57 protein-coding genes (2 of these 57 cut by a window edge) are annotated in these 54,652 nt (G+C 64.6%); 43 read left to right on the forward strand and 14 right to left on the reverse strand.

The features are described from left to right. On the reverse strand, positions 1–367 hold the beginning of the coding sequence (locus tag THI_RS04980; protein WP_013105141.1) for an AMP-dependent synthetase/ligase. It extends 1,589 nt beyond the left edge of the window; 367 of the gene's 1,956 nt are visible here — the first part of the coding sequence; the start codon lies at positions 365–367; its stop codon lies beyond the left edge, outside the window. 174 nt (positions 368–541) lie between these two features. Between THI_RS04980 and THI_RS04985 the strand changes: the two genes are divergently transcribed. The 23 genes from THI_RS04985 to tatC all read left to right on the forward strand — a co-directional run bounded on the left by THI_RS04985 (position 542) and on the right by tatC (position 17,664). Further along, on the forward strand, positions 542–1,219 hold the full coding sequence (locus THI_RS04985) for a Crp/Fnr family transcriptional regulator (RefSeq protein WP_231836398.1): 678 nt from the start codon (positions 542–544) through the stop codon (positions 1,217–1,219). Between the two features lie 98 nt (positions 1,220–1,317). Then, the gene (locus THI_RS04990; protein ID WP_013105143.1) at positions 1,318–2,151 is read left to right on the forward strand and encodes an ABC transporter ATP-binding protein; all 834 of its coding nucleotides are present in this window, start codon (positions 1,318–1,320) and stop codon (positions 2,149–2,151) included. Beyond that, complete coding sequence (gene mlaE, locus THI_RS04995; RefSeq protein WP_013105144.1) at positions 2,148–2,933, forward strand: lipid asymmetry maintenance ABC transporter permease subunit MlaE; 786 nt, start codon at positions 2,148–2,150, stop codon at positions 2,931–2,933. Before THI_RS04990 ends, mlaE begins: the two co-directional genes overlap by 4 nt. Positions 2,934–2,960: 27 nt before the next feature. Continuing rightward, complete coding sequence (gene mlaD, locus THI_RS05000; RefSeq protein WP_013105145.1) at positions 2,961–3,437, forward strand: outer membrane lipid asymmetry maintenance protein MlaD; 477 nt, start codon at positions 2,961–2,963, stop codon at positions 3,435–3,437. Continuing rightward, a complete protein-coding gene (locus THI_RS05005; protein ID WP_013105146.1) occupies positions 3,434–4,270 on the forward strand; it encodes an MlaA family lipoprotein in 837 nt (278 codons plus the stop codon). The genes mlaD and THI_RS05005 overlap by 4 nt, the downstream gene beginning before the upstream one ends. A 72-nt stretch (positions 4,271–4,342) precedes the next feature. Further along, on the forward strand, positions 4,343–4,975 hold the full coding sequence (locus tag THI_RS05010; RefSeq protein WP_013105147.1) for an MlaC/ttg2D family ABC transporter substrate-binding protein: 633 nt from the start codon (positions 4,343–4,345) through the stop codon (positions 4,973–4,975). 13 nt (positions 4,976–4,988) lie between these two features. Continuing rightward, complete coding sequence (locus THI_RS05015; RefSeq protein ID WP_013105148.1) at positions 4,989–5,279, forward strand: STAS domain-containing protein; 291 nt, start codon at positions 4,989–4,991, stop codon at positions 5,277–5,279. A 62-nt stretch (positions 5,280–5,341) separates the two neighbouring features. Beyond that, a complete protein-coding gene (locus THI_RS05020; protein ID WP_013105149.1) occupies positions 5,342–6,241 on the forward strand; it encodes an ABC transporter ATP-binding protein in 900 nt (299 codons plus the stop codon). Beyond that, positions 6,238–6,993, forward strand: coding sequence for an ABC transporter permease (locus THI_RS05025; RefSeq protein WP_013105150.1), 756 nt, complete (start codon positions 6,238–6,240; stop codon positions 6,991–6,993). Before THI_RS05020 ends, THI_RS05025 begins: the two co-directional genes overlap by 4 nt. Before the next feature lie 5 nt (positions 6,994–6,998). Beyond that, positions 6,999–7,250, forward strand: a complete 252-nt coding sequence (locus THI_RS05030; protein ID WP_013105151.1) for a BolA family protein — start codon at positions 6,999–7,001, stop codon at positions 7,248–7,250. A gap of 71 nt (positions 7,251–7,321) precedes the next feature. Further along, entirely contained in the window at positions 7,322–8,614 is a 1,293-nt protein-coding gene (gene murA / locus THI_RS05035) for a UDP-N-acetylglucosamine 1-carboxyvinyltransferase (protein ID WP_013105152.1), read from the forward strand. Between the two features lie 9 nt (positions 8,615–8,623). Continuing rightward, positions 8,624–9,292 (forward strand): ATP phosphoribosyltransferase, encoded by a 669-nt coding sequence (gene hisG, locus THI_RS05040; protein ID WP_013105153.1) that lies wholly within the window; start codon positions 8,624–8,626, stop codon positions 9,290–9,292. Next, positions 9,289–10,626 (forward strand): histidinol dehydrogenase, encoded by a 1,338-nt coding sequence (gene hisD / locus THI_RS05045; RefSeq protein WP_013105154.1) that lies wholly within the window; start codon positions 9,289–9,291, stop codon positions 10,624–10,626. Before hisG ends, hisD begins: the two co-directional genes overlap by 4 nt. 12 nt (positions 10,627–10,638) lie before the next feature. Then, positions 10,639–11,724, forward strand: coding sequence for a histidinol-phosphate transaminase (gene hisC, locus THI_RS05050; RefSeq protein ID WP_013105155.1), 1,086 nt, complete (start codon positions 10,639–10,641; stop codon positions 11,722–11,724). Between the two features lie 70 nt (positions 11,725–11,794). After that, positions 11,795–12,382: an imidazoleglycerol-phosphate dehydratase HisB gene (gene hisB / locus THI_RS05055; RefSeq protein ID WP_013105156.1), complete on the forward strand. Its 588-nt coding sequence runs from the start codon at positions 11,795–11,797 to the stop codon at positions 12,380–12,382. Between the two features lie 80 nt (positions 12,383–12,462). Further along, positions 12,463–13,122, forward strand: coding sequence for an imidazole glycerol phosphate synthase subunit HisH (gene hisH / locus THI_RS05060; protein WP_013105157.1), 660 nt, complete (start codon positions 12,463–12,465; stop codon positions 13,120–13,122). A gap of 54 nt (positions 13,123–13,176) precedes the next feature. Beyond that, entirely contained in the window at positions 13,177–13,911 is a 735-nt protein-coding gene (hisA, locus tag THI_RS05065) for a 1-(5-phosphoribosyl)-5-[(5-phosphoribosylamino)methylideneamino]imidazole-4-carboxamide isomerase (protein WP_013105158.1), read from the forward strand. 22 nt (positions 13,912–13,933) lie between these two features. Then, positions 13,934–14,707: an imidazole glycerol phosphate synthase subunit HisF gene (gene hisF, locus THI_RS05070; protein ID WP_013105159.1), complete on the forward strand. Its 774-nt coding sequence runs from the start codon at positions 13,934–13,936 to the stop codon at positions 14,705–14,707. Between the two features lie 47 nt (positions 14,708–14,754). Next, entirely contained in the window at positions 14,755–15,510 is a 756-nt protein-coding gene (gene hisIE, locus THI_RS05075) for a bifunctional phosphoribosyl-AMP cyclohydrolase/phosphoribosyl-ATP diphosphatase HisIE (RefSeq protein ID WP_041609156.1), read from the forward strand. A gap of 35 nt (positions 15,511–15,545) precedes the next feature. Continuing rightward, positions 15,546–15,896 (forward strand): histidine triad nucleotide-binding protein, encoded by a 351-nt coding sequence (locus THI_RS05080; RefSeq protein WP_013105161.1) that lies wholly within the window; start codon positions 15,546–15,548, stop codon positions 15,894–15,896. A gap of 25 nt (positions 15,897–15,921) precedes the next feature. Next, positions 15,922–16,164 (forward strand): Sec-independent protein translocase subunit TatA, encoded by a 243-nt coding sequence (gene tatA, locus THI_RS05085; RefSeq protein WP_013105162.1) that lies wholly within the window; start codon positions 15,922–15,924, stop codon positions 16,162–16,164. A 129-nt stretch (positions 16,165–16,293) separates the two neighbouring features. After that, complete coding sequence (gene tatB / locus THI_RS05090) at positions 16,294–16,782, forward strand: Sec-independent protein translocase protein TatB (RefSeq protein ID WP_013105163.1); 489 nt, start codon at positions 16,294–16,296, stop codon at positions 16,780–16,782. 78 nt (positions 16,783–16,860) lie between these two features. Then, positions 16,861–17,664, forward strand: coding sequence for a twin-arginine translocase subunit TatC (tatC, locus tag THI_RS05095; RefSeq protein ID WP_013105164.1), 804 nt, complete (start codon positions 16,861–16,863; stop codon positions 17,662–17,664). 24 nt (positions 17,665–17,688) lie between these two features. Here tatC and THI_RS05100 read toward each other — a convergent pair whose 3' ends face one another. Beyond that, a complete protein-coding gene (locus THI_RS05100; protein ID WP_013105165.1) occupies positions 17,689–18,870 on the reverse strand; it encodes a S1C family serine protease in 1,182 nt (393 codons plus the stop codon). Positions 18,871–18,933: 63 nt separating this feature from the next. On the opposite strand from THI_RS05100, the gene THI_RS05105 reads away from it, so the two are divergent. The 5 genes from THI_RS05105 (at position 18,934) to THI_RS05125 (ending at position 26,827) form a co-directional block, all read left to right on the forward strand. Then, the gene (locus tag THI_RS05105; RefSeq protein ID WP_013105166.1) at positions 18,934–19,677 is read left to right on the forward strand and encodes a Nif3-like dinuclear metal center hexameric protein; all 744 of its coding nucleotides are present in this window, start codon (positions 18,934–18,936) and stop codon (positions 19,675–19,677) included. Next, positions 19,646–20,698 carry a 4-hydroxythreonine-4-phosphate dehydrogenase PdxA gene (gene pdxA / locus THI_RS05110; protein WP_255356495.1) on the forward strand — a complete coding sequence of 351 codons (1,053 nt, stop codon included), beginning with the start codon at positions 19,646–19,648 and terminating at the stop codon, positions 20,696–20,698. Before THI_RS05105 ends, pdxA begins: the two co-directional genes overlap by 32 nt. A 421-nt stretch (positions 20,699–21,119) precedes the next feature. After that, positions 21,120–22,211: an iron-sulfur cluster carrier protein ApbC gene (gene apbC, locus THI_RS05115; RefSeq protein WP_013105169.1), complete on the forward strand. Its 1,092-nt coding sequence runs from the start codon at positions 21,120–21,122 to the stop codon at positions 22,209–22,211. Between the two features lie 9 nt (positions 22,212–22,220). Continuing rightward, positions 22,221–25,850 (forward strand): oxoprolinase family protein, encoded by a 3,630-nt coding sequence (locus THI_RS05120; RefSeq protein WP_013105170.1) that lies wholly within the window; start codon positions 22,221–22,223, stop codon positions 25,848–25,850. Between the two features lie 23 nt (positions 25,851–25,873). After that, a complete protein-coding gene (locus THI_RS05125) occupies positions 25,874–26,827 on the forward strand; it encodes a 1-phosphofructokinase family hexose kinase (protein WP_013105171.1) in 954 nt (317 codons plus the stop codon). On the opposite strand, the gene purD is transcribed toward THI_RS05125, so the two are convergent. Together purD and THI_RS05135 are read right to left on the reverse strand one after the other, a co-directional pair. Continuing rightward, on the reverse strand, positions 26,817–28,100 hold the full coding sequence (purD, locus tag THI_RS05130; protein ID WP_013105172.1) for a phosphoribosylamine--glycine ligase: 1,284 nt from the start codon (positions 28,098–28,100) through the stop codon (positions 26,817–26,819). The two genes, THI_RS05125 and purD, sit on opposite strands and share 11 nt — an antisense overlap. 15 nt (positions 28,101–28,115) lie before the next feature. Then, complete coding sequence (locus THI_RS05135) at positions 28,116–28,838, reverse strand: YebC/PmpR family DNA-binding transcriptional regulator (protein ID WP_013105173.1); 723 nt, start codon at positions 28,836–28,838, stop codon at positions 28,116–28,118. A 134-nt stretch (positions 28,839–28,972) separates the two neighbouring features. Here THI_RS05135 and THI_RS05140 point away from each other — a divergent pair, with 134 nt between their 5' ends. Continuing rightward, positions 28,973–30,511 (forward strand): helicase HerA-like C-terminal domain-containing protein, encoded by a 1,539-nt coding sequence (locus tag THI_RS05140; RefSeq protein ID WP_013105174.1) that lies wholly within the window; start codon positions 28,973–28,975, stop codon positions 30,509–30,511. Positions 30,512–30,522: 11 nt separating this feature from the next. Here THI_RS05140 and THI_RS05145 read toward each other — a convergent pair whose 3' ends face one another. Then, complete coding sequence (locus THI_RS05145; RefSeq protein ID WP_013105175.1) at positions 30,523–30,909, reverse strand: hypothetical protein; 387 nt, start codon at positions 30,907–30,909, stop codon at positions 30,523–30,525. A 203-nt stretch (positions 30,910–31,112) separates the two neighbouring features. Here THI_RS05145 and THI_RS05150 point away from each other — a divergent pair, with 203 nt between their 5' ends. The 3 genes from THI_RS05150 to THI_RS05160 all read left to right on the forward strand — a co-directional run bounded on the left by THI_RS05150 (position 31,113) and on the right by THI_RS05160 (position 34,441). Next, positions 31,113–32,882: a glutamine--tRNA ligase/YqeY domain fusion protein gene (locus THI_RS05150; RefSeq protein WP_013105176.1), complete on the forward strand. Its 1,770-nt coding sequence runs from the start codon at positions 31,113–31,115 to the stop codon at positions 32,880–32,882. Beyond that, complete coding sequence (locus THI_RS05155) at positions 32,882–33,661, forward strand: 2OG-Fe dioxygenase family protein (RefSeq protein ID WP_013105177.1); 780 nt, start codon at positions 32,882–32,884, stop codon at positions 33,659–33,661. Before THI_RS05150 ends, THI_RS05155 begins: the two co-directional genes overlap by 1 nt. Before the next feature lie 183 nt (positions 33,662–33,844). Further along, positions 33,845–34,441 carry a Tll0287-like domain-containing protein gene (locus tag THI_RS05160; protein ID WP_013105178.1) on the forward strand — a complete coding sequence of 199 codons (597 nt, stop codon included), beginning with the start codon at positions 33,845–33,847 and terminating at the stop codon, positions 34,439–34,441. Positions 34,442–34,486: 45 nt separating this feature from the next. Here THI_RS05160 and THI_RS05165 read toward each other — a convergent pair whose 3' ends face one another. Beyond that, positions 34,487–34,903, reverse strand: a complete 417-nt coding sequence (locus THI_RS05165) for a hypothetical protein (protein ID WP_013105179.1) — start codon at positions 34,901–34,903, stop codon at positions 34,487–34,489. 166 nt (positions 34,904–35,069) lie between these two features. After that, a complete protein-coding gene (locus THI_RS05170) occupies positions 35,070–36,311 on the reverse strand; it encodes an MFS transporter (protein WP_013105180.1) in 1,242 nt (413 codons plus the stop codon). Between the two features lie 154 nt (positions 36,312–36,465). Between THI_RS05170 and trhA the strand changes: the two genes are divergently transcribed. The 3 genes from trhA (at position 36,466) to THI_RS05185 (ending at position 41,494) form a co-directional block, all read left to right on the forward strand. Beyond that, entirely contained in the window at positions 36,466–37,152 is a 687-nt protein-coding gene (gene trhA / locus THI_RS05175) for a PAQR family membrane homeostasis protein TrhA (RefSeq protein WP_013105181.1), read from the forward strand. Positions 37,153–37,243: 91 nt separating this feature from the next. After that, on the forward strand, positions 37,244–38,929 hold the full coding sequence (locus tag THI_RS05180; RefSeq protein WP_013105182.1) for an electron transfer flavoprotein-ubiquinone oxidoreductase: 1,686 nt from the start codon (positions 37,244–37,246) through the stop codon (positions 38,927–38,929). Positions 38,930–39,151: 222 nt separating this feature from the next. Continuing rightward, positions 39,152–41,494: a putative bifunctional diguanylate cyclase/phosphodiesterase gene (locus THI_RS05185; RefSeq protein WP_013105183.1), complete on the forward strand. Its 2,343-nt coding sequence runs from the start codon at positions 39,152–39,154 to the stop codon at positions 41,492–41,494. Between the two features lie 11 nt (positions 41,495–41,505). Here the strand turns inward: THI_RS05185 and THI_RS05190 are convergent, their stop codons facing one another. Further along, entirely contained in the window at positions 41,506–42,441 is a 936-nt protein-coding gene (locus THI_RS05190; protein WP_013105184.1) for an alpha/beta hydrolase, read from the reverse strand. Between the two features lie 77 nt (positions 42,442–42,518). Between THI_RS05190 and recJ the strand changes: the two genes are divergently transcribed. Further along, a complete protein-coding gene (gene recJ / locus THI_RS05195; protein ID WP_013105185.1) occupies positions 42,519–44,243 on the forward strand; it encodes a single-stranded-DNA-specific exonuclease RecJ in 1,725 nt (574 codons plus the stop codon). Between the two features lie 51 nt (positions 44,244–44,294). Here the strand turns inward: recJ and THI_RS05200 are convergent, their stop codons facing one another. Then, entirely contained in the window at positions 44,295–44,723 is a 429-nt protein-coding gene (locus tag THI_RS05200; RefSeq protein WP_041608911.1) for a DUF1841 family protein, read from the reverse strand. Positions 44,724–44,821: 98 nt separating this feature from the next. Between THI_RS05200 and THI_RS05205 the strand changes: the two genes are divergently transcribed. Together THI_RS05205 and THI_RS05210 are read left to right on the forward strand one after the other, a co-directional pair. After that, positions 44,822–45,412: a malonic semialdehyde reductase gene (locus tag THI_RS05205; RefSeq protein ID WP_013105187.1), complete on the forward strand. Its 591-nt coding sequence runs from the start codon at positions 44,822–44,824 to the stop codon at positions 45,410–45,412. Positions 45,413–45,497: 85 nt separating this feature from the next. Beyond that, positions 45,498–46,130, forward strand: coding sequence for a nucleotide-binding protein (locus tag THI_RS05210; protein WP_013105188.1), 633 nt, complete (start codon positions 45,498–45,500; stop codon positions 46,128–46,130). A 121-nt stretch (positions 46,131–46,251) separates the two neighbouring features. Here the strand turns inward: THI_RS05210 and THI_RS05215 are convergent, their stop codons facing one another. Further along, a complete protein-coding gene (locus THI_RS05215) occupies positions 46,252–47,067 on the reverse strand; it encodes a Crp/Fnr family transcriptional regulator (protein WP_013105189.1) in 816 nt (271 codons plus the stop codon). Positions 47,068–47,430: 363 nt separating this feature from the next. On the opposite strand from THI_RS05215, the gene THI_RS05220 reads away from it, so the two are divergent. From THI_RS05220 to nadA, 3 genes are all read left to right on the forward strand, one after another. Beyond that, positions 47,431–49,134, forward strand: a complete 1,704-nt coding sequence (locus THI_RS05220; protein WP_013105190.1) for an IS1634-like element ISThsp8 family transposase — start codon at positions 47,431–47,433, stop codon at positions 49,132–49,134. Positions 49,135–49,285: 151 nt separating this feature from the next. Then, on the forward strand, positions 49,286–50,125 hold the full coding sequence (gene nadC / locus THI_RS05225; RefSeq protein WP_013105191.1) for a carboxylating nicotinate-nucleotide diphosphorylase: 840 nt from the start codon (positions 49,286–49,288) through the stop codon (positions 50,123–50,125). A gap of 32 nt (positions 50,126–50,157) precedes the next feature. Further along, complete coding sequence (gene nadA, locus THI_RS05230) at positions 50,158–51,255, forward strand: quinolinate synthase NadA (protein WP_013105192.1); 1,098 nt, start codon at positions 50,158–50,160, stop codon at positions 51,253–51,255. A gap of 48 nt (positions 51,256–51,303) precedes the next feature. On the opposite strand, the gene smpB is transcribed toward nadA, so the two are convergent. Further along, positions 51,304–51,747: an SsrA-binding protein SmpB gene (gene smpB, locus THI_RS05235; RefSeq protein WP_013105193.1), complete on the reverse strand. Its 444-nt coding sequence runs from the start codon at positions 51,745–51,747 to the stop codon at positions 51,304–51,306. 75 nt (positions 51,748–51,822) lie between these two features. Here smpB and THI_RS05240 point away from each other — a divergent pair, with 75 nt between their 5' ends. Then, the gene (locus tag THI_RS05240) at positions 51,823–52,263 is read left to right on the forward strand and encodes a type II toxin-antitoxin system RatA family toxin (protein WP_013105194.1); all 441 of its coding nucleotides are present in this window, start codon (positions 51,823–51,825) and stop codon (positions 52,261–52,263) included. Between the two features lie 18 nt (positions 52,264–52,281). Beyond that, entirely contained in the window at positions 52,282–52,569 is a 288-nt protein-coding gene (locus tag THI_RS05245) for an RnfH family protein (protein WP_013105195.1), read from the forward strand. Here THI_RS05245 and THI_RS05250 read toward each other — a convergent pair. The 3 genes in view from THI_RS05250 to THI_RS05260 are tightly spaced (each overlapping or abutting the next) and all read right to left on the reverse strand, a layout consistent with a single transcriptional unit that may run on beyond the window. Next, the gene (locus THI_RS05250) at positions 52,552–53,274 is read right to left on the reverse strand and encodes an ABC transporter ATP-binding protein (RefSeq protein WP_013105196.1); all 723 of its coding nucleotides are present in this window, start codon (positions 53,272–53,274) and stop codon (positions 52,552–52,554) included. The two genes, THI_RS05245 and THI_RS05250, sit on opposite strands and share 18 nt — an antisense overlap. Further along, positions 53,271–54,053 (reverse strand): ABC transporter ATP-binding protein, encoded by a 783-nt coding sequence (locus THI_RS05255; RefSeq protein ID WP_013105197.1) that lies wholly within the window; start codon positions 54,051–54,053, stop codon positions 53,271–53,273. Before THI_RS05255 ends, THI_RS05250 begins: the two co-directional genes overlap by 4 nt. Next, positions 54,050–54,652, reverse strand: the final stretch of a protein-coding gene (locus THI_RS05260; RefSeq protein ID WP_013105198.1) for a branched-chain amino acid ABC transporter permease. Its footprint extends 642 nt past the window's final position; only the last 603 of its 1,245 coding nucleotides appear in the window; its start codon lies beyond the right edge, outside the window; its stop codon occupies positions 54,050–54,052. Before THI_RS05260 ends, THI_RS05255 begins: the two co-directional genes overlap by 4 nt.

A 54,652-nucleotide genomic window follows, 5' to 3' on the forward strand; every position in this document is an offset into this window, starting at 1 on the left:
CGACCTGCTCCTCGTTCTCCGCCACCGCGAGTTTCACCTCGGCGATTTGCAGTGGGTAGACCAACTCGGCTGCGACGGCGTCTTGGTAAAGCGGTGCGGGGATTGCGCCCAAACATTGAGCGGCCAGCATGGTGGCATAAAGGCGCGGCCGGTTCTCGCCGATGATTGCAATATGGTCGCCTCGGCTGACCCCCAATTTGGCAAGACCACCTGCAAGCTGCTGTACCCAGTCGAGTGCCCGATCCCAGGTGGTTTCCTGCCAGATGCCCAACTCCTTTTCGCGCCACGCGATTCCCTTGGGACGGATTCTGGCCTGCTCGCAAAGAAGCTGGGGGAATGTCCTCCCAGCGGAATGCGCATACTCCATGTCTCCTCCTTTGGCTACCGGGTAGACGGTTACAACCGAATGACAAAAACCCAGGTGAAATTACATTTTGAAACGGAGTGTATGCAGTTGTTTGGTGCATATTTGTCTTCCAGCTGACAATTCATCCAGAAAATGACTAGGGATTACACGGAGAGTGAAGGGTCGTGCGCTTGGATGCATGTCCTGACCGAGCACGAGCGAGAGCGGGTGCGTGGCTCCTTGCATCGGCAAAATGTTGATGCGGGTGCGATGGTTTGTCACCGTGGCGATGAGGCGCGGTACTGGGTAGGTGTGCTGGACGGGCTGGTCAAGATTTCCTCGGTCTCGGTCAGCGGGAAATCTCTGACTTACACGGGCGTGGCGCCGGGCGGATGGTTTGGTGAGGGCACTCTGCTAAAAGGCGAGCATTGGCGCTATGACGTCATTGCGTTGCGCAATAGCCATATCGGTCTGTTGCCGGCCGAGTGCTTTTTCTGGCTTTTGGACCGTAGTCTCGAGTTCAATCGGGTCATCGTCAACCAACTCAACGAGCGGCTCGGGCAGTTCATAGGCCAACTCCAAATTGACCGACTTTCAGGCGCAGATGAACGGGTTGCCCGTACGGTTGCCGCTATGTTTCATCCCATCCTTTATCCCGGCGTGGATAGGTGGCTGCGTATCTCTCAGGAAGAGCTTGGATATCTCTGCGGTCTATCGCGTCAACGGGTGAACAAGGCGTTGAGTCATCTCTGCAGTCTGGGATTACTGCAGCTACGCTATGGCGGAATTGAAGTGCCCGATCTCAATGCGCTGCGGGCATACGAATCCGACGGGGCCGAGGGCGAAGCATCGGTTCTGCGAGGTCTAGGGTAAGTCCTTAGAATGCGCCAGTTGCCCTGCGGTGCGGGGCATTTTCCGAAGAGAAGACTGAATCGTCTCGTCTGTCTTTCCTGCCCAACATCCCTCCAAACATGCAAGACACTTTTGCTCGGCCCATTGTCCAGATCGACGCGCTCGATTTTGGGTATGGCGAGCGGCCGATTCTGCGTCACATCGACATGACCATTCAGCGGGGGCAGGTGGTCGCGGTGATGGGCGCATCGGGCGGGGGGAAGACCACGCTGCTGCGGCTGATCGGCGGGCAGGTCAGGCCCCAGCGGGGTTCGGTGCGGTTCGAGGGGCAAGACCTGGCCGGTGCGTCGCAGGATCAGATTTTCGCCATGCGGCGGCGCATGGGCATGTTGTTTCAGTTCGGCGCCCTGTTTACCGATATGAGCGTGTTCGACAACGTGGCGTTTCCCTTGCGTGAGCACACGGATTTGCCGGATTCGATGATTCGCGATCTGGTGCTGATGAAGCTCAACGCCGTCGGGCTGCGTGGAGCGCGCGATCTTTATCCCGCAGAGCTTTCGGGCGGGATGGCGCGACGGGTGGCGATGGCGCGGGCCATTGCGCTCGATCCGGCGCTGGTGATGTATGACGAGCCGTTTGCCGGGCTCGACCCCATTTCGCTGGGCATCTCGGCGCGGTTGATCCGCAGCCTCAACGACGCGCTGGGCCTGAGCAGCATTGTGGTGTCGCACGATGTCGAGGTGACTTTCGACATCGCCGATTATGTTTACATCCTGGGCAATGGCAGCTTGATCGCGCACGGCACGCCGCAGCAGATGCGCGAGAGCACCGATCCCCTGGTACATCAGTTCGTGCGCGGCGAGCCCGACGGCCCGGTGCATTTTCATTACCCAGCCGCGGCGATTGGCGATGATTTTTTGCGGCCTGACAGCGTGCGCAAGGAGCGGGCATGACGGTGGCTGACAGACTGGTTTCCATCGGCGCCGGCACGCGGCAACTGCTGTCCAGCCTGGGTTATGCGGCGCGCTTGTTCGCGCGGCTGATTTTGCTGGTCGGCCGGGTGTTCATGCGTCCCAGCCTGCTGATTCAGCAGATGTATTTTCTCGGCAATCTGTCGCTGGTCATCATTGCGGTGTCGGGTCTGTTCGTCGGCTTCGTGCTCGGGCTGCAGGGTTACTACACCTTGTCGCGTTACGGTTCGTCGAGCGCGCTGGGGGTGCTGGTGGCGCTGTCGCTGGTGCGCGAGCTCGGGCCCGTCGTCACCGCCTTGCTGTTTGCCGGTCGCGCGGGCACCTCGCTGACTGCCGAAATCGGCCTGATGAAGGCCGGCGAGCAGATTGCGGCGATGGAGATGATGGCCGTCGATCCGGTGGTGCGCGTGCTCGCTCCGCGGTTCTGGGCTGGTGTGATTGTCATGCCCCTGCTGGCGGCTGTGTTCAGCGCGGTGGGCATCATGGGTGGCTATGTGGTGGGGGTGGTGATGATCGGCGTCGATGCCGGGCAGTTCTGGTCGCAGATGCAAAGCGGCGTCGATGTGTTCAAGGATGTGGGTAATGGGGTGATCAAAAGCGTGGTGTTCGGCCTGGCCGTCACCTTCGTCGCGCTGTTGCAAGGCTGGCGCAGTCAGCCGACGCCCGAAGGCGTTTCGCGGGCCACCACGCGCACCGTGGTCATTGCTTCGCTGGCGGTACTGGCACTGGATTTTGTGCTGACCGCCATGATGTTCAGCACCTGAGGGCATGAGGCCCTGGAGTTGTCGCAAATGAATCAACGAAAAATCGATCTGTGGGTGGGCATACTCGTTGTGCTGGGAGCTGCCGCCTTGCTGTTTCTGGCGCTCAAGGCGGGCAATCTGCTGCAGATCAACTGGGGGCCGACCTATACGGTGACGGCCCGGTTTGACAATATCGGCGGCCTCAAGGCGGACGCGCCGGTGAAGAGCGCGGGCGTGGTCGTGGGGCGGGTGACGTCCATCACCTTTGACAATCAGACCTTCCAGGCCGATGTGCACATGGCCATCGATCAGCGTTTCAAATTCCCGGTGGATACCTCGGCCAAGATTCTGACAGCCGGTTTGCTGGGCGATCAATACATTGATTTCAGCCCCGGCGGCAGTGAAAAGAATCTGGCCAACGGCTCAGTGATTCGCAATACCCAGTCGGCCGTGGTGCTCGAAAACCTGATCGGTCAATTCCTCTACAACAAAGCCGCTTCGAGCGGGGCGGGAGACGGCAAATGAAACCGATGGCGCGATTCATTCCGCTGCTGGCGCTGGCTGCCCTGGGCGGCTGTGCCACGCACAACCCGCAAGACCCGCTAGAGCCTTACAACCGGGCGATGTTCACCATCAATGACAAGGTCGACAAGGCCGTGCTCAAGCCAGTTGCCACCGGCTATAAAGCCGTCACGCCCACGCCGATTCGCCACGGTGTGACCAATTTCTTCGGCAATTTTGGCGATGTGTGGTCGATGACCAATGACTTTCTGCAGGGCAATGTGCACGATGGCCTGAGTACCTTCATGCGTGTTGGGGTCAATACCGTCTTCGGTCTGTTCGGCACCCTCGACATCGCCACAGAGATGGGCATTTACAAACACCCCAACGACTTCGGGCTCACGCTAGCGCGCTGGGGCGTGGGTTCCGGGCCGTATGTGGTGCTGCCGTTCTACGGACCGAGCACCGTGCGCGACGCCGCTGGCACCGGGGTGTTTCTCGCTTATGGCCCAACGGCGCAGATCAGCCCGCCCAGCGCCAGCTATGGCGCACTGGCGCTCAATCTGGTGAATACCCGCGCCAATCTGCTGAGCGCCTCCAATTTGTTCGACCAGATTGCGCTCGATCCCTACGTCTTTACACGCAGCGCCTACGAACAGCGCCGCAAATCCCAGGTTGAAGAGGTGCGCGACCGGCCCATCATCGATCTGGGCGAGCCCAATCCGCTGGCCAAGTACAGCTACGACGACGCGAACGGGGGCCTGATGAGTTTTGCCTCCCCGACGCCAACTGCCGCGGCCAGTGCGGCGAACTCGGGTGCCAAGACAGACGCCAAGCCAGACGCCCCCTCGCACTGAACTGACTGCCGCTGTCATCCTCAGGGGCGGCCGCGCGTTAATCGACACAACACAAGAACTGGAGAACCTCCCATGCTTCGACGCCACTTCATGGCTTTATCCCTGTCCTCCGCGGTGATGCTGGCCGGGGTTCCGGTGCTCGCTCAGGCCGCAGACACACTCTCGCCGCCGCAATTGATCGAGACCATGTCAAACGAGATCATTCGCGATGTGCAGCAGGATCCAAAACTACGCTCGGGCAATCCCGAGGTGGTCATGCAGTTCGTGGAGCAGAAAATCCTGCCCAATGTAGACTTCCAGAAAATCACCCAGAGCGCCGTGGGGCGCTACTGGCGCGAAGCCACTCCGGCACAGCGCACCGCGCTGGAGCAGCAGTTCAAACAACTGCTGGTCTATACCTACGCCGGCGCCGTCAAGCAGATCAAGGATCAGAAGGTCAAGCTGCTGCCTTACCGTGAACCCGCGAATGCGCAGGATGTGACGGTGCGTACCCGCGTGATCAACAATGGCGAACCGCTGCAACTCGACTACCGCCTGGAGAACACCCCGGCTGGCTGGAAGATCACCGATGTCAACGTCATGGGTATCTGGCTGGTCGACAACTACCGCAGCGTGTTCGCCCAGGAGATCGGGCAAAAAGGCATCGATGGCCTGATCGCCACGCTGAAGGAAAAAAACCAGAACCTCGCCCAGGCCAAGGGCTGATCTGGATTGCACCATGCCGGTTTACGCCCTGCCCGCTGACCTGACCCTCGATACCGCCTCGGCCGTGCGGCGCCAAGCGCTGGCGGCTTTAGGTGAGGCTTCGGGTGCGCAGTCAACGCCGTGGGTGGTCGATGCGGGCGCCCTGCACACCTTCGACTCCGCCGCGCTGGCCCTCTTGCTCGAATTGCGCCGTGTCGCCCCTCAGCAAGCCCTAGAGGTAAAGGCCATTCCTGCCCGATTACGTGATCTGGCGCAGGCTTACGGGCTTGAGTTTCTGTTCGGCCCAGCAGCCGAGCATCCCTGATTTTTCTCGCCCGAGCGGAGCGGCGCGTCGCGCCCTGTCTGCGCGGGCGCTGTTCATCGCCCATGTCATCAAATCCTCCTGCTGTTTCCTTTGATCGCGTCGTCAAGCAGTACGGCCAGAACCTGGCCGTCGATGGCGTCGCGCTCGACATCGCCGACGGCGAGTTCTTCGGTCTGCTCGGCCCCAACGGCGCGGGCAAAACCACGCTCATCAGCATGCTGGCCGGCCTCACGCGCCCGACTTCGGGTCATGTGCGAGTGGCCGGCTTTGATGTGCAGCGCGACGCCGCTGCGGCCCGCCGTCTGCTGGGCGTCGTGCCGCAGGAACTGGTGTTCGACCCGTTTTTCACCGTGCGCCAAGTGCTGCGCATTCAATCGGGCTATTTCGGCTTCAGGCAGAACGATCCGTGGATCGACGAATTGCTGCACAACCTCGGGCTCACCGCGCAGGCCGACAAGAACATGAGGGCTTTGTCCGGCGGCATGAAACGCCGGGTGATGGTGGCGCAGGCGCTGGTGCACCGGCCGCAGGTCATCGTGCTCGACGAGCCCACTGCGGGAGTCGATGTCGAACTGAGGCAATCACTGTGGGAGTTCATCGCCCGGCTCAACGCCGAAGGCCATACCGTGCTGCTCACCACGCACTATCTCGAAGAAGCCGAGGCGCTGTGCAAACGCATCGCGGTGATCAAGGGCGGCAAGGTGGTCGCGCTCGATCGCACCGAGGCGCTGCTGCAGCGGTTTGCGTCGTCGGTGCTGTACTTCCGCCTGCTTCAGGGGCGCTTGCCCGAGGGTCTGGGCGCCGAGCAGGGCGGGCGGGTGGCGCTAGCCGTGCGGGGCGCGCAGGATGTGGAGCACAAGCTCGCCGCGCTGCGCCAGGCGGGCTGTGAGATCGATGAACTGGAACTGCGCCGCGCCGACCTCGAAGACGTGTTTCTCGAATTGATCGGAGCCGCGCGATGACCGGGCTGTACACCCTGCTGCAGAAGGAACTGCAGCGCTTTATCAAAGTGGGCTTCCAGACTGTGGCGGCCCCCGTGGTCACGGCGCTGCTCTATCTGTTGATTTTCTCCCACGCCTTCACGGCGCACCTGCAGGTGTTTGGGCATGTGCCGTACACCGCCTTCCTCATCCCTGGTCTGATGATGATGAGCGTGTTGCAGAACGCGTTCGCCAACACCTCGTCTTCGCTCATCCAGTCCAAGATCACCGGCAATCTGGTGTTCGTGCTGCTGTCGCCGCTCAAACCCTGGGAACTGTTCGTGGCCTACGTGGGCGCTTCGGTGCTGCGGGGGCTGATGGTCGGCGCCGGGGTGCTGCTGGTGACGATGTGGTTCGTGCCGCTGACCTTTGTGTATCCGCTGTGGATTCTGATTTTTGCCATTCTGGGGGCGAGCATGCTGGGTGCGCTCGGCCTGATTGCCGGTATCTGGGCGGAGAAGTTCGATCAGATGGCCGCCTTCCAGAACTTCATCATCACCCCCGCGACGTTTCTGTCGGGCGTGTTCTACTCGGTTCACAGCCTGCCGGGTTTCTGGAAACTGGCCTCGCACCTCAACCCGTTTTTCTATCTGATCGACGGCTTCCGCTATGGTTTTTTCGGCTCGGGCGATGTTTCGCCCTGGGTCAGTCTGCTGGCGGCGCTGCTGGGTAACCTGCTTTGCGGCGGCATCGCCCTAGTCATGCTGATGCGCGGCACCAAACTACGGAACTGAACCCCATGTCTTTGCCCACCCCCCAAGACCTCCACCGCTACATCGCCGCCGGGCTGGAATGCAGCCATCTGCACGTCGAAGGCGACGGCCAGCATTTTTACGCCACCATCGTCAGCGCGGCTTTCGAGGGGCGCAACCGGGTGCAGCGGCATCAACTGGTCTACGGGGCACTCGGCGAGCGCATGCGCGCGGAAATTCACGCGCTGTCCATGAAAACGCTCACCCCGCAGGAATTCGCGGCAATGCCGAACGCCTAAAATCCCTTCTTTTTTCGCGCGCGACGACGCGTGCTGCTGGGTAGCGCAAGACTGCCGAGCTGAAGGTCATCATGGACAAACTCAGAATCACCGGGCAGCGCACGCTGCAAGGCGTGGTGCAGGCCAGCGGGGCGAAGAACGCCGCGCTGCCGCTGATTGCCGCCGCGCTGCTCACCGCCGAGACGGTGCAGTTGAACAACGCACCGCAGCTCATGGATGTGCGTACCCTGGCCAAGCTGCTGCGCAGCCTGGGCGCTCAGGTCGAACAGGACGGCGGGCAGATCCGCCTCAGTGCCGCAGCGGTGAATCACTACGAGGCGTCGTATGAGCTGGTCAAGACCATGCGCGCCTCGGTGCTGGTGCTCGGGCCCTTGCTGGCGCGATTCGGGCAGGCGCGGGTGAGCCTGCCCGGAGGTTGCGCCATCGGCGCACGCCCGGTTGATCAGCACATCAAGGGCTTGCAGGCGCTGGGGGCGGACATCGCGGTGGAACATGGCTATATCGTGGCCCGCGTGGCGACGCCTTCCGGCCGGTTGCGCGGCGCGCGCATCACCACCGACATGGTCACCGTGACGGGCACCGAAAACCTGATGATGGCCGCCACGCTGGCCGAGGGCGAAACCCTGATCGACAACGCGGCGCGCGAGCCCGAGATTGTCGATCTCGCCAATTTGCTGCGTGCCATGGGCGCGCAAATCCGCGGCGACGGCACCTCGCAGATTCGCATTCAGGGCGTGGACGCCTTGCACGGCGCGTCGCACCGCATCATTCCCGACCGCATCGAAGTCGGCACTTTTCTGTGCGCCGCCTTGGCCGCGCGCGGCGATGTGACGGTGCAGGGGGCCGAGCCTGCACACCAGGACGCCTTGCTCGACAAGCTTCGCGAAGCCGGAGCCCAGATCGACACCGGCGCCGACTGGGTTCGCCTGCGGGCCGATGCGCTGCCCGGCGGTCGTCCGCGCGCCGTCTCGGTGCGCACGACCGAATACCCCGGCTTTGCCACCGATATGCAGGCGCAGTTCATGGCGGTCAACTGCCTGGCAGACGGCGCTGCGCGCATGACAGAAACCATTTTCGAGAATCGCTTTATGCATGTGCAGGAGCTCATGCGGCTGGGTGCGCAGATCGATATCGACGGTCACACCTGCGTGGTGCATGGCGTGCCGCAGCTCTCTGGTGCCACCGTCATGGCGACCGACCTTCGCGCCTCGGCCGGCCTGGTGGTGGCGGCGCTGGCGGCTGAAGGCGAAACCGTGATCGACCGCATCTATCACCTCGACCGCGGCTATGACGCCATGGAGGTCAAGCTGCGCGGCCTGGGCGCGCAGATCGAACGTATCAGCGACCGCATCAGCGGCAAGTAAGGAACCGACATGCTGACCCTCGCACTGTCCAAGGGACGAATTTTCGAAGACACCCTGCCCATGCTGGCGCGGGCGGGCATCACGGTGTCGGGCGATCCCGAGTCCACGCGCAAACTCATCCTGCCGACCAATCGGCCCGATGTGCGCGTGGTGCTGGTGCGCGCCAGCGATGTGCCCACCTATGTGCGCTATGGCGGTGCCGACATCGGCGTGGCCGGGCTGGACGTGCTGCGCGAATACTTCGCCGGCAGCGGGGCGGACGGCTTGTATCTGCCGGTCGATCTGGGCATTGCCCGTTGCCGCCTGAGCGTGGCGGTGCGGCATGATTTCGACTACGCAGGCCAGGTCAAACAGGGCGCGCGTCTGCGGGTGGCCACCAAATACCTGCACATGGCGCGCGAGCACTTCGCCACCAAGGGCGTGCACGTCGATCTGGTCAAGCTCTACGGTTCGATGGAACTGGCGCCGCTCACCGGGCTGGCCGACGCCATCGTCGATCTGGTTTCTACCGGGGGCACGCTCAAGGCCAATGGCCTGATCGAGGTGGAACACATCATGGACATTTCCGCGCGTCTCATCGTCAACCAGGCCGCGCTCAAAACCCGCACGGCTTTGCTCAAACCCCTGATCGACCAACTGCGCCAAGCCGCGCAAGCCACCGAGGAGGCCGCTGCATGAACGCCCCGCTCAATGCCCCGATCCATGCTTTGCAACTGCGCAGGCTAGACGCCACCGGCCCCGACTTCGAGACGCAATACCGCGCCCTGTTCGCGCGCATGGCCGATGAAAACGCCGAGATCGATGCCCGCGCGGCCGACATCCTGCGCGATGTGCAACAGCGTGGCGATGCCGCCGTGCTCGATTTCACCCGCAAGTTCGACCGCCTCGACGCGCCCGACATGGCCGCGCTCGAGATCAGCCAGGCCGAGCTACAGGCCGCGCTTGCCGCCATCACTGCGGAGCAGCGCAGCGCGTTGGAGGCGGCCGCCATCCGGGTGCGCCGCTACCACGAGCGCCAGTTGCAGCAAGTCGGCCAGAGCTGGGAGTACCGCGATGAAGACGGCACTCTGCTGGGCCAGAAGGTCACCCCACTCGACCGCGTGGGCATCTATGTGCCGGGCGGCAAGGCGGCCTATCCCTCTTCGGTACTGATGAACGCCATTCCGGCGCATGTGGCGGGTGTGCAAGAGATCATCATGGTCGTGCCCACGCCGGGCGGCGAGCGCAATCCGCTGGTGCTGGCCGCAGCGGCCGTGGCCGGCGTGAGCCGGGCCTTCGCCATCGGCGGGGCGCAGGCGGTGGGCGCTCTGGCTTACGGCACGGCCACCGTGCCCGCGGTGGACAAAATCGTCGGCCCTGGCAACGCCTATGTGGCCGCGGCCAAGCGGCGGGTGTTCGGCGTTTGCGGCATCGACATGATCGCCGGGCCGTCCGAGATTCTGGTGCTCGCCGACGGCAGCACGCCGCCCGACTGGGTGGCGATGGATCTGTTCAGCCAGGCCGAGCATGACGAACTGGCGCAGAGCATCCTGCTCTGTCCTGATTCGGCCTATATCGACGCCGTGTCCGAGGCCATCCACCGGCTGCTGCCCGACATGCCGCGCAAGGACATCATCACCGCCTCGCTGAACGGCCGCGGTGCGCTCATCCGCGTGCGCGACATGGCGCAGGCTTGCGAACTGGCCAACCGTATCGCGCCGGAACACCTGGAGATTTCCGCGCAGAACCCGCATCAATATGTGCCCGCGCTCAAGCACGCTGGCGCGCTGTTTCTCGGCGCCTACACCTCCGAGTCGCTCGGCGACTACTGCGCCGGGCCCAACCATGTCTTGCCCACTTCGGGCACGGCCCGGTTCTCCTCGCCGCTGGGGGTGTACGACTTCATCAAGCGCTCCAGCATCATCGAGGTCAGCGCCGAGGGCGCGCAGCAACTCGGCCGTATCGCCAGCGTGCTGGCCCACGGCGAACGCCTGACCGCGCACGCCCGCGCCGCCGAAATGCGGCTGCGCTGAAACGGAGCTGCCATGAGCCGATTCTGGAGCAAAGTCGTTCACGGTCTGACCCCTTATGTGCCGGGCGAACAGCCGCGCATCGATGGGCTGATCAAGCTCAACACCAACGAATGCCCCTATCCGCCCAGCGACAAGGTGCTGCAGGCTATCGCGGCGCAGACCACGGGCGATTTGCGTCTGTACCCAGACCCGCAGGCTGCAGGGCTCAAGGCCGCGATTGCACACCATCACGGGCTGAAGGCCGAGCAGGTCTTCGTCGGCAACGGCTCGGACGAAGTGCTGGCCCATGCCTTCATGGCCTTGCTGCGTCATCCGGCGCCGTTGTTGCATCCCGACATTTCGTACAGTTTCTATCCCGTTTACGCCCGCCTGTATGGCATCGAGACGCGCGAGATCGCGCTGCGTGCCGACTTCTCGATTGCGGTCGATGACTATCTGCAGGCCGGGCCGAATGGCGGCATCATCTTTCCCAATCCCAATGCCCCAACCGGCATGGCGCTGCCCCTGGCGGAAGTGGAACGTCTGCTGGCGGGTAATCCCGATTCCGTGGTGGTGGTCGATGAGGCGTATGTCGATTTCGGTGCGCAGACCGCTGCACCCTTGATCGACCGCTATCCGCAATTGCTGGTGATCCGTACCCTGTCCAAGGCCTGGGCGCTGGCCGGCTTGCGCGTGGGCTATGCGCTGGGCCACCCCGATCTGATCGAAGCACTCAGTCGGGTGAAAGACAGCTTCAATTCCTATCCCCTAGACCGTCTCGCGCTCGCTGGTGCCACAGCCGCCCTGTCGGATGCCGCCTGGCTGGCGCAGACCAGCGCACGCATTCAAGCCAGCCGTGAGGCCTTGAGCGAAGGCCTGCGCGCGCGTGGGTTCGAGGTGCTGCCTTCGCAGGCGAATTTCGTGTTCGCGCGCCACCCCGCACACGAGGGCGCAAGCCTGGCGGCGCAGTTGCGCAAGCAGCGCATTCTGGTGCGGCAATTCGCCCGCCCGCAGCGCATTGCCGACTTTCTGCGCATCACCATCGGCACCCCGCAGCAGTGCGAAGCCTTGCTGAACGCTTACGACGCCGTTGCGCAGCAGGCGGCGGCGTCGCGCTGACGTTAGGATTGCGCCTATTTACCGCCGTATTGGCTACCGTATTGACCGCCGTTTTTGACGCCACTTTCCCATGCGCACTGCCCAGGTTTCCCGCAACACCGCCGAGACGCAAATCACCGTGTCCCTCAACCTCGACGGCACCGGCGTCTCCAAACTGTCCACCGGTGTGGGCTTCTTTGATCACATGCTCGACCAGATCGCCCGGCACGGGCTGATCGACCTCGACATCCAGGCCAAGGGCGATTTGCATATCGACGCGCATCACACGGTCGAAGACGTGGGCATCACGCTGGGCCAGGCGCTGGCGCGGGCCATCGGCGACAAGAAGGGCATCCGCCGTTATGGCCATGCCTATGTGCCGCTCGACGAAGCCCTGAGCCGCGTGGTCATCGATTTTTCAGGCCGCCCCGGTCTGGAATGGCATGTGCCGTTCACCCGTGCGATGATTGGCGAATTCGACGTCGATCTGGCCCACGAGTTTTTTCAGGGGCTGGTCAACCACGCCGCCATCACCGTGCATGTAGACAATCTGCGCGGCGACAACGCCCATCACCAGTGCGAAACCGTGTTCAAGGCTTTCGGTCGCGCCCTACGGGCGGCCGCCGAGCGCGATCCTCGCATGGGCGAGGTGATTCCCTCGACCAAAGGTTCGCTGTAAATTGGCATTACAGGTCCGCTCTTGTCTTTCTGTCTTTCGCGCTGCTTTGCTGAAGTCAAACCGCCTCCTTCCCTGAATCGATGAAACGCGTTGCCGTTGTGGACTATGGCATGGGCAATCTGCGCTCGGTGTCGCAAGCCGTGGCGCATGTCGCCGCAGGCTCCGAGTTCGACGTGGTCGTGACCTCCGACCCCGCCGTGGTGCGCGCAGCCGACCGCGTAGTGCTGCCCGGCCAGGGCGCCATGCCCGACTGCATGCGTGAGCTGCGCGAGTCCGGCCTGCAAGAGGCCGTGCTGCAAGCGGCAGCCAGCAAGCCGCTGTTCGGCGTGTGCGTGGGCATGCAGATGCTGCTCGATCACAGCACCGAAGGTCATGTCGATGGTCTCGGCCTGATTCCCGGCCAGGTGCAGCGCTTCGAGCTCGACGGCCAGTTGCAGCCCGATGGCAGCCGCTACAAAGTGCCGCATATGGGCTGGAACGCGGTGTGGCAGGGTCGCGATGCGCGTGGGGCGCTGCATCCGCTATGGGCGCAGGTGCCTGACGGTGCGGCGTTCTACTTCGTGCACAGTTTTTACGCCGCGCCGCAAGACGGCAGCCACAGTGCGGGCGAGACCGAGTATGGCGTGCGGTTTGCCAGCGCGGTGGCGCGCGACAATCTTTTCGCCACCCAGTTTCACCCCGAAAAAAGCGCCGACGCGGGGCTGATGCTGTATCGCAATTTTCTGCACTGGTCGCCCTGACGGTGCGGTTTCCTCAACTTTCTTCGAGCCACTCTTTTCATTTTCCCTGACATCATGCTGCTCATTCCGGCAATCGACCTCAAGGACGGCCAGTGCGTTCGCCTCGAACAAGGTGAAATGCAAGGCGCCACGGTGTTCTCCAAAGATCCCGCCGCCATGGCCCGGCACTGGATCGACCAGGGCGCTGAACGCCTGCATCTGGTCGATCTCAACGGCGCCTTCGCGGGCAAGCCGCGCAATGCTGAGGCCATTGCCGCGATTCTCGACGAGGTGGGCGATGAAATTCCGGTGCAGCTCGGCGGCGGCATCCGCGATCTCGACACCATCGAGGCCTATCTCGATCAGGGCCTGAGCTTTGTCATCATCGGCACGGCCGCGGTGAAAAGCCCCGGCTTCCTGCGCGATGCCTGCAGCGCTTTTGGCGGGCACATCATCGTCGGCCTCGATGCCCGCGACGGCAAAGTCGCCACCGATGGCTGGAGCAAACTCACCGGCCACGAAGTCGCCGATCTGGCACGCAAGTTCCAAGACTATGGCATCGAAGGCGTGATCTACACCGACATCGGCCGCGACGGCATGCTCACCGGCATCAATATCGAGGCCACGGTGCGACTGGCCGAAGTGCTCGACGTGCCGGTCATCGCCTCCGGCGGCCTCTCAGGCATGGACGACATCGAAAAGCTCTGCGCGGTGGAAAGCAGCGGCGTCGAAGGCGTGATCTGCGGCCGCTCCATCTACACCGGCACGCTCGATTTCGCCGCCGCCCAACGCTACGTCACCAGCCGCTGACGCGGCTCTAAGCGACCCCACCATGCTGTTCAAACGCATCATCCCCTGTCTCGACGTGAACGGCGGCCGCGTGGTCAAAGGCGTCAATTTCGTCGGACTGCGCGATGCCGGTGATCCGGTGGAAATCGCCGCCCGCTACAACGCCCAGGGCGCGGACGAACTCACCTTTCTCGACATCACCGCCACCAGCGACGCCCGCGATCTGCTGCTGCACCAGATCGAGGCGGTCGCGTCGCAGGTCTTCATTCCGCTCACCGTGGGCGGCGGCGTGCGCACCGTGGACGACGTGCGCCGCCTGCTCAACGCCGGGGCCGACAAGGTCAGCTTCAACTCCGCCGCAGTGGCCAACCCGCAAGTCATCGCCGATGCTTCGGCCAAATATGGCGCGCAATGCATCGTCGTGGCCATCGACGCCAAGCGCCGCGCCGACGGCGAGGGCTGGGAGGTCTATACCCACGGCGGTCGCAAGGCGACCGGGCTCGACGCCGCGCAGTGGGCGGTGCGCATGGCGCAGGCGGGGGCGGGTGAAATCCTGCTCACCAGCATGGACCGCGACGGCACCAAGATCGGCTTCGATCTGGCGCTCACCCGCGCCGTGTCAGACGCGGTGAGCGTGCCCGTCATCGCCTCGGGCGGCGTGGGCAGTCTCGACCATCTGGCTGCGGGCTTTCTCGAAGGCCACGCCGACGCCGTGCTCGCCGCCAGCATCTTCCACTATGGTGAATACACCGTGGGGCAGGCCAAGCAATACCTGGCCGCGCGCGGCATCGCCATGCGGCCCGATCTGGCGCTGTGAGCGTCCTGCGCAAACTGCTGGGCCAGGGCGGGGGTGGAACGCCTAAAATCCATTCCATGAACTGGCTCGATCAAGTCAAATGGGATGCCCGCGGGCTCGTGCCCGCCATCGCGCAAGACGCGCACACCGGCCGCGTGCTCATGTTCGCCTGGATGAACCGCGAGGCGCTGGAGCTGACGCACCAGCGCGGCGAAGCGGTGTATTGGTCGCGCTCGCGCCACAAGCTGTGGCACAAGGGCGAAGAGTCCGGCCATGTGCAGACCGTGCGCGATATCCGCCTCGATTGCGACGGCGACGTGGTGCTGCTGCAAGTGGAGCAGGCGGGCGGCATCGCCTGCCACACCGGGCGCGAGTCCTGTTTTTTCAACAGCCTCGATCACGGCCATTGGAAGATGTCTGATCCGGTACTGAAAGACCCGGCACAGATCTATGACGGCGCGTCCGCGCATGGGCAGGTTGACGCGGCCGGGGCCGCCGATTCCAGCGCGGCGCTCGCGCGCATCTACGCCACCATTGTCAGCCGCAAAGGGGCCGACCCGAGCGCTTCTTATGTGGCGCGGCTGTTTCACAAGGGCGAAGACGCCATTCTGAAAAAAATCGGCGAAGAAGCTACCGAACTCGTCATGGCGGCCAAGGATGGCGAGGCGGAGAAAATTCTGTACGAGACCGCCGACCTGTGGTTCCACAGCCTGATCGCCCTGGCCCAGCACGGCCTCACACCGCAGCAAGTGCTTGCCGAACTGGAGCGCCGCGAAGGCAGGTCGGGTTTGGCCGAGTTCGCCGCGCGCGCGGTCAACCCCTGAACACAAGATTTTCTTCACGCTGTTGCCATCGCGCCATGACTGATTCCCAATGCATTTTCTGCAAAATCGCCGCGGGTGAACTGCCCGCCAAAGTGCTGTACCAGGACGAGGATGTGGTCGCATTTCACGACATTCACCCGGCGGCGCCCGTCCATTTCCTGATCATTCCCCGACTGCATCTATCGTCTTTGTTCGATGTGGGTACGGAGCATCAGGCTTTACTCGGTAAAATGTTGCAGCTTGTACCCCGACTGGCGCGTGAGCAGGGTTGTGATGACGGGTTTCGTACCGTCATCAACACCGGCCAGAATGGAGGGCAGGAAGTGTTTCACCTGCACTTGCACGTTATGGGCGGTCCCCGTCCGTGGAAAAAACAGGCCCCTTAATTTTTTTGCGGCGAAGGAGTAAATCATGGGCTCATTTAGCATTTGGCACTGGCTGATCGTGCTGGTGATTGTGATGATGGTGTTCGGCACCAAGAAGCTGAAGAACATGGGTTCCGACCTTGGTTCTGCGGTGAAAGGCTTCAAGGACGGCATGCGCGATGCCAGCGCAGATGACAAACCCGCCGAGGCCGACAAGCAGCTTGCCGCCGAAGCCAGCGCCAAGAAAGAAGCCATTGACGTGCAGGCCAAAGAGAAGTCGTCTTCCTGAAATTGGCCCTCACCGCGAGCCGGCAGCGATGCCGGTTTTTTGTCTTGCCCCGATTTTTTTGTATCTCGTATTTCGTATCTTTTTTCCTGCTCGGCTTGCCTGCTGAGCCATTGCTCCCACTGACCGCCCATGTTTGACATCGGAATGTCCGAAATCGGCCTGATCGGCGTGGTGGCCCTAGTTGTACTCGGGCCGGAGAAGCTGCCGCGCGTGGCTCGCACTGCGGGCAACCTGCTGGGCCGCGCGCAGCGCTACTTGGCTGAAGTGAAGGCCGAGGTCAATCGCCAAATCGATCTTGAAGAGCTGCGCAACGTGAAATCGTCCCTTGAGACCGCAGCGCAGGATATGAAAAAGTCGGTGAGCGACAACGTGGCCGAGGTTCAGGGCAGCTTTGACGATGCCTGGAAGGAAGCCACGGCGGGTCTGAGCGGCGAGGCCGAGCCTTCCATGGCCGATGGTTTTTCATCCCCCAGTCTGCCCAGCCCGGACTATCCGACCAAGAAACGCAAAAAACTCTCGGGCAATACGGTTCCGCAGTGGTACCGGCGGCAGGCGCGCGTGCGCACCCAGGCCTTGTCGGGTGCGGCGCGCATGGCGCGTTATCGCGTCAAACGCTGATCGCCGTGGTGATCAGTGTGCCGATGCGGCGCCCCTTCTGCTTGTTCCATCCTCTCTTTGTAATCGAGTGCATCGCCCGTGTCTGACCCCAAGAAAACAGTGACACCGGACAGCCCCGAGGCCGAGCAGCCGTTCATCTCGCATCTGATCGAGCTGCGCAATCGACTCATCCGCGCCATTGCGGCCATCGGCGTGGTGTTCCTTGTGCTGTCGATCTACCCCGGCCCTTCGGGTCTGTTCGATCTGTTGTCCCAACCGCTCATCGCGCATCTGCCCAAGGGCTCGACGATGATCGCCATTGGCGTGATCTCGCCTTTTGTGGTGCCCATCAAGGTCACGCTGCTGGTGGCGTTCATGATCGCCTTGCCTGCAGTGCTCTATCAGGTCTGGGCCTTTGTTGCGCCTGGTCTCTACACCCATGAAAAGCGCTTGGTCATGCCGCTGATCATCAGCAGCACGCTGTTGTTTTACATGGGGGTGGCGTTTTGCTACTTCTTCGTATTCGGGCGATTGTTCACCTTCATTCAGGGGTTTGCCCCGAAAGTGATCACCGCCGCCCCGGACATCGAGGCGTACTTGAGTTTCATGCTGACCATGTTCATGGCGTTCGGCACCGCGTTCGAGGTGCCGGTAGTGCTCATGGTGCTGGTGCGCTTCGGGCTGGTGACGGTTGAGCAGCTCAAATCCTGGCGCAGCTATTTCATCGTGGTGGCGTTCATCGTGGCGGCCATCGTCACGCCGCCGGATGTGGTGTCGCAGACTTCATTGGCGCTGTCGATGATTCTGCTGTTCGAGGTCGGCATTCTCGCGGCGAAGTATCTGGTCAAGTATTCAGCTCCGCCTTCCGACGAAGAGAAAGACGCGCAGTCGCCAGCAGCCTGAGCGCTACGCTAAACGCTTTTTAGCTCAGGGCAGCACGCCTTCTCCGTCTTCAGCGGGCGGCATCTGGCCGATGTTCTGCGGTCGGGTGCCGATGCGGACCTGCAGTGTGGTGGCCTTGCCGCCGCGCAGCACCTTAATCGCGGCTTCGCTTCCGGGCGTGAGCGCCGCCACGGCGTTAAGCAGTTGGCCGGTATTGACCACCGGCTTGCCCGCCACATCGAGCACCACATCGCCGGGGCGCACGCCCGCCTCGTCAGCCGGGCCTTTGCGCAGCACGCCGATGATCACCACGCCTTCCGGATGCGGCAGATTCAGGGTGCGCGCGAGCTGATCGGTCACATCCTGAGGTTCGACGCCGATCCAGCCGCGAACCACCTGTCCGGTGCTGATGAGTTGCTGCATGACATTGCGCGCCGTCGAGACCGGAACGGCGAAGCCGATGCCCAGCGAGCCGCCGCTGCGCGAGAAGATGGCGGTGTTGATGCCGATGAGATTGCCGTTGGCGTCCACCAGCGCGCCGCCGGAGTTGCCGGGGTTGATGGCGGCATCGGTCTGGATGAAATTCTCGAAGGTGTTGATGCCCAGCTGGGTGCGGCCCAGGGCGCTGATGATGCCCTGCGTGACCGTCTGGCCCACGCCGAACGGATAGCCGATGGCCAGCACCACATCGCCCACATGCGCGTTGGCATCGCTGCCGAATGTGATGACCGGTAGCTTGTTCAGCCCGATGCGCAGTACCGCGAGATCGGTATCGGGATCGCGCCCAACCAGGGTGGCCCGGGCTTCGCGTCCATCGGACAGCTTGACTTCGATCTGGTCCGCGCCTTCGATGACGTGGTTGTTGGTGAGGATGTAGCCGTCTGGGCTGACGATCACGCCCGAGCCGAGGCCGACGGTCGGCTGGCGGCTGCCCTGAAACTGGCGCAGCCAAGGGTCACGGCCCGGCAGACGGCGCGGAGCCTTCGAGGTGGTGATGGAGACGACGGCCGGCATGGCCTTGAGCGCCGCGGCGCTATAGCTTCCCGCGGCGGGCGCAGCGGCAGGCGCGGCCGGGGCGTCCTGAATGGTGACGACAGCCGGCGCGTTTGCCAGCGTGGAAACCGGGGCGCCGAAACGCACCCATTCCGGCTTGAGGGTGGAGACGACGAACAGCGCGGCTAGCGCAATCGTCACAGTCTGGGAAAATAGCAGCCAGAGGCGTCGCATACAGAGACCGAGTGAGGAGATGTCTCCCCACATGGCGGCGCGTCATCACGCTTCAAGGCCACCATGCGCAGAGACCATTTGCAGGGCGAAATCGACACTTATCTCGATTGCGCGCGTTTTACCGATTATTGCCCAAACGGCCTGCAGGTCGAGGGTCGGGAAGAGATTGCGCGCATTGTCACCGGCGTCACGGCAAGCCTGGCGCTGATCGAGCGCGCCATCGCGCTGCGGGCCGATGCGCTGCTGGTGCATCATGGCTATTTCTGGCGCGGAGAAGATCCACGCATCATCCGCCAGAAGCGCAAGCGCCTGGGGCTGCTGCTAGCCGCCGATCTCAACCTGTTCGCCTATCACCTGCCGCTCGACGCGCATGGCGAAGTCGGCAACAACGTCATGCTGGCGCGGCGGCTGGGCTGGTCGGTACAGGGCCGCTTCGGCAAACAGCAACTGGGCTGTCTGGGCAGCGCGCCGCAAGCGACCATCGGCCAGCTCGCGCAGGCCGTTGCGCGCGATCTGGGGCGCACGCCCCTGGTAGTGGGCGAGGCCGATGCGCCTGTCGGGACATTGGCCTGGTGCACCGGCGGCGCGCAGGACTGGATCGAAGACGCCTGGGCCGCGGGGGCGCGCACCTTTGTCAGCGGCGAAATTTCCGAACCCACGGCGCATTTCGCGCGTGAAATGGGCATCACTTATCTGGCCTGCGGCCACCATGCCACCGAGCGCGACGGCATTCGTGCGCTCGGCGACCATCTGGCCGCTCACTACGGACTCGACCATGTCTTCATCGACCTTGACAACCCCGCCTGAATCCGCGCCCAGCCGCCCGATCGCCCTGACTATGGGCGACCCCTGCGGCATCGGCCCCGAAACCCTCGTGCGGGCTTTTGCGCAAGGCGAGTCGAATGGGTGCGTGGTTTACGGCGACGCGGCTTGGCTGGCCCGTACGGCGCGCACCCTGCGGTTTTCACCCGATAGCAGCCGTCCGGCCATCGTGGAACTCGACGAACTGGCCGATTGGAAGAAGGTTCCGCGCGGGGCCATTCCCGTGCTGCCCATCGTCGCGCTGCCTGCCGATCTCGCCATCGGGCAGGTGGACGCCCGCGCGGGTGCAGCGGCCTACGCGTGCATCGAAGCCGCGGCCCGAGACGCCCTCGTGGGTCGGGTGGCCGCCGTGGTGACGGCGCCCATCCACAAAGCGGCGCTGCATGCCGCGGGCGTGAATTTTCCCGGGCATACCGAAATCCTGCAGCACATGGCTGGCGGCGTACCCGTGCGCATGATGCTGGCCAACGAGCAACTCAAGACCGTGCTGGTGACTGTGCACATGGCCTTGCGGCAAGCCATCGATGCGGTGACGTCCGAAGCCGTTTTGCAGACCTTGCGCATCGCCCATCAGGCTGCCCGTGGCTGGGGGCTGGCGCAGCCGCGCATCGCCGTTGCCGGACTGAATCCGCACGCGGGCGAGTCAGGCCTGTTCGGCGACGAGGAAGAGCGGATCATCGCCCCGGCGATTGCTCAGGCGCGCAGCGAGGGCATTGCCGCCAGCGGGCCTTACCCGCCTGATACCGTGTTCATGCGCGCGCGTCACGCACTGCCCGAGCACCCGGGCGCCTTCGACATCGTGGTGGCGATGTATCACGATCAGGGCTTGATTCCGGTGAAGTATCTCGGCGTGGAGCAGGGCGTAAACGTCACGCTGGGGCTGCCCTTTGTGCGGACCAGCCCCGATCACGGTACGGCGTTCGACATCGCCGGACGCGACCAAGCCGACCCCTCCAGCCTGATTGCGGCCATTCGCATGGCCCGCGATCTTGCCGTACTGCACTGAGAGCGCCCCCAGACCTGCCGCGTTCGCGTCTGGCTCCCGAGAGGGGGATGAGGCCCGCGGCTTCAAGCTGCCCTGCGGCAGCTTGAAAGGAGCCTGTCGGGCCGAGCGAAAAATTGACCCGGGTGTTCCACCTACCCTGCTGCTTTTTTAGGCGCGGGGGCAGGAGTGATCACCATGGACATGATTGGCAAGGTCCGGCGGTTGCATTTCCGCCAGCACAACGCTCTGTGCCGCGCCCGACGCAGCTTGCCTCAAGGATCCAAACCCGCCAACCAAAAGCCAACCCTAAGCAAAAACCGTAGACTTATTGCCATCCGGCTGCCCAGCAGTCGCCCTCAGACCCCGGGTCAAAATTGAATCGGCACGGTGGCTCAAAATTCCATCGGCACGAACAACTCGGCACCCCTCCATCAGTTTGACCATGTCCCAAGCTCTCGATTCTGCGGTTCAGGCCGCGCTGCAAACCCTTCAAGACCCGCAAACCGGCGCTTCGCTGGTCGCGGAAAAAGCCATCAAAAACTTGCGTGTGGACGGCGGCGACGTGTCGCTCGAAATTGAACTCGGCTACCCAGCGCGCAGCCTGCATGCCGATCTGCAAAAGCAAGTCATCACCGCGCTGCGCGCCGTGCCGGGGGTGCAGAACGTTTCGGTTTCGGTGCGCAGCCGGGTGGTGTCGCACGCGGTGCAGCGCGGGCTCAAGCCGCTGCCGGAAGTGAAGAACATCATCGCGGTGGCATCGGGCAAAGGCGGGGTGGGCAAGAGCACCACCGCGGCCAACCTCGCGCTCGCGCTGGCGGCGGAAGGTGCCCGTGTCGGCCTGCTTGACGCTGACATCTACGGCCCGTCCCAGCCCATGATGATGGGCGTCTCCGGCCAGCCGCAAAGCCGCGACGGCCAGAACATGGAGCCGCTGGAAAACTACGGCGTGCAGATCATGTCCATCGGCTTTCTGATCGAAGCCGACAACCCCATGATCTGGCGCGGCCCCATGGCCACGCAGGCCCTCGAACAACTGCTGCGCCAGACCGCGTGGCAAGACCTCGACTACCTCATCGTGGACATGCCTCCGGGCACCGGCGACATTCAACTGACCCTGAGCCAGCGTGTGCCGCTGACCGGCGCCATCATCGTCACCACGCCGCAAGACATCGCTCTGCTCGATGCGCGCAAAGGCCTGAAGATGTTCGAGAAAGTGGGCGTGCCCATTCTCGGCATCGTCGAGAACATGGCGATGCATGTGTGCTCCAACTGCGGCCATGTCGAGCACATCTTCGGCGCGGGCGGCGGCGAGAGAATGAGCCTTGATTTCAAGGTGGATTATCTCGGCGGCCTGCCGCTGGACATCCACATCCGCGAGCAGGCCGACAGCGGCCGTCCCACCGTGGTGGCCGACCCGGAGGGCGCCATCGCCCAGAGCTACAAATCCATCGCCCGCGCCGTGGCGGTGAAAGTCGCTCAGCAAGGCCGCGACTACACCGCCAAGTTCCCGACCATCAGCGTACAGAACAGCTGAACCTCTGCCATGCTTGCCCCGACCGATCGCTGGCAATTCTGGATCGACCGCGGAGGCACGTTCACCGACATCGTTGCGCGTCGGCCCGATGGGAGTTTGGTGGCGCACAAGCTGCTGTCGGAAAACCCGGAGCAGTACCGCGATGCGGCGGTGGCGGGCATACGCCAACTGCTGGGGTTGCAGCAGGGGGCTTTGATCACGCCGGGGCAGGTGGAGAGCGTGCGCATGGGCACGACGGTGGCGACCAATGCGCTGCTGGAGCGCAAGGGCGAGCCGCTGGTACTGGTGAGCACGCGCGGATTTCGCGACGCGCTGCGCATTGCGTACCAAAACCGTCCCAGACTATTTGACCGCCGCATCGTGTTGCCCGAGCTGCTTTACAGCCAAGTGATCGAGGCGCAGGAGCGCGTAGGCGCAGATGGCGCGGTATTGCAGCCGCTCGATGCCGAGGCCTTGCGGCGCGATCTGCAAGATGCCTTCGATGCCGGGCTGCGTGCGGCGGCGATTGTGTTCATGCACGGCTGGCGCGAGTCCGCGCATGAGCTTGCTGCGGCGCGCATTGCTCGCGAAGTCGGCTTTACGCAAGTGAGCACCTCGCATGAAACCAGCCCGCTGATGAAGTTTGTCTCGCGGGGCGACACCACGGTGGTCGACGCCTATCTCTCGCCCATTCTGCGGCGCTATGTCGATCAGGTGGCCGCCGAGATGCCGGGGGTGAAGCTGCTGTTCATGCAGTCCAGCGGCGGGCTCACCGAGGCCCACTCCTTTCATGGGAAGGATGCGATTCTGTCTGGCCCGGCAGGCGGCATCGTGGGCATGGCGCGCACCGCGCAGCAGGCGGGCCATGCCAAGGTCATCGGCTTCGACATGGGGGGCACCTCGACCGATGTGTCGCATTACGCGGGCGAGTTCGAGCGGGTGTTCGATACCCAGGTGGCCGGGGTGCGGGTGCGCGCGCCGATGTTGCACATTCATACCGTGGCGGCCGGGGGCAGTTCCATTCTGCATTTCGATGGCGCACGGCTGCGCGTGGGGCCCGATTCGGCCGGGGCCAGCCCGGGCCCGGCCAGCTACCGGCGCGGTGGGCCGCTGACCATCACCGATGCGAATGTGATGCTCGGCCGCATTCGCCCCGAGCACTTTCCGTCCGTGTTCGGGCCGCAGGCCGACGCCCCGCTGGACGCCTACGGGGTGCGCGAGCGCTTTACCGAACTGGCCGCGCGCATCGCCCGCGACACCGGCCAGCCACAAACCCCGGAGGATGTAGCCGAGGGCTATCTCGCCGTTGCGGTGCAGGCCATGGCCGGGGCGATCAAACGCATTTCGCTGGCGCGCGGCTATGACGTAGAGCGCTACACCCTGCAATGTTTTGGCGGCGCCGGGGCGCAGCACGCCTGCAGCGTGGCCGATGCGCTGGGCATGGAGCGGGTGTTCATCCATCGCTACGCCGGGGTGCTGTCCGCCTACGGCATGGGCTTGGCCGAGCAGACCGCCATGCAGCAGCGCAGTGTGGAAGCGCCGCTGCACGACGACCTGCTGCCGCGCCTGCACGATGTGCGCGACGCGCTGGCGGCGCAGGCTAGGCAGGAACTACAGGCGCAGGGCGTGGACGCGGGCAGCATCCGTCTGCGGGTCAGCGTGCTGTTGCGCTATGCGGGCAGCGACACCGCGCTGCCGGTGGCGCTGGCCGATGCGGCGGCGATGCGGGCCGAATTCGAGCGCATCTATCTGCAGCGCTATGCCCACCACATGCCCGAACGCGGCCTAGTGGTCGAGGCGTTGTCGGTGGAGGCCGCGGGCGGCGGCGCACCGCTGCACCACGAGGCGGTGCAGACGGAAGTGACGGGCGCCATGCCGCCGCACGCCCGGCTACCCGTGTTCATTGGCGGCCGCTGGCAAGACACCGTGCTGGTGCGGCGCCCCGAGTGCCAGCCGGGCCAGCATGTCGAGGGCCCCGCGCTGCTCGCTGATGCCCACACCACCCTGCTCGTCGAGCCCGGCTGGAGTGCCCGCATCACCGCGGCCGGCCATGTGGAATTGCACCGGCAGGCCACCCAGACCCGCGCGCGCGATGACGACACCGCGGTCAACCCGGTGCGGCTGGAGCTGTTCAACAACCAGTTCATGCACATCGCCGAGCAGATGGGGGTGCAACTGCAAAACACCGCCGTGTCGGTCAACATCAAGGAGCGGCTGGACTTCTCTTGCGCGCTGTTCGACGCGCAGGGCCAGCTCATCGCCAACGCGCCGCATGTGCCGGTGCATCTCGGGTCGATGGGCGAGAGCATCCAGACCGTCATCCGCGAAAACCGCGCCACCATGCGGCCTGGCGATGTGTTCATGCTCAACGATCCCTATCACGGCGGCACGCATCTGCCCGATGTCACCGTGGTCACGCCGGTGTTCGACGCCGCAGGGCGCGAGGTGCTGTTCTACGTGGGTTCACGCGGCCACCATGCCGACATCGGCGGCATCACGCCGGGCTCCATGCCGCCGTTCTCGTGCAGCATTCTTGAAGAAGGCGTGGTGATCGACAACTTCAAGCTGGTGGACGCAGGCCGTCTGCGCGAGGCCGAGGTGCTGGCGCTGCTGTCTGGCGGACGCTGGCCAGCGCGCAATCCGCAGCAGAACCTGGCCGACCTCAAGGCGCAGATCGCGGCCAACCAGACCGGCGCATACGAATTGCGCAAACTCGTGGCCGACTATGGTCTGAACGTGGTGCGCGCCTATATGCAGCATGTGCAGGACAACGCCGAGGCCGCGGTGCGCCGGGTGATCGGCGCGCTGTACGACGGCGCGTTCAGCCTGGAGCTCGATAGCGGCGCACGCATTTGTGTGGCGATCCGTGTCGATCGACAGCGGCGCGAAGCCGAGATCGACTTCACCGGCACCTCGCCGCAGCAGCCCGACAATTTCAACGCGCCCAAGGCCGTTACCGTGGCGGCGGTGCTGTACGTGTTTCGCTGCCTGGTGGACGACGACATTCCGCTCAACGCCGGTTGCCTCAAGCCCCTGCATCTCATCGTGCCCGAGGGCTCGATGCTGGCGCCGCGGCCGCCCGCCGCCGTGGTCGCGGGCAATGTGGAGGTCAGCATGTGCGTGACCAACGCGCTGTTCGGCGCACTGGGCGTGCAGGCCGCGAGCCAGTGCACCATGAACAACTTCACCTTCGGCAACGCGCAGCATCAGTATTACGAGACCATCGCGGGCGGCTCCGGCGCGGGAGGCGTGTTCGATGCTCAGGGCCAGCAGACCGGCGGCTTCGACGGTGCCTCCGTGGTGCAGACGCATATGACCAACTCCCGCCTGACCGACCCCGAAGTGCTGGAATGGCGCTATCCCGTCCGGATGGAGAGCTTCGCCATCCGCGCCGGTTCGGGCGGCGCCGGGCGCTGGCGCGGCGGCGACGGCGGGGTGCGACGCATCCGTTTTCTCGAGCCGATGACCGCGGGCATTCTCTCCAATGGCCGCCGCGTGCCCGCCTTCGGCATGGCGGGCGGCGCCCCTGGCGCCGTGGGCGTCAACCAGATCGAGCGTGCGGACGGCCGCATCGAGCCGCTGCCCGCTTGCGCCAGCGCAGAAATGCAGCCGGGAGATGTGTTCGTCATTCAAACGCCCGGCGGCGGCGGTTATGGTTGAGGGCATCGCAAAGAGGAAACCGCATGACCCCCGTTCAAGCCGACATGCCGCCCATCGTCACCCTCACGCTCAACCCCTGCGTGGACGTAAGCTACGACATCCCGCAACTGATCGAAGACCAGAAAGTCCACGCCACCGCCACGCGGCTTGATCCCGGCGGCAACGGTATCAACGTGGCGCGCGCGCTCAAGCGGCTGCGCATTCCGGCATGGGCTTGCGCCACCGTGGCGGGCGAAATCGGCATGCTGTTCGAGCGACTGACCTCCGGGCAAATCGACCATCCTCATCTGGTGCGCATCGACGGCGAAACCCGTATCAACACCACCTTGCAGCAGCGCCAGCCGCGTGCCCAGTTCGAGGTCAGCGCCACCGGGCCGGTGATCGACGCCGCGACACTGGACCGCATCAGCGCCGAAGTGCTCGAACTCGCCCGCAATGGCTACGCTGTGCTCACCGGCTCGCGTTCTCCTGGCGTTCCGCCCGGCTACTACGCCGAGTTGTGCGCCGCCCTGCGCGCCCAAGGCGCAAAGCCCGTGGTAGACGCGCAGGGCGAGGCGCTGGCGCAGGCAGTGGCCGCCCGGCCCTTTCTCATCAAGCCCAACCGTTTCGAACTCGAACAGCTCGTCGGCCGACCGCTGCCCACGCGGGATGAGGTCATCCGCGAGGCCCGAGTGCTGCACGCGCAAGGCGTGGAGTGGGTCTGTGTCTCTCTGGGCGGCGAAGGCGCGGTGCTGGTGGGTGCCGAGACCTATATCGGCCTCGCGCCCGAGGTGGCGGTGGTGTCCACCGTCGGCGCGGGCGATTCGATGGTCGGCGGTTTGGTCGCCGCGCTCTCACGCCATGCAACACCCGCCGATGCCCTGCGTCTCGCCCTGGCCTGCGGCAGCGGCACTTCTCAGCAGCCGGGCACCGAGCTGTTCGATCCGGCCGCTTTGCCCGGCTTGCAGGCCCAGGTCAAAGTTCAGCTTATCGCTTGATGGCCCGCCAGCCGATGTCGCGGCGGCATTGCATGCCGTCGAAGTGAATCGTGTGGATGGCCTCGTAAGCCCGTTGCTGCGCGATGCGCGGCGAATCGCCCAGCGCGGTGACGACCAGCACCCGGCCGCCCGAGGTGCGCAGCACGCCCTGCGCGTCGAGCGTGGTACCGGCATGGAAGGTGATGCAGTCGGCGGTCTCGGGCGGAATGCCGGTGATGGCGTCGCCCTTGCGCGGGTTTTCAGGGTAGCCATGTGCGGCGAGCACCACGCCCAGGGAGGTGCGGCGGTCCCACTCCAGTTCCACCTGATCGAGCTGCCCGGCGATGGCCTTCTCGAACACCACCGAAAGATCGCTCTTGAGACGGGCCATGATGGGCTGGGTTTCCGGGTCGCCCATGCGGCAGTTGAATTCCAGCGTCTTGGCGCGGCCCTGGGCGTCGATCATCAGCCCGGCGTAGAGAAAGCCGGTGAACGGAATGCCGTCGGCCGCCATGCCTTTGACGGTGGGCAGGATGATTTCGCGCATCACCCGCGCGTGCACTTCGGGCGTGACCACGGGCGCTGGTGAGTAGGCGCCCATGCCGCCGGTGTTGGGGCCGTTGTCGCCATCGAGCAGGCGTTTGTGATCCTGGCTGGAGGCCAGTGCGAGCACATGCAGGCCGTCGACCATGACGATGAAACTGGCTTCCTCGCCCTGCAAAAACTCTTCGATGACCACGCGTGCGCGGCCCGCGTTGTGCTGCACGCCGTAGCGGTTGGCCTGCAGCATGTCGTCGATGGCGGCATGGGCTTCGTCGGCAGTCTGCGCCACCACCACGCCCTTGCCTGCGGCCAGGCCATCAGCCTTGACGACGATGGGCGCGCCGTGCTTGTCCACATAGGCATGCGCTGCCGCAGCGTCTTCGAAGGTGGCGTAGGCGGCGGTGGGAATGTGGTGCCGCGCCATGAAGTCCTTAGAGAAGGCTTTGGAGCTTTCGAGCTGGGCGGCGGCGCGCGTCGGACCGAAAATTTTCAGGCCGCGGGCGCGAAAGCCATCGACGATGCCTGCGGCCAGCGGCGCTTCGGGCCCGACCACGGTGTAGGCGATTTTTTCGCGCACGCAGAACGCGGCCAGCTCTTCGGCGTTGGCCACCTGCAGGTTCTCCAGCCGGGAGTCGAGCGCGGTGCCGCCGTTGCCGGGAGAGACATAGACCTTCTGTACCCGCGGCGCCTGCGCCAGCTTCCAGGCGATGGCGTGTTCACGTCCGCCGGAGCCGATGACGAGGAGTTTCATGGTGAATGCGGTGGTTTAGGCGAAGGCGGCGTTGTGATAGACCTCTTGCACATCGTCAAGGTCTTCCAGGGCGTCGATGAGTTTTTGCATCTTTTCGGCGTCGTCGCCCGCCAGCTCGACTGTGTTGTCGGCGCGCATGGTGATGACGGCGAGTTCCGGCTGCAGCGCGGCGGCTTCGAGCGCGGCGCGCACCGCCTCGAACTGGGCCGGCGGAGTGAGCACTTCGATCGCGCCGTCGTCATCCGTGATCACGTCGTCCGCTCCAGCCTCCAGCGCCACTTCCATCACCTTGTCTTCCGAGGTGCCGGGCGCGAACACGAGCTGGCCGCAATGCCTGAACTGGAAGGCCACCGAGCCCTCGGTGCCCAGATTACCGCCGTTCTTGGACAGCGCATGGCGCACTTCGGCCACGGTGCGCACGCGGTTGTCGGTCAGGCAGTCGATGATGATCGCCGCACCGCCCACGCCATAGCCTTCGTAGCGAATTTCTTCGTAATGCACGCCTTCGAGCGCGCCGGTGGCCTTGTCGATGTTTTTCTTCACCGTATCGGCGGGCATATTCGCCGCCTTGGCCTTGTCGACCGCCAGGCGCAGTCGGGGATTGGCGTTGGGGTCGCCGCCGCCCAGACGGGCTGCGGCCGAGATTTCACGAATGATCTTGGTCCAGACCTTGCCGCGTTTTTCGTCCTGACGGCCTTTGCGGTGCTGGATATTGGCCCATTTGGAATGTCCGGCCATGGTGGTGCGATGCTCCTGAGGATGCCCTGCGGCAGGGTGACAGCGTGCAGCGAGGGCGTTGATAGACTGCGAATTCTACTTTCGCGCCGTGCGCCCGATTCCTGCCCGCCCCCCTTCACACCCAGGCTACCGCCATGTCCGATCCCATCCTCATCGCCCAGCACGGCAAGGTGCAATGCCACTTGTTGCCGCGCCTGTCCAATCGCCACGGCCTCATCACCGGCGCGACCGGCACCGGCAAGACCGTGAGTCTGCAGGTGCTGACAGAGGCGTTTTCGCGCATCGGCACGCCGGTGTTCATGGCCGATGTGAAGGGCGACCTGACCGGAATTTCACAAGCGGGCAGTCTGAGCCCCAAGCTGGCCGAACGCCTCAAGACCCTCGGCCTGCCCGAGCCGACTTTCGGCGCCTGCCCGGTGATGCTGTGGGACGTGTTCGGCGAGCAGGGCCATCCCGTCCGCGCCACCATTTCCGACATGGGGCCGCTGCTGCTGGCGCGGTTGCTGCAACTCAACGAGACGCAGACCGGCGTGCTCAATCTGGTGTTCAAAATCGCCGACGACAACGGCCTGCTGCTGCTCGACATGAAAGACCTGCGCGCCATGCTGCAGGAGGTGGGCGACAACGCGGCGAGCTTCACCACCGAGTACGGCAATATCAGCGCGGCCAGCGTGGGGGCCATTCAGCGCGGCTTGCTGCAGCTTGAAACCCAGGGCGCCGACAAGTTCTTTGGCGAGCCCATGCTCAACATCGACGACCTAATGCAGACCGACGGCAATGGGCGCGGCATGGTCAACATCCTCGCCGCTGACAAGCTCTATCAGGCGCCGCGTCTATATGCCACCTTTCTGCTGTGGCTGTTGTCCGAGCTGTTCGAGCGCCTGCCCGAAATCGGCGACCCCGATCAGCCCAAGCTGGTGTTCTTTTTCGACGAGGCGCATCTGCTGTTCAACGATGCACCAAAGCCGCTGTTGGAAAAAATCGAGCAGGTCGTGCGGCTCATCCGCTCCAAGGGTGTGGGCGTGTTCTTCGTCTCGCAAAACCCGCTGGACATTCCCGACACCGTGCTCGGCCAGTTGGGCAACCGCATTCAGCACGCGCTGCGCGCGTTTACTCCGCGTGACCAGAAGGCGGTGAAAACCGCGGCCGACACCATGCGTCCCAACCCGGGTCTGGACGTGGCCCAGGCCATCACCGAACTCGCGGTGGGCGAGGCGCTGGTGTCGCTGCTCGACGAAAAGGGTCGCCCCACACCGACCGAGCGGGTGTGGATGCTGGCGCCGGGTAGCCGCATCGGGCCGATCAGCCCCGAGGAACGCAAGGCGCTGATTCAGGGCTCGCTGGTGGCGGGGGTGTATGAAAAAACCGTAGACCGCGAATCGGCCTACGAACTGCTCAAAGGTCGGGTGCAAGCCGCGCCAGAAGCCGCCGCGCCCGCGCCAACTGCCGGAGCGCCAACCGGAGCGCCAACCGGAGCGCCAACCGGTTCAGGCGGCGGTCTGCTCGATTCGCTGGGACAGGGTCTGGGCGGTCTGGCGAGAGGTTCGGGACGCAAGGATTCCATGCTCGAAACCCTGGCCAAGTCGGCTGCGCGCAGCATCGGCAGCACCGTGGGCCGAGAAATCATCCGCGGCGTGCTGGGCAGCCTGCTGGGGAGCAGCAAGCGCCGCTGATTACTCTACGCTCAGCGGCGATCCCAATCGCCGCGGTCGTGGTCGCGATGCCCCCAGCCGTGTCCGCGGTCATGCCGCCAATGATCGCGGTCCCAGCGGCGCACCGGAGCGCCGTAGTAGTAGGGCGGCGCGACTGCCACCGGGGTGTAAACCTGACCATAGCCGTAGTACACCGGGCGCGGCGGGGGAGGAGGTGGGGCGAAATAGACCGGCGGCATGGGCGGCGGCGGTGCATACACCACCGGCGGCGCCTGATACACCGGGTAAGCATTCGAAAAATTGGTCACCACCCCGGGAACGCCGACGTTGACCGACCAAAACACCCGGTCAGCATGCGCCGCCGGTGCGGCAATGAGTGCAGCGCTGCCCGCAAGGGCCAGAACGATGTGACGGAACATGATGGAAACCTCCTGAACATCTTGTGGTTGGTGCTTGAGTAACGAGAGCCATTCCGGCTTGCCGACAGCGCGTGTGAAGTTTTTTCCCGCGCTTCAATCGGGGCAGATTTTTGGCTTTCAGCCCGGCGCAGGACAGGGCAGCCTGTTTGCACTGCAACACAGCCGCGTCCTGCCTTTTCCAGACCTGTTCAAATAGCGGGGCTATGGAACCTGTTGACAAACCTTCGAACTTCCTGCGTCAGATTATCGAGCGCGATCTGGCGCAAGGCACTTATGCAAACCGGCGCTTTGCCGGTCATCCGGCTGACGCTGCCGGACATGCTGCGGGGCAGACCGATCCGGCACGCATCCGCACCCGGTTTCCGCCCGAGCCCAACGGCTATCTGCACATCGGCCACGCCAAAAGCATCTGCCTGAACTTCGGGCTGGCGCAAGACTTCGGCGGCGTCTGCCATTTGCGCTTCGACGACACCAATCCCGAAAAAGAAGACCAGGAATACGTCGATGCCATTCTCGATGCGGTGCATTGGCTGGGCTTCGACTGGAACGCGGACGGCGTTTCGCATCTGTTCTATGCCAGTGACGACTTTGATTTCATGTACCGCTGCGCCTGCGCGCTGATCGAACACGGTCTGGCTTACGTGGATGAGCAGAACGCTGACGACATGCGCCGCAACCGCGGTACGCTCACCGAGCCGGGTGTGGACAGCCCCTGGCGCAACCGTACGCCCGAGGAAAACCTGCGGCGTTTCGAGGAAATGCGCGCGGGCCAGCACCCGGAAGGCAGCATGGTGTTGCGCGCAAAGATCGACATGGCCGCGCCTAATATCAATTTGCGCGATCCGGCGATTTACCGCATCCGCTTCGCGCACCATCACCGCACGGGCGACACCTGGTGCATTTACCCGATGTACACCTTCGCGCATCCGATCGAAGACGCGATGGAATGCATCAGCCACAGCCTGTGCACCCTGGAGTTCGAGGATCAACGGCCGTTCTACGACTGGCTGCTCGATCATCTCGTGCGGCTGGGCTTGGTCGCCAGTCCGCGGCCGCACCAGTACGAATTCGCGCGCTTGAATCTCACCTATGTGGTGACGAGCAAGCGCAAGCTGGCGCAACTCGTGGCCGAGCGCCATGTGGACGGCTGGGACGACCCGCGCATGCCCACGCTGGTGGGCTTGCGTCGGCGCGGCTACACGCCTGAGAGCCTGCGCCTGTTCACCGACCGCATCGGCGTGAGCAAGGCCGATTCCTGGATCGACTACAGCGTGCTCGAACAGGCTTTGCGCGACGATCTCGATGCGCGCGCGCCGCGTGCGATGGCCGTGCTCGATCCCCTCAAGCTCGAACTCACCAACTGGGCCGAGGTGTTCGGCAGCGCGGCGCACGCCGAGCCCTGCAGCGCGCCCGTCCATCCCGGCCACCCCGAGATGGGGCGGCGGCAGTTCGACCTCACCGCGCAGGTCTGGATCGAGCGTGAAGACTTCATGGAGGTTCCGCCCAAGGGCTATCACCGCCTCACGCCCGGCGGCCTGGCGCGGCTGAAATACGGCTACGTGATTCGTTGCACCGGCTGTGAAAAAGATGCCGAAGGGCGAGTCACCAAGGTGCTGGCCGAACTGTTGCCCGACACCAAAAGCGGCACGCCGGGGGCAGACGCGGTGAAGGTCAAAGGCGTGATTACCTGGGTGAGCGCCAGTCTGGGCGTGGCCGCGCAGGTGCGGCTGTTCGACCGCCTGTTCACCGAGGCGCATCCCGACGCGGGTGGCCGCGATTTTCTCGCTGTGCTCAATCCGCAAAGCAAGCAGACAGTGCAGGCCTATATCGAGCCCGCGCTGGCCATAGCTCCTGCCGGGGCATCGTTCCAGTTCGAGCGGCACGGCTATTTTGTCGCCGACCGGGTCGATCATTCCCCGGCGCAGCCCGTGTTCAACCGCACGACGACGCTCAGAGACAGTTGGGGTAAGTGATGCAGGCGCCCGATGACACCCTGAGTTTTGGCGCGCCCATGCCCGCGGGCAGCAGCGCGCTGGCGCGCTTGCAGCAGCAAGGTTTTTGTGTGCTGGGCGCCGCCGATCTGGCCGCCATGGCGGGCTATGAGCTGGCGAGCTGTGCGCCGGCCCTCGGTTTGTGGAACGACCTGCCGCCCGACGATTACCTCAAAGACGGCGGGCACTATCGCTTCCGGCGTCATGGCAGCTTCATTCAGACCCGGCAGCCGGCCGCAGGGCAGGCGGAGCTTCAGGCCGCGCCGCACCGTGCGCATTGGCAGCCGACCTCTTACAACGCGCTGCACGGCGGCATGTTGCGCTGGTTCGCGCCCTTGACCGACGAGCTGCAGCGGGCACCGTTCTGGCAGCCCTTGCTGCTCGGGCTGGGGCGGCTGTTCGCACAGGTGCGCCCGGCGCCGCAATGGTTCATCGAAGCGCACCAGTTCCGCATCGATACCCGCGAAGGTGTGGGCCGCCCCACGCCGGAAGGGGCGCACCGCGACGGCGTGGATTTTGTGGCCGTGGTGCTGATCTCGCGGCACGACATTCGCGGTGGCGAAACCCGGGTGTTCGAGCTCGCTGGACAGCGCGGCGTGCGCTTCACCCTGGCTGAGCCGTGCAGCGTGCTGCTGATGGACGACACCCGCGTGATTCACGAAAGCACCCCCGTCCTGCCCGCAGGCGAAACCCGAGGCGGCTGGCGCGATACCCTGGTGCTGACTTATCGCGCGGGGGGCTTCCTCGATCCGCAGACCTGAGTTTGGGACTGCAAAAAAGTGCGACATGTCGCCGCTGTCAGACGGTCGTCTGTCGCGAGTTTGATTTCAATCAATATGAAGCTCAAGCTCGCGAACTAGGGCAGACTTGAAACACAATTAGTTACATAATCGCGCCAAGGTGTCCGGCAAGTCGTCAGGACGCGATTTTCTGGAGAGATGCTCATGCGTCATTTGACTCGTCATTTGCCACCCTTGATGGCTGCGCTGGCCGTTGCAGCCGTGCCGGTTTCCGCTTTTGCGCAACAGGCCGCAAGCCCCGAACAGATGCAGGCCACTCGCGCCGTCACCGGCGAGCTGCTCAAAACCCTGAGCGGCAAGCTGCAGGCCAGCATGAAGGAAAACGGCCCGGCGGGCTCGATCACGGTTTGCAAAACCATCGCCCCCGAAATCGCCATGGGTCTGGCCGACAAGACCGGTTGGAAGATCACCCGCGTGGGCACCCGAGTGCGCAATATCGACATGGGCACACCCAACGTCTGGCAGCACAAGGCGCTGGGCCACCTGAACGCCGATCTGAAATCGGGCGCCAAGCCCGAAACCCTGGAGTGGAGCGAAGTGGTGACTGAGAACGGCAAGCCCACCTTGCATTACGCCAAGGCCATCGTGCTGCAGACGCAATGCCTAGCTTGCCACGGTACCACCGCGCAACTCGCACCCGGCGTGGCCGACAAACTCAAGACCGACTACCCGCACGATGCGGCCACTGGCTACGCGCCGGGGCAGCTGCGCGGCGCCGTAGTCATCAGCCGCCCGCTGTAATCAACCGCAGAAGCAGGGCAGAACGGCACAACGCCTGCCCGCGCCTCACCAGCGCAGGTAGGCGTTTTTGTTTCCGGTCTGCATCTCGATTTTGCGTTCCTGCTGTTTGTGCAGCCCGACGATGGTGTACCGACCCGCAGGCGCTTTGAGATAGCACAAAGGGCCGCCAGCGGTGAACTGGGCCACGGTCTTGCCGTGCTGCATGACGTGGATCGGCACATCGGCCAGATAGGCCCCTTGCGGCCCTTCCACCATCCAGAAGCCGAGATTGAATTCGGGCGCTCGCGCCTGCAGCGCTTTCAGGCTGCCTTGGCCCACGCCGCCGCAGAGGTAAGAGATATCTCCGGCGTGGTGAACCTCCGCAGCCTGGCTCAGAGTGGGGCTGAGCAAGCCAGCCGCCGACAGGCCCGCTAAAGCGCCGATCAGTGCGCCCCGGCGCAGGGCTTGATACGAGAGGGACATGATGATGATCCTTTCAAGACTTGCGTGAACACGCCCTGAAATAGACCTTGCCCGGCGGGCCGGGTTCGCCCGTGGGCGGCAGTCCTTCAGCCTCGTTTCATTTTTCTGCGGCCATGAAAAAACCCCGCTGGGGCGGGGTTTGGCCCGGGGTTTGACCGAAACGCCGTCAGGCGGCTGCGGGTTTGGGCGGCACTGCCTTGGGTTGATGCAGATTGGGTAGAAACACGGCCAAGAGTCCGATAAGCGGCAGGAAGGAGCAGATTTTGTACACCGCGTCGATGCCCCACATATCGGCCAACTGGCCCAGCACGGCTGCACCGATACCGCCCAGGCCAAACGCCAGGCCGAAGAACAGCCCGGCCACGGTGCCTACCTTGCCGGGAATGAGCTCCTGCGCATAGACCACCATCGACGGAAATGCCGAGGCCAGCATGAAGCCGATGATGGCGCTGAGCACGGCCGACATTTCCAGACTGGCGTAGGGCAGCATCAGGGTGAAGGGCGCTACGCCGAGGATGGACACCCAGATCACCGCCTTGCGGCCGACCCGGTCGCCGATCGGGCCGCCCATCAGCGTTCCCGCCGCGACCGAGGCGAGGAAGACAAACAGGTGGTACTGCCCAATTTCCGTGCTGACGTGGAATTTGTGCATCAGATAAAAAATGAGATAACTGTTGATGCTGGCCAAATAGAAGAACTTGGAGAAGATCAGCGCCAGCAGCACCGCCAGCGTGCGGCGCACCAGATGCGGCGGAACCGGTGAATGCTTGATGGCGGTGGCCTTCTTCGGCAGGCGGTGCTGGTGGCTGTACCAGCGACCCACGCCGATGAGCACGACGATGGCCAGCAGGGCGGCCAGCGAAAACCAGGCCACGCTCTTTTGCCCATGCGGCAGCACGATCCACGCGGCCAGCAGCGGCCCGGTGGCGGTGCCCGCATTGCCCCCCACCTGGAAGATGGACTGCGCCAGACCGTGGCGTCCGCCCGAGGCCATGCGGGCTACGCGCGACGACTCAGGGTGGAAGATCGAGGAGCCGGTGCCCACCATGGCCGCGGCCAGCAGCAGGATGGGGAAGGTCGGCGCCACCGACAGCGTGAGCAGCCCGGCCAGGGTGCAGCCCATGCCCACTGCCAGCGAGTAGGGCTTGGGATATTTGTCGGTGTAGTAACCCACCAGCGGCTGCAGCAGCGAGGCGGTGAATTGATAGGTAAGGGTGATCAGACCGATCTGGGCGAAATTCAGGTGGAAATCGGTCTTGAACAGCGGATAGATCGCCAGAATCAACGACTGGATCATGTCGTTGAGGAAATGCGAAAAGCTGATCGCTCCGAGGATGCGAAAGCGGGTCTGCTCCGCCGGGGTGTTGTCAGCCGGGGCGAGTGCAGCGGTGGTGGGGGTGGAACTCACGGTCTGGATCTTTGTGGGAGTGCGGGAAAACGCAAAAATAGCCTTAATTTGCGTGAGCGCAAGGATAGTGCGGCAAGGAGATATTTGCACAGGCAGGGAATTTTCCAGTATCTGTCGGGTGCGCGAATTCAGGGAGCGGCTTAATATTTGCTGCATGGCACAAATCGCAACTGAACGCGCAACCGGGGGCGCAACCGACATCGCCGCTCTGCGACCGCAGAGTCTGGGCGAAGAGATCGCAAACAGCATCAGCCACGGGCTCGGGCTGTTGCTGTCCATTGCTGCGCTGCCCGTGCTCATCGTTCATGCGGTTGGACACCAGCCGGTGGCCAGCGTGGTGGGGGCGACGGTTTTCGGCGCCAGCGCCATCCTGCTCTATCTCGCCTCCACCCTATATCACGCTCTGCCGCAGCCGCGGCTCAAGGCGGTGTTTCAGCGCCTCGACCATGCGGCCATTTACCTGCTGATCGCCGGCACCTACACCCCGTTCACCCTGGGCGTGTTGCGCGGGGGATGGGGGTGGACCTTGTTCGGCGTGGTCTGGGGGCTGGCGGCGATGGGGCTGCTGCTCAAGGCGTTTGCCGGGGTGCGCTTTCCGCACCTGTCCACTGCACTCTATCTGGGCATGGGTTGGGTGGTGCTGATCGCCATCGTGCCGCTAGCCGAGCGCATCGCGCCGATGGGGCTGTTCTGGCTGGTGGCGGGCGGCGTGTCTTACACCCTGGGCGTGGTGTTTTTTGTGTTCGACGAGCGTTGGCGCTATGCGCACTTCGTCTGGCATCTGTTCGTGCTCGCGGGCACGGTCTGTCATTTTTTCGCGGTGCTCTATTACGCTGTCTGAAATACGGTTGCCCTAAAATCGAACGATCGTTCTTTTTTGTGGCCGCCGTGCCTAAAATGCTGCTCAAAACAGCCTGACCGTGGAGACCGCGATGACCCCGCATCAACTCTTGGAAAAATTCGGCCCGCGCGAGGCCATGGATTACGACGTCGTCGTCGTCGGGGCGGGCCCTGGCGGACTGGCTACGGCCATCCATCTCAAGCAGTTGGCGCAGCAGGCCGGGCGCGAGATCTCGGTCTGCGTGCTGGAAAAAGGTTCCGAGCCGGGGGCGCACATTTTGTCCGGTGCCATCATGGACCCCGGCGCGCTGACCGAACTGTTCCCTGACTGGAAGGCGATGGGCGCGCCGCTGAATCAGCCAGTCACGGCGGATCAGTTTTTGTTCCTGAGCGACGCCAACGCCAAGCCCGCGCCCGCGGCTTTTCTGCCCGACTGTTTCAAGAACCACGGCAACTACGTCATCAGCCTGGGCAATCTGGTGCGCTGGATGGCGCAGCAGGCTGAAGCGTTGGGCGTGGAGATTTTCCCCGGCTTCGCTGCGGCCGAGGTGCTCTATGACGAGCAGGGCCGTGTTTGCGGCGTGGCCACAGGCAACCAGGGGCTGGGCAGGGACGGCGAGCCGACCGATCATTTCGCGCTGGGCATGGAACTGCGCGCCAAGTACACGGTGTTCGCCGAAGGCTCGCGCGGTCAGCTGGGCCGCGAGTTGATCGCGCATTTCAAGCTCGACGCCGGGCGCGATCCGCAAAGCTACGGCATTGGCATCAAGGAGCTCTGGGAAGTGGCTGCCGACAAACACCAGCCTGGGCTGGTGCTGCACACCGCGGGCTGGCCGCTCGATCCCAAGACTTACGGCGGCGGGTTTCTCTACCACCTCGAAGACCGCAAGGTGGCCATCGGCTTCGTGGTCGGGCTGGATTACACCAATCCGTGGATGAGTCCGTTCGAGGAATTTCAGCAGCTCAAGACCCATCCGGCAATTCGCGGTTTGTTCGACGGCGCCAAGCGTCTGGGCTACGGCGCGCGTGCCATCACGGCCGGCGGGCTGCTGAGCTTGCCCAAGCTGGTGTTTCCCGGCGGCTGTCTGGTGGGGTGCGAAGCGGGGTTTCTCAACGCATCGCGCATCAAGGGCAGTCATGCGGCGATCAAGACCGGCATGCTTGCGGCGCAGGCCATCGCCGATGCGCTGGCTGCAGGGCGCGCGCAAGACGAACTCAGCGCCTATCCCGCGGCGTTCGAGCAGTCGTGGCTGCACGCCGAACTCAAGACCGCGCGCAACTTCAAGCAGTGGTTCAAGAAGGGCCGACTGGTGGGCACGCTGATGACCGGCATCGAGCGCTGGTTTCTGCCGCGCATCGGCATCAAGTCGCCGCCGTGGACGGTGCATCACCATGTGCCCGACCACGCCATGCTCAAACCGGCCGCCGACTGCCCGCGCATCGACTATCCGAAGCCCGACGGCGTGCTCACTTTCGACAGGCTGAGTTCGGTCTATTTGAGCAACACCAATCACGAGGAGAATCAGCCGCCCCATCTGACTCTCAAGGACGTGTCGGTGCCGGTGCAAGTCAACCTCAAGACCTATGCTGGGCCGGAGACCCGCTACTGTCCGGCCGGGGTGTACGAATTCGTCAAGGGCCCGGACGGCTGCGACAAATTGCAGATCAACGCGCAGAACTGCGTGCACTGCAAGACCTGCGACATCAAAGACCCGACGCAGAACATCGTCTGGGTTGCGCCCGAAGGCGGGGGCGGGCCGAACTACGTGGGCATGTAGGGCCTGTCAACGCTGCAGATCGCTACAGGTGCACCCGGGCTCGATCTGCCGACGCAGGGCGCAGCGGCCAGAGGGATCACGCGCGTTCGCGGGGGTGGCCGCCAAAGTGTGAAGTAATCGACGGGCTCTTCAGACAAGGCGCATTTACACTGCGCCCAACCCAATAAAACCGGCGCAGATCGCACAGCACGTGCGGGATACCGGTACGAGATTTTTTGCTGCATGCCTGGTTCCACCCCGTTGTTTTCCCCCGCCCAGACGCTTGCGCCGCAAGGCGCCGCGGCCATGCCGCGCCGACTGCGTCGCGGCTATTGGGGTCTGGTCGGGCTCACCTTGGTTTTCGCGGCCTGGCTGGCCTGGATCAACTGGCAGCGGCAGGACGTCACGCTGCGCAGCACCCTGCGGGTGGAAACGGCGTTTCTCGCGGACGCCACCTCGGCCTATCTCGACCGCTATGAATCGGTCATGTCCGCGCTTGGCAACGATCTGCTGACGCGTCCTGAATTGCTGGCTGCACCCGATCAGCTCCAGCCGCTGTTGCAGCGCTATCGCGCCCTGCTCGGGCCGGATCAGGCCTTGTCGATCAATCTGTCCACGGCCGATGGCCAGATGTTTGCCACGACCCTGCCCGGACAGAGGCGTTTGCCCAATTTCCGCAACATGCCCGACATCTGGCCGGGCATCGTGCAGGCGGGGCGCACAGGAGGCCTGGAGGTGGGCAAGGCGGTGTACGGCCCCATGCTGCACCGCTGGGTGATTCCTCTGCGCCTGATTGTGAAAAACGCCGCGGGGCAGCCGCAGTTGCTGATTGCGGTGCCCGTGGAGCTCAATGACTTTCTCGAACGCTGGCGGCGTTCCGTGGCGGCTGCGGAATATGCCATGCCGGGCATGTCGATCGCGCTGATGCGCGCAGATGGCTACCTGCTCGCGCGCTGGCCCGCGCCCAAGACGGACGATTTGCCGCGCTTTTACAGCGCCAAGCGGCAGGGAGAACTGGCCCGTGCCGCGCGGCATGCGCCGGATGGCGCCACCTCCGGCGTGTTCAGCGGCCGGGTGGACTCGGACGACATTCCCCGCCTGGGCGCCTGGGTGCGCCTGCCGCACTACGACGTGCTGGTGAACATGACCGTGCCGCGCGCTTTGATCTGGCGTGATTTCTGGCGCGCCTACTGGCCTGCGCTGACCATTCTGGCGCTGTGGTTGGCGGTGCTCACGCTGGCCTATCGGCTGGTGCGCAAACAAGCCGAGCGCGACAGCGCGCAACTGCGCGATCGGTCCGAAATCATGTACCGCCTGGCCAATCAGGACAGCCTCACCGGGCTGCTCAACCGCCGTGGCATGGGCGAATACCTGCAGCGCGCCCATGATCGCGCTAGAGACCATGGCATCGGCTACGCGTTGGTGCTGTTCGACCTCGATCACTTCAAGCTGATCAACGACGGCTTCGGCCACGCCGCGGGCGACGCCGTGCTGCAGCAGGTCGCGCACCTGCTGCAAACCAGGGTGCGCAAGGAAGACCAGGTGGCGCGCTGGGGCGGCGAGGAATTTCTGGTGCTGCTGCCCGATTCGTCGCTCGAGACCGCGCACGCCACGGCGGAGAAGCTGCGCGAGCTGATCTCGCATACCCGCATGTCCGTGGGCGGCGCGGAATTGCGGCTGACGGCGAGTTTCGGCGTATCCGCTTGGGAGCCCGGCGGCCCGCTCACCTCCGCCGAACTGCTGGGGCAGTGCGATTCCGCGCTCTACAACGCCAAGGCCGGCGGGCGCAACCGGGTCAAGCAGTTCGAGGGCAAGTCGGCGCAGGACTATCTGCAGGGCTTCACCCTCAAGCGCGCCATTGAGGACGACCGCATCCGCGTGGCCTATCAGCCGCTGGTATCCCTGGCCGACGGGCAGATCATGGGGTTTGAAGCCCTCGCGCGGCTGGTTGCGGAAAACGGCGATGTGATTGCGGCCGGGCAGTTCATCGACGTGGCCAACCGTCTGCGCCTGGAGCACCGCATCGATTCGCGTGTGTCCAAGCAGGTGATGGCGCGCTGCAGCCAGCGCATGGAGCAGACCGGCACGCCGATGAAGTACATGATCAACTGCTCCGCCGACTTCCTGAGTCGACCGGAAGATGTGCAACAACTGCTCGACCGGGCGCAGCATTTCTGCAGCACTTGCGCGGTGGATATGACCGGCAAGGCCAAGCCCATGGTCATCGAGATCACCGAACGTCAACTCATCGGAGATGCCGAGGCCGTGCGCCAACTGGTGCAGCCGCTGATCGACTTCGGTTTCCAGCTCGCGGTGGACGATTTCGGCAGCGGCTACTCGTCGTATCTCTATGTGCTCAAGCTGCCGGTGAGCTACCTCAAGATCGAGGCCGAGCTGGTGCGCGAAGCCGCGCACAGCGCGCGGGCGCAGGCCATGGTGCGATCGATCAACAGCATGGCGCACGAGCTGGGCATCCTGACCATCGCCGAAGGCATCGAAGACGAGGCCACCGCCGAAGTCATGCGCCGCATCGGCGTGGACTGGGGACAGGGCTACTACTGGGGACGGCCGGAGATCGAGGCGTAGCAGCCGCAACCCTAGTCCGTGGCGATGCGGTTTGCCAGATCTGACGGTGCGCTGTTGACCTGATTCAGGAAGCCGATGACCTGGGGCATTTGCTCGAGAAAAGCGTCCATCGAATCATGCCCGCCGGGGCCGATGTGCAGTTGCACGCTGTCGCGCGCAGCGGCGGCGGCCAGCAGTCGGTGCGCATCTTCCTCCGGCACCGTGGTGTCGTGCTCGCCGTGCATCAGCAGCACGGGGCAGCGCAGTTGTGGCAGGGTGGTGAGGGGGGCGATGGCGTCGAAGCGATAGCCGATGGTGCGCTGCACATACTTCAGGATGTAGGGGCCGATGACGGCATCTGGCAAGTTTTGTTCGGCCATCCAGCGCTGCATCATGTCGGCGGGGTGGGCGAAGGCGGCCAGGCTGACGACGGCGGCGATTTGCGGCCGCCAGGTGGCCGCCAAAAGCACCGCGCCCGCGCCGACGGAATGGCCGAGCAGGGCGATGCGGCTTGGGTCGATGTCGGGTTGGGCGGCCAGCCAGTCCACCGCGTGCACCGTGTCTTCGGCGAAGCGCGGCAGCGAGGTGAAGGGCTCGTCATCGCTGGCGCCGTGGCAGCGGGTGTCGATGAACAGCAGCGCAAGTCCGGCGGCATGCAGCGCGGGGGCCAGTGGCAGCATGAGGTCGGCATTGCTGCCCCAGCCATGCACGATGACGAGGGCGGGCGAGGGCCGCGGCGCGGCTTGCGGTGCGGGCAGATGCCAGGCATGCAGGGTTTTGCCGTTGGCGGTGGGGATGCGCACCGTGGCAGACGCCAGCCCGAAGTCGGCCGGGCTGCGGGTGTGCGCCAGCCGCGAGGCACGCAGGCTGCGGCGCAGCCCCCAGTTGAGCAGCGGCCGCAGCGGCGGCGTGGTCATCCACGGCAGCACCGTGGGCAGCAGGGCAGAGACGAGTTTGGAGCGCGACATGGACTGCGCAGTGTAGGGGCGGGGGTAGGCCGCTGCGGCATCGGTTCCAATAGTGTTTTGACTCTCGACACGAACCCATGCAATTCGTTCTGCGCCAACCCGATCCCCGCGCTCAGCACCGGCTGCAAGAGGCCGGCACGCATCCCTTGCTGGCGCAGTTGTTCGCCGCGCGCGGGGTGAAAGAGGCGGACGAACTGGAGCTGGCTTTGCCGCATTTGCTGCCGCCTGCGCTGCTCAAGGGGGCGGAAGCCGCTGCGGTGGTGCTGGCCGATGCCATTGCGCGCGGCGAGCGCCTGCTCATCGTCGCTGATTACGACTGCGACGGCGCCACTGCCTGCGCCGTGGGGCTGCGCGGCCTGCGGGCGATGGGGGCGGCGGTTTCCTACCTCGTGCCCAACCGCTTCACCACGGGCTATGGCCTGTCGCCCGCGGTGGTGGAGCTGGCCTTGCAGCACGCCGATGGCAAGCCCGACTGGATCGTCACCGTGGACAACGGCATCGCCAGTGTCGAGGGCGTGGCGCGGGCGCGCGAGCAGGGCATTCGCGTGCTCGTCACCGACCACCACCTGCCGGGCGACACGCTGCCCGAGGCCGAGGTCATCGTCAACCCGAATCAGCCGGGCTGTGACTTTCCGAGCAAGTCCATCGCCGGGGTCGGGGTGATGTTTTATGTGCTGCTGGCGCTGCGGTCTGAACTGCGCCAGCGCGGGGTGTTCGACGCCGCCAGCCAGCCGCGCCTCGACGCCTTGCTCGATCTCGTGGCCCTGGGCACCGTGGCCGACGTGGTGCGGCTCGATGCCAACAACCGGCTGCTGGTGGCGCAGGGGCTCAAGCGCATCCGCGACGGGCGCATGCAGCCGGGTGTTGCCGCGCTGTTGCAAGTGGCGGGGCGCGAGGCGGCGCGGGTGAACAGCGCCGATCTGGGCTTCGCGCTGGGGCCCCGTATCAACGCCGCGGGGCGCTTGGCCGATATGACCGTGGGCATCGAGTGCCTCGCCACAGACGACCCCGCCCGCGCGCTGCAACTCGCGCAACTGCTCGACACCTTCAACCGCGAGCGGCGCAGCATCGAAGACGGCATCAAGGCCGAGGCGCTGGCCATGCTGGAGGGGCTGGATCTCGGTGCGGAAGGCAGCGCCCCCGCCATCAGCCTGTTCGCGCCCAACTGGCACGAAGGCGTGATCGGCATCGTTGCCGGGCGCATCAAAGACCGCGAGCATCGCCCTACCTTTGTGTTCGCCCCGGCTGAAGACGGCACGCTGCGCGGCTCGGGCCGCTCGATTGCCGGTTTTCATCTGCGCGACGCGCTCGATCTGGTGTCCAAGCGCGAGCCGGGTCTGTTGCTGCGCTTCGGCGGCCACGCCATGGCGGCGGGTTGTTCCTTGGTGGACGATGGCTTCGAGCGATTTCGTGCCGCGTTTGCCCAAGTGGCCGCCGAATGGCTGGCGCCGGCGCAGTTGCAGCGCCGCATTGAGGTGGATGGGCCGCTACCCGCGCAATGGCTGCTGCCCGAAATGGCGTCGCTGCTTGCTGCGCAGGTGTGGGGGCAGGGCTTCGCCGCGCCCCTTTTCAGCGCCCGGGTGCAGGTGCGGCAGCAGCGGCTGCTCGGCGAGCGTCACTTGAAAGCCAAGGTGCGGCTGCTCGACAGCGAGGGCGCGCCCGGCAACGCGCAGTTCGACCTCGTGGCTTGGGGCCGCACCGACTTTCTTCCGGATGAGGCGCGCATCGCCTACCGGCTGGAGAGCAATACCTGGCAGGGCATCACCCAGGTGCAACTGGTGCTCGAAGCCGTCGAAGGCTGAAGACGCGCGCCCGCAAACCTCGCTGCGCTCGGTTCTCGCCCCAAGGGGCTCTCAGCGCCGCGTTGCGCGGCGCTGCACGCAGTCCACGTAGGCGGCGCCATCCGGGGGCAGACCGCTGCGCTGCGCCGTCCACAACATCTCGCCCAGGCACTCCATGATGGTGTGGTGCGCTTCGTGCTCGCCCCGCTTGCTGCGCAGCAGCTCGAAGGCCTGGCGGATGCCCGGCGGCTGGTCGATGGACACCTGCTCGGCGATCGTCAGATGCATCGACAGATGCAGAAACGGGTTGGTGCGGCCCTGCTCCACGGCGTAGTCGCGGCTGGCGCTTTGCGGGTCGGAGAGTTCGGCGTGGTATTCGGGGTGCAGTTCCATCCAGTCTGCCGCGATGAGTTCCAGCGGCGTGAGCACGCCGCCAGCACGATGCCGCTGCCAGGCGGAAAGAAAAAACTGCCGAACCTCGTCTTTGCTGGGATTGAACATGGTGGGCGTATTGTCCTGCAGCCGATCCGCCCGTGATTCGCATGCACTTACAAATCGGTTTTGAGCGACCATTTCAGCTTGTTCTCAGGAGACTCACCATGCCCATGATCGACGCCAGCGCCCTGCGCCAACTGTTTGACCAAGCCCGCACGCACAACGCCTGGCTGGATCAGCCCGTGCCCGAGCACCTGCTGCACCAGCTCTACGACCTGATGAAATGGGGGCCAACCTCGGCCAACTGTTCCCCGGCGCGTATCGTGTTCGTGCAGTCGCAGGAGGCCAAGGCCCGCCTTGCGCCCTGCATGAGCGAGGGCAACCGCGCCAAGACGCTCAAAGCGCCGGTGACCGCCATCATCGGCATGGACATGGCGTTTTACGAACAGCTGCCGCAGCTGTTTCCGCACAATCTCGACGCGCGCAACTGGTTTGCGGGCAAGCCGGATTTCATCGCCTCCTCGGCGATGCGCAACTCCAGCCTGCAAGGCGGCTACTTTATTCTCGCGGCCCGCGCCCTGGGCCTGGACTGCGGCCCGATGAGCGGTTTCGATGCCGACGCGGTGAACGCCGCATTTTTCGCGGGCACCGAAGTCAAGGTGAACTTTCTGTGCAATCTCGGCTATGGCGACGCCAGCGCGTTGTTCCCCCGCAGCCCGCGTCTGAGCTTCGAGCAGGCTTGTCGCATCGCATAGGGCGCGCGTGCGCGGCGTGGAGTTTGTGCGTCGGTTCTGGTAATTTCGTACCCATCACCAGAACACAAAGCAGAAAGGACGCCTCATGCCGGTCATCGTTGTCGCCAATCCCAAGGGCGGGGTGGGCAAATCCACCCTGTCCACGCAGGTTGCCGGATTTTTCGCCAGTCAAGGCCATGGGGTCATGCTGGGCGACTCCGACCGGCAGGAATCGGCCCGCCTCTGGCTGTCGCTGCGCGATTCAGCGCTGCCGCGCATCGACACCTGGGAAATGAGCTTTGATTACATCGCCAAACCGCCCAAGGGCACGACCCACGCGGTGATCGACACCTCCGCCGGGCTGCATGGCTGGCGGCTGAACGATGTGATGAAACAGGCCGACAAGGTGCTGGTGCCGCTGTCGGCGTCGATTTTCGACATCTACGCCACGCAGGAATTCCTGGAAAAACTGCGCGAGGCGCGCGAAAAACACGGCTTCGATGTGGGCCTGGTGGGTGTGCGCATCGACCCGCGCACCCATGCCGCCGAGCAATTACAGGCCTTCGTGACGCAAAGTGGCCTGCCGATGCTGAGCAATCTGCGCCAGACCACGCTGTACCCGCAGATGGCCGCGCACGGCCTCACCCTGTGGGACCTGCCGCCCAGCCAGGCGGCCAAAGACCTGGAGCAATGGCAGCCCATCACTCGCTGGCTGCAGCAGCCGTCAGGGCGCGGGTAAAAAAATAGGCACATCCTGCAAACATTGCGTCGGATGTGCCCAAGCTGCAAGGAAGCTGGCGGCTGCGGTTTTTAGGGAGTTTCGCTCTGCCGTTTTGTCGAAGGGATGGTTTCGGCCCGCTTCAGGCGACGCGTTCGGGTTGCGCGACGAGACCGAGCGCCGGTCGGTTGACGCGGAACAAGCGCGGGCCGACATGTTCGAGCAGCTTGTCGCGCTCGAACTGGGCGATCACGCGGCTGGCCGTTTCGAGCGCCACGCCGAGCATGGCGCCGAGGTCGCTGCGCTTGGGCAGGGTGATGGTGTCGTTGAGTTCCGGGTCGGCCAGTTTGAGCAGCAGACGAGCCATGCGCGCGGGAATGGCTCCCGAGCCGAGCAGCAGCGCCCATTCGTCGGTGTCGCGCAGCGCGCGGTGCCAGCGCTCCAGAAACTCCTGGCGCAGATTGGGCACCTGCTCTTCCATTTTGCGAATCACTTCCACCGGGATGCGGCACACCCGTACCGCGCCGATGGCCGAAGCGTGATGCATGTAAGGCTCTTGAATGAAGCATTCCAGCCCGATCAGATCGCCGCGCCGCGCCACGCGGGTGATGCGGCGGGTGCCGTCGGGCAGCACGCGTTCCAGCTTCACATAGCCGGTCTTGATGGTGTAGAGCCAGTCGCCCCGCTGCCCTTCGCTGAACAGCTGCTGTCCGGGGGCGAATTGCATGTCGTCGATGACCTGATGGAAGGTGTCGAAGTCTTCCATGCGCAGCGCGCCGAACAGCGCAATACGTCGCACGCCGCAGCTGCGGCAGTCGGAAGCGCCGCGCCAGGCGTTGACCACCTCGGTATGCGCCAGGCGGTTAGCTTCCGGCTGCTTGCTGCGCGGCAAGGTTTTGCGCAGGGTCGCGAGCGGAATCGCCGTGGTTGTCTGCGGATTGGCAAAAGTGGTTTCCATAACTCGCTTTCATTGATTTAGCGCAATATTAGCGAGTACTGATATGGCCTTGTCAATATAGGGAATTCACCGTGATAACTAGGACTAACCCTGATTTTTGGCGCGCTTCATTGCGGAATGTCGATTTTTGCAGCGCACAAAACTGCGGCAATCTGTCGCGGGTGCGGTGGCTCTTTGTGCCCAATCCGCGACAACCTGACACCCGGAGTTCGACAGTTTGAGTCAAAAATTGGCTGAAAACGCCGACCCGGCCTTGACGGAACAAAGGGTTAGCCTCGTTTTTGGAAAAGTACGTGTGGTGGCACGTTTTTCCACATTGTGAGGCTGTTGCCATTGGCAGATGGGTTGGTGTATTGTGGCGGCATGTTCATCAAGATCACCACCTCCGGCGGTCGCCGCTACGTCCAGCTCGTGGAGTCCTACCGGGATGAGAGCGGGCGGGTGAAGAAACGCACGGTGGCCACCCTGGGGCGCGCCGACCAAGCTGGCAGCCAGCTTGAGAGCGTGATCCGCGGCCTGCAGCGACTTCGCAGCGACACGCCGCCGGAGGCCGGCGCGGTGGCGACAGTGGCCGACGTGCGGTTCGAGTCCAGCCGCGCCCTGGGCGACGTATGGGCGCTGACCGAGCTGTGGGACGAATTGGGATTTGGCGAGCTGCGCCGGGTTTTTGGTCGCACGCGCAGCCGCATCGACGTCGAGGCGCTGGTGCGCCTGATGGTGCTCAACCGCCTGTGCGACCCGACGTCCAAGCTCGGCGTGCTGCGCTGGTTGCAGACGGTGGCGCTGCCGCGCTTTGCGCCCAAGGAGGTGACGCATCAGCACCTGCTGCGGGCGATGGATGCGCTGGTCGAACACCAGGACTGCGTCCAGGCGGCGTTGGCCGGGCTGCTGCGCCCGCTGATCGACCAGGATCTGTCGGTGGTGTTCTACGACATGACCACCATCGGCGTGGAGGGCCAGACCGAGTTGGCCGGCGACCTGCGCCAGTTCGGCCTGTCCAAGGACGGGGGGATGCGTCGCCAGTTCATGCTCGGCGTGGTGCAGACGGCCGAGGGACTGCCGCTGACGCATCGGGTCTGGGAAGGGAACACGGCCGAGGCACCGACGCTCAGCACCGTGGTCCAGGAGGTTCTGGCGCTGTACCCGGTCAAGCGCGTGGTGCTGGTGGCCGATCGCGGTCTGCTCAGCCTGGACAATCTGGAGTGGCTGCGCGGGCAACGCGTGGGCGGCACCGAGCAGCCACTGGAGTTCATCCTGGCCGTGCCGGGGCGGCGTTATGCCGAATTCTCGGAGATTCTGGAGCCGATCCACGCGCAGCGCTGCGCGGCAGCCACCCGCGAGGTCCTCGGCGAGACCCGCTGGCAGGACCTGCGCCTGGTCTGGGCCCACGATCCGCGCCGCGCCCTGGAACAAACCGCAGCGCGCCGCCAGCATATCGGAGAACTCACGCAGGAAGCCCAGCAGCGTGCTGGCAAGCTTGATGCGCAAGAAGGCGGCACCGCCTTCAGAGGCCGGCGCCTGAGCGACTCCGGTGCTAAGGCCTGGCTGTATCGCGCGGTCTCCGAGGCGCATCTGGGCTCGATCATCAAGGTCGACCTGCAATCGGATCTGTTCACCTACGTCATCGACGACAAGGCGCTGGCGCGTGCAGAACTGGGCGACGGCAAGCTGTTGTTGGTGACCAATGTGCCAGAGTTGTCGGCGCTTGAGGTTCTGCGACGCTACAAGAGCCTGGCCGACATCGAGCGCGGCTTCAAGATTCTCAAATCCGAGATCGAGATCGCCCCGGTGTTCCACCGCTTGCCCGACCGCATCCGTGCCCATGCGCTGATCTGCTTCATCGCTCTGGTGCTGTACCGCGTCATGCGCATGCGCCTCAAGGACGCCGGCTCCAAGCTGTCGCCCGAACGTGCACTCGAGCAACTGCGACGCATCCAATACCACCAGGTCCACCTCGGCGGCGAGCGCCGCGACGGCACGTCCTCGCTCAGCGACGCCGACCACGCCATCCTCCAAGGACTCAAGCTTCCGAAACCCGCCATCGACGACCAACTCGCACTCCTGTAGGGGCACGTTTCAACGCTCACCCTAACGATATCGCGTACTTACGACCGTAACTGTCGAACTCCGGTGACACACCCGCGCCGCCCGGGACGGTTTGCCGATCCGCCTACACTGCAACGCTTTTCAGCCTGTAAAGACGAAAGGCGCGATCACCATGATGGATGTGCACACTCTGGCCGCACGCGATGTGCGGCGGGCTTTGGAGGAGGATCTGGGCAGCGGCGACCTCACCGCTGCGCTCATCGACCCGCAGGCCGTGGCGCGTGCCACGGTGCGCAGCCGTGAGGCCGCGCGGTTGTGCGGCACGCCGTGGGCCAATGCCTGCGTGCGCGCGCTCGACCCGGCGGCGCATTTGGAGTGGTTGGCGCCTGAAGGCGCTACGTTGCAAGCAGATGCTGTGATTTTGGAGATCAGAGGCAACGCACGTGCGCTGCTCAGCGCCGAGCGGACGATGCTCAATTTCCTGCAGTTGCTCAGCGCGGTGGCCACGCGTACTGCGCAGTATGTGGACGTGGTGCGCGGCACACGGGCGCAAATTGTCGATACCCGAAAAACCCTCCCGGGCTTGCGCCTGGCGCAGAAATACGCGGTGCGTGTGGGCGGTGGAATGAATCACCGCATCGGCCTGTTCGACGCTGTGCTGATCAAGGAAAACCATATCGCCGCCGCAGGTGGGGTGGCGCAGGCGCTGCACAGGGCGCAGGCGGTGGCGGCGCAGGCGCAGTTCATCCAGATCGAGGTGGAAACCCTGGCCCAGCTCGACGAGGCTCTGCGCGCAGGCGCGCGCATGGTGCTGCTGGACAATATGTCGCTCGATCAACTGCGCGAGGCGGTCCGCCTCACCGGCCAGCGCGCCGTGCTGGAAGTGTCTGGCGGGGTGGATCTGCAAACCGTGCGCGCCATTGCAGAAACCGGGGTGGACCGCATCTCCGTGGGAAAGCTCACCAAGGACGTGCAGGCCGTCGATCTGTCGATGCGTTTTACGGCGCTTTGATTTGTTGCGCATTCATTCAAGAGGAAGTCTGCATGTCCGCCACTTTTTCGATCGCCTTTGATAGCCCGGTCATCGGCACCGCGCAGGCCTGGGCGCGCGTGCCCGAGGAGCCCAGCCCCGCCGAGCGTGACGCGCTGATGGCGCGCTGCGCCCAACTGCTGCGCACGCAGGACGCTGTCTTGGTGGCGCATTACTACACCCATCCCGATCTGCAGGATCTGGCGCATGCCACGGGCGGGCTAGTGGCCGATTCGCTGGAAATGGCGCGTTTCGGCGCCCGTCATCCGGCCAGCACCCTGGTCGTCGCCGGGGTGCGTTTCATGGGCGAGACCGCCAAGATGTTGTCGATGGACAAGCGCGTGCTCATGCCCGACCTCGACGCCAACTGCTCGCTCGATCTGGGTTGCCCCGCGCGGCAGTTCAGCGCCTTCTGCGATGCCCATCCCGACCGTACCGTGGTGGTTTACGCCAACACCAGCGCGGCGGTGAAGGCGCGCGCCGACTGGGTCGTGACTTCGAGCTGCGCGCTCGACATCGTGGCGCATCTGCATGCGCGCGGCGAAAAAATCCTGTGGGCGCCCGACCGTCATCTGGGCGGCTATATCGAGCAGCAAACCGGCGCCGACATGCTGCTGTGGCAGGGCTCATGCATCGTGCACGACGAATTCAAGGCGCTCGAACTCGAACTGCTCAAGGCCGAGCATCCCAAAGCGCGCGTGCTGGTGCATCCCGAAAGCCCGGCGGCGGTGGTCGCTCTGGCCGACGTGGTGGGCTCGACGGCGCAGATCCTCAAGGCGGCGCGCGAACTCGACGCGCCTGAATTCATCGTTGCCACCGATGCCGGCCTGTTCCACGCGCTTGAGCAGCAAAATCCCGGCAAGACCTTCATCGCCGCGCCCACTGCGGGCAACGCCGCCACCTGCAAGAGCTGCGCGCATTGCCCGTGGATGGCGATGAACAGCCTGGCTGGTCTGGCGCGTGTGTTGGAGACCGGGGCGAATGCCATCGAGCTCGACGCCGCTCTGGCCGCCCGCGCCCGCGTGCCGGTGCAGCGCATGCTCGACTTCACAGCAGCGCAAAAGACTGCAGCGATGGCGGGCAGTCTGGTTCCCGGCACCGGCGCGGCGTAGCTGGCGTCGACGCACCAAGCTGGCGCGCTATCGCGTTTTGCTGAAACGCTATCGCGTTTTCATGATGCGCGCCTTTTCCCGTTGCCAGTCGCGCTTGGCTTCGGTGTCGCGTTTGTCGTGGTCTTTTTTGCCCTTGCCCAGCGCCAGATCGAGCTTGACCCGGCCGCCCTTGTAATGCAGGTTGATGGGCACCAGGGTGTAGCCGCGCTGCTCGACCTTGCCGATGAGCTTGCGGATTTCATCCTTGTGCATCAGCAGTTTGCGCGTACGCGACGCATCCGGCCGCACATGGGTGGAGGCGCTGTTGAGTGCGGTGACGTTCATGCCGATCAGAAACAGCTCGCCATCGCGGATGACCACATAGCCGTCGGTGAGTTGCACCTGCCCGGCGCGCACGGATTTGACCTCCCATCCTTCGAGCACGATGCCCGCTTCGAAACGGTCTTCGAGGAAGTAATTGAAATGGGCCTTGCGGTTTTCGGCGATGCTCATGCGGGGAATATGGGGCGTTCGGCCCTCAATACAATCGTGACATTCTAAGAAGCCTCGATCCGCCCACGTTCGCCCATGCCCCAGGTTCACAAATCCGTCCTCATCTGGTACAGCCCGCAAGAGATGTACGACCTGGTCACCGATGTGGCCGCCTATCCGCAGTTTCTGCCCTGGTGCGGGGGCGCCTCGGTGCAGTCGGAAGAGGGCGATACGGTGCGCGCCAGTGTGACCATCGACTTCAAGGGCATCCGTCAGAGCTTCACCACGCAGAACACCAACGTGCCCGGACAGGAAGTACGCATGCGGCTGGTGGACGGGCCCTTTTCCGCCCTGCATGGACGTTGGGTGTTCAACCCCCTGGCCGACGGCAAGGCATGCAAGGTCGAGTTTCTGCTCGATTACAAGTTCTCCAACTTTCTGGTGGAGAAGGTCATCGGCCCGGTGTTCAACCATATCGCCAGCAGCTTTGTCGATGCCTTCGTGCAGCGCGCCAAGCAGGTTTATGGGCCGCGTTGAACCCGCCGTGGTGGGGCTGTGCTGAATATCGCGGTGTTCTACGCGCCCGAAAGAGGCGAACCCGACTTGAGGCGGTTGGCGTTGCCAGCAGGCGCCACAGTTAGCCAGGCGCTGCAGGCCAGCGGCATGCTCAGCGCCCATCCCGAATTGATTTCGACCGACATCCGCCACGGCATCGACGGGCAGCGCGTCATGCTGCAGCACGTGCTCCAGGACGGCGACCGCATCGACCTTTGCCGTCCCTTGCAGGTCGATCCCATGACTGCGCGGCGCTTGCGGGCTGCCGCCTCAAAGCCACGCCGCTGAGACGTCGGGCGGTAGTTCGGCGGGTGGGCCTTCGAACTGTGTGAGGCCGTCACCGAGCACGATGACGCGATCCGCCAGCTGCCGCGCCCACGGGTTTTGCTCGACCATAAGCACGCCAAGCCCCTGCTCCTGCAGTTGCTGGATGAGCGTGGCCGTCGCGGCCACGCGCTGGGGCGCCAGACCTTCGGTCGGCTCGTCGAGCAGGAGCACATCGGGGTTGCCCATCAGCGCGCGGGCGATGGCGAGCATCTGCTGTTCGCCGCCGGACAGCGCCTGGGCGGGCGCGTGCAGGCGCGGCGTCAGTGCCGGAAACAGGGCCAGCACCGCTGCCTCGTTCCAGCGCGACGGGCCTATTCGCGCGACTATTTGCGACGGCTTGGCGCCCAAAAGCAGGTTCTGCCGCACGCTCAGACGCGGAAAAATCTCGCGCTGCTCCGGCACATAGCCCAGCCCCAGCCGGGCGCGGCGGTGCGCGGGCAGGCCGAGCAGTTCTTGTCCGGCAAGACTTGCGTAGCCCGTTGCGGGAATGAGGCCCATCAGCGACTTGAGCAAGGTGCTGCGCCCGCTGCCATTACGCCCGAGAACAAGCAGCAATTCCCCCGCTCGCAGTTGCAGATGCACGCCGCGCAGCACCTGCACCGGCCCGTAGCCCGCCTGCAGCGAGCGAACATCGAGCAGCGCGCCTTTCTCGGGCGGGAGCTTCATGGCGCCGTGCCCAGATAGACCGCCTGCACCTGTGCGTCGTGGCGAATGGCCTCGGGCGCGCCGTCGGCCAGCACGCGGCCCTGATGCAGCACCACCACCCGCGTGGCCAGGCGGAACACGGCGTCCGGGTCGTGCTCGATCAGCAGCAGGGTACGGTCGCCGCAGAGCTGCTCGATCAGGTCGAGCATGTGCGCGGCCTGCGCCCGGTTCATGCCGGCGGTGGGCTCGTCGAGCAGCAGCAAAGGCGCGCGGTTGATCAGCCCGAGGCCGAGTTCCAGCGCGCGCAGGCGGGCATAGTCGATGTTTTGCGCCGGCATATCGGCGCAATCTCGCAGTTGCAGCGCCTGCAGCCAGTGGGCGACCTGCTGCCGCAGTTCGGCATCGCGCTGGTACGGCAGCCACCAGCGCCGGGCCGGTTGCGCCGCAAGCAGGCAGGCGCGCAGATTATCCGCCACGCTCAAGCGGGAAAAAACCTGCGGCGACTGGAAGCTGCGGCCGATGCCCGCCCGTGCAATCTGCGCGGGATTCAGGCGGTCGATCCGTCGGCCCGCCAGCCACACGCTCCCGGCGCGCAGGGGGCGCAGGCCGCTGATTACCTGAAACAAGGTGGATTTGCCCGCACCGTTGGGGCCGATGAGGGCCACCCGTTCGCCAGCCTTGATCTGCAGATTCAGATCGGTGAGGATGGGCTGGCCGCCGAGCACGCAGTGCACACCGCGCACGTCGAGCAGGGGCGGGCGCGCAGTGGCGTTGAATGCGGCATTGAGTGGGGCGTTCATTCGCGGGCTCCGCCTTCGCGCAACTGCGGCGCCAGTGCCCGCCACACCAGGGCGCACAGCCCCGCGCCCGTGGCGGCCAGCAGCGCCGCGCCAACCCAGACATCGGCGCTGCCGATCGGCAGCGGCACGCCATACAGCCGCAGAGTGCTGCCCACCAGCAATTGTTGACGCACCGCGTAGAGCAGTTCGACCAGGCTGCTCGCGCCGATGATCGCGAGCGCGCTGCAGAGCAATAGCGCTGCCAGGCCCCACAGCAGATCAGGATTGCGGCGGGCGCGAAGCCGTTGCGCCAAATCGCGCAAGACCCCGCTCAGACCCTGCGGCGCCCAGATCACGATGGCGAGAAAACCGAGGCCGACATACAGCATCCAGGCCTGCGAAACCGAGGCCAGAACCGACTCGCTGCCCACCATCAAGCCCGCGCCCAGCAAGGCGCCCCAGGCCGTGCCGCTGCCTGCCGCCAGGCTGAACAGCAGGGCCATGCTCGATTGCGGCAGCCCGAGCGATCCGGCGCTCACCTGTTCGAGACGCAGGGTTTGCAAGGCGCCGGACAGGCCCGCGAGGAAGGCGCTCACCAGCACCAGTTGCAGCCGAACCCG

The organism is Thiomonas arsenitoxydans (assembly GCF_000253115.1).
In the GTDB taxonomy this organism is placed as follows: Bacteria; Pseudomonadota; Gammaproteobacteria; order Burkholderiales; family Burkholderiaceae_C; genus Thiomonas; species Thiomonas arsenitoxydans.

What these genes read in the sequence shown, in the direction of transcription:
- THI_RS04985 (WP_231836398.1), top strand. Translation starts at nt 542, where the DNA reads ATGCATGTCCTGACCGAGCACGAGCGAGAGCGGGTGCGTGGCTCCTTG.
- THI_RS04990 (WP_013105143.1), top strand. Translation starts at nt 1,318, where the DNA reads ATGCAAGACACTTTTGCTCGGCCCATTGTCCAGATCGACGCGCTCGAT.
- mlaE (WP_013105144.1), top strand. Translation starts at nt 2,148, where the DNA reads ATGACGGTGGCTGACAGACTGGTTTCCATCGGCGCCGGCACGCGGCAA.
- mlaD (WP_013105145.1), top strand. Translation starts at nt 2,961, where the DNA reads ATGAATCAACGAAAAATCGATCTGTGGGTGGGCATACTCGTTGTGCTG.
- THI_RS05005 (WP_013105146.1), top strand. Translation starts at nt 3,434, where the DNA reads ATGAAACCGATGGCGCGATTCATTCCGCTGCTGGCGCTGGCTGCCCTG.
- THI_RS05010 (WP_013105147.1), top strand. Translation starts at nt 4,343, where the DNA reads ATGCTTCGACGCCACTTCATGGCTTTATCCCTGTCCTCCGCGGTGATG.
- THI_RS05015 (WP_013105148.1), top strand. Translation starts at nt 4,989, where the DNA reads ATGCCGGTTTACGCCCTGCCCGCTGACCTGACCCTCGATACCGCCTCG.
- THI_RS05020 (WP_013105149.1), top strand. Translation starts at nt 5,342, where the DNA reads ATGTCATCAAATCCTCCTGCTGTTTCCTTTGATCGCGTCGTCAAGCAG.
- THI_RS05025 (WP_013105150.1), top strand. Translation starts at nt 6,238, where the DNA reads ATGACCGGGCTGTACACCCTGCTGCAGAAGGAACTGCAGCGCTTTATC.
- THI_RS05030 (WP_013105151.1), top strand. Translation starts at nt 6,999, where the DNA reads ATGTCTTTGCCCACCCCCCAAGACCTCCACCGCTACATCGCCGCCGGG.
- murA (WP_013105152.1), top strand. Translation starts at nt 7,322, where the DNA reads ATGGACAAACTCAGAATCACCGGGCAGCGCACGCTGCAAGGCGTGGTG.
- hisG (WP_013105153.1), top strand. Translation starts at nt 8,624, where the DNA reads ATGCTGACCCTCGCACTGTCCAAGGGACGAATTTTCGAAGACACCCTG.
- hisD (WP_013105154.1), top strand. Translation starts at nt 9,289, where the DNA reads ATGAACGCCCCGCTCAATGCCCCGATCCATGCTTTGCAACTGCGCAGG.
- hisC (WP_013105155.1), top strand. Translation starts at nt 10,639, where the DNA reads ATGAGCCGATTCTGGAGCAAAGTCGTTCACGGTCTGACCCCTTATGTG.
- hisB (WP_013105156.1), top strand. Translation starts at nt 11,795, where the DNA reads ATGCGCACTGCCCAGGTTTCCCGCAACACCGCCGAGACGCAAATCACC.
- hisH (WP_013105157.1), top strand. Translation starts at nt 12,463, where the DNA reads ATGAAACGCGTTGCCGTTGTGGACTATGGCATGGGCAATCTGCGCTCG.
- hisA (WP_013105158.1), top strand. Translation starts at nt 13,177, where the DNA reads ATGCTGCTCATTCCGGCAATCGACCTCAAGGACGGCCAGTGCGTTCGC.
- hisF (WP_013105159.1), top strand. Translation starts at nt 13,934, where the DNA reads ATGCTGTTCAAACGCATCATCCCCTGTCTCGACGTGAACGGCGGCCGC.
- THI_RS05080 (WP_013105161.1), top strand. Translation starts at nt 15,546, where the DNA reads ATGACTGATTCCCAATGCATTTTCTGCAAAATCGCCGCGGGTGAACTG.
- tatA (WP_013105162.1), top strand. Translation starts at nt 15,922, where the DNA reads ATGGGCTCATTTAGCATTTGGCACTGGCTGATCGTGCTGGTGATTGTG.
- tatB (WP_013105163.1), top strand. Translation starts at nt 16,294, where the DNA reads ATGTTTGACATCGGAATGTCCGAAATCGGCCTGATCGGCGTGGTGGCC.
- THI_RS05100 (WP_013105165.1), bottom strand. Translation starts at nt 18,870, where the DNA reads ATGCGACGCCTCTGGCTGCTATTTTCCCAGACTGTGACGATTGCGCTA.
- THI_RS05105 (WP_013105166.1), top strand. Translation starts at nt 18,934, where the DNA reads ATGCGCAGAGACCATTTGCAGGGCGAAATCGACACTTATCTCGATTGC.
- pdxA (WP_255356495.1), top strand. Translation starts at nt 19,646, where the DNA reads ATGTCTTCATCGACCTTGACAACCCCGCCTGAATCCGCGCCCAGCCGC.
- apbC (WP_013105169.1), top strand. Translation starts at nt 21,120, where the DNA reads ATGTCCCAAGCTCTCGATTCTGCGGTTCAGGCCGCGCTGCAAACCCTT.
- THI_RS05120 (WP_013105170.1), top strand. Translation starts at nt 22,221, where the DNA reads ATGCTTGCCCCGACCGATCGCTGGCAATTCTGGATCGACCGCGGAGGC.
- THI_RS05125 (WP_013105171.1), top strand. Translation starts at nt 25,874, where the DNA reads ATGACCCCCGTTCAAGCCGACATGCCGCCCATCGTCACCCTCACGCTC.
- purD (WP_013105172.1), bottom strand. Translation starts at nt 28,100, where the DNA reads ATGAAACTCCTCGTCATCGGCTCCGGCGGACGTGAACACGCCATCGCC.
- THI_RS05135 (WP_013105173.1), bottom strand. Translation starts at nt 28,838, where the DNA reads ATGGCCGGACATTCCAAATGGGCCAATATCCAGCACCGCAAAGGCCGT.
- THI_RS05140 (WP_013105174.1), top strand. Translation starts at nt 28,973, where the DNA reads ATGTCCGATCCCATCCTCATCGCCCAGCACGGCAAGGTGCAATGCCAC.
- THI_RS05145 (WP_013105175.1), bottom strand. Translation starts at nt 30,909, where the DNA reads ATGTTCCGTCACATCGTTCTGGCCCTTGCGGGCAGCGCTGCACTCATT.
- THI_RS05150 (WP_013105176.1), top strand. Translation starts at nt 31,113, where the DNA reads ATGGAACCTGTTGACAAACCTTCGAACTTCCTGCGTCAGATTATCGAG.
- THI_RS05155 (WP_013105177.1), top strand. Translation starts at nt 32,882, where the DNA reads ATGCAGGCGCCCGATGACACCCTGAGTTTTGGCGCGCCCATGCCCGCG.
- THI_RS05160 (WP_013105178.1), top strand. Translation starts at nt 33,845, where the DNA reads ATGCGTCATTTGACTCGTCATTTGCCACCCTTGATGGCTGCGCTGGCC.
- THI_RS05165 (WP_013105179.1), bottom strand. Translation starts at nt 34,903, where the DNA reads ATGTCCCTCTCGTATCAAGCCCTGCGCCGGGGCGCACTGATCGGCGCT.
- trhA (WP_013105181.1), top strand. Translation starts at nt 36,466, where the DNA reads ATGGCACAAATCGCAACTGAACGCGCAACCGGGGGCGCAACCGACATC.
- THI_RS05180 (WP_013105182.1), top strand. Translation starts at nt 37,244, where the DNA reads ATGACCCCGCATCAACTCTTGGAAAAATTCGGCCCGCGCGAGGCCATG.
- THI_RS05185 (WP_013105183.1), top strand. Translation starts at nt 39,152, where the DNA reads ATGCCTGGTTCCACCCCGTTGTTTTCCCCCGCCCAGACGCTTGCGCCG.
- THI_RS05190 (WP_013105184.1), bottom strand. Translation starts at nt 42,441, where the DNA reads ATGTCGCGCTCCAAACTCGTCTCTGCCCTGCTGCCCACGGTGCTGCCG.
- recJ (WP_013105185.1), top strand. Translation starts at nt 42,519, where the DNA reads ATGCAATTCGTTCTGCGCCAACCCGATCCCCGCGCTCAGCACCGGCTG.
- THI_RS05200 (WP_041608911.1), bottom strand. Translation starts at nt 44,723, where the DNA reads ATGTTCAATCCCAGCAAAGACGAGGTTCGGCAGTTTTTTCTTTCCGCC.
- THI_RS05205 (WP_013105187.1), top strand. Translation starts at nt 44,822, where the DNA reads ATGCCCATGATCGACGCCAGCGCCCTGCGCCAACTGTTTGACCAAGCC.
- THI_RS05210 (WP_013105188.1), top strand. Translation starts at nt 45,498, where the DNA reads ATGCCGGTCATCGTTGTCGCCAATCCCAAGGGCGGGGTGGGCAAATCC.
- THI_RS05215 (WP_013105189.1), bottom strand. Translation starts at nt 47,067, where the DNA reads ATGGAAACCACTTTTGCCAATCCGCAGACAACCACGGCGATTCCGCTC.
- THI_RS05220 (WP_013105190.1), top strand. Translation starts at nt 47,431, where the DNA reads ATGTTCATCAAGATCACCACCTCCGGCGGTCGCCGCTACGTCCAGCTC.
- nadC (WP_013105191.1), top strand. Translation starts at nt 49,286, where the DNA reads ATGATGGATGTGCACACTCTGGCCGCACGCGATGTGCGGCGGGCTTTG.
- nadA (WP_013105192.1), top strand. Translation starts at nt 50,158, where the DNA reads ATGTCCGCCACTTTTTCGATCGCCTTTGATAGCCCGGTCATCGGCACC.
- smpB (WP_013105193.1), bottom strand. Translation starts at nt 51,747, where the DNA reads ATGAGCATCGCCGAAAACCGCAAGGCCCATTTCAATTACTTCCTCGAA.
- THI_RS05240 (WP_013105194.1), top strand. Translation starts at nt 51,823, where the DNA reads ATGCCCCAGGTTCACAAATCCGTCCTCATCTGGTACAGCCCGCAAGAG.
- THI_RS05250 (WP_013105196.1), bottom strand. Translation starts at nt 53,274, where the DNA reads ATGAAGCTCCCGCCCGAGAAAGGCGCGCTGCTCGATGTTCGCTCGCTG.
- THI_RS05255 (WP_013105197.1), bottom strand. Translation starts at nt 54,053, where the DNA reads ATGAACGCCCCACTCAATGCCGCATTCAACGCCACTGCGCGCCCGCCC.